The 57,671-nt window shown below is 68.7% G+C and carries 48 protein-coding genes (1 of these 48 running past the window's edge); 23 read left to right on the top strand and 25 right to left on the bottom strand.

Going from position 1 to position 57,671, the window contains the following annotated elements; genetic code table 11:
• Positions 1 to 1,268 carry the 5' end (the start) of a TonB-dependent receptor gene (locus D187_RS20620; protein WP_043430864.1) on the bottom strand. 1,921 nt of this gene lie to the left of the window's left edge, so the window shows 1,268 of its 3,189 coding nt (coding positions 1–1,268); the start codon lies at positions 1,266 to 1,268; the stop codon falls past the left edge of the window.
• A gap of 192 nt (positions 1,269 to 1,460) precedes the next feature.
• Between D187_RS20620 and D187_RS20615 the strand changes: the two genes are divergently transcribed.
• Complete coding sequence (locus D187_RS20615) at positions 1,461 to 2,537, top strand: alkene reductase (protein ID WP_002626463.1); 1,077 nt, start codon at positions 1,461 to 1,463, stop codon at positions 2,535 to 2,537.
• Between the two features lie 61 nt (positions 2,538 to 2,598).
• Here the strand turns inward: D187_RS20615 and D187_RS20610 are convergent, their stop codons facing one another.
• A complete protein-coding gene (locus tag D187_RS20610) occupies positions 2,599 to 2,961 on the bottom strand; it encodes a bleomycin resistance protein (RefSeq protein WP_002626461.1) in 363 nt (120 codons plus the stop codon).
• A gap of 686 nt (positions 2,962 to 3,647) precedes the next feature.
• On the opposite strand from D187_RS20610, the gene D187_RS55310 reads away from it, so the two are divergent.
• Both D187_RS55310 and D187_RS50140 read left to right on the top strand, forming a co-directional pair.
• Positions 3,648 to 3,824: a hypothetical protein gene (locus D187_RS55310; RefSeq protein WP_002626460.1), complete on the top strand. Its 177-nt coding sequence runs from the start codon at positions 3,648 to 3,650 to the stop codon at positions 3,822 to 3,824.
• 390 nt (positions 3,825 to 4,214) lie between these two features.
• On the top strand, positions 4,215 to 4,433 hold the full coding sequence (locus D187_RS50140; protein WP_020918158.1) for a hypothetical protein: 219 nt from the start codon (positions 4,215 to 4,217) through the stop codon (positions 4,431 to 4,433).
• Positions 4,434 to 4,643: 210 nt separating this feature from the next.
• Here the strand turns inward: D187_RS50140 and D187_RS52485 are convergent, their stop codons facing one another.
• A complete protein-coding gene (locus D187_RS52485) occupies positions 4,644 to 4,850 on the bottom strand; it encodes a Kelch repeat-containing protein (RefSeq protein ID WP_002626456.1) in 207 nt (68 codons plus the stop codon).
• Between the two features lie 121 nt (positions 4,851 to 4,971).
• On the opposite strand from D187_RS52485, the gene D187_RS20600 reads away from it, so the two are divergent.
• Complete coding sequence (locus D187_RS20600) at positions 4,972 to 7,098, top strand: fibronectin type III domain-containing protein (RefSeq protein WP_002626455.1); 2,127 nt, start codon at positions 4,972 to 4,974, stop codon at positions 7,096 to 7,098.
• 54 nt (positions 7,099 to 7,152) lie between these two features.
• Here the strand turns inward: D187_RS20600 and D187_RS20595 are convergent, their stop codons facing one another.
• The gene (locus D187_RS20595) at positions 7,153 to 7,539 is read right to left on the bottom strand and encodes a hypothetical protein (RefSeq protein WP_002626452.1); all 387 of its coding nucleotides are present in this window, start codon (positions 7,537 to 7,539) and stop codon (positions 7,153 to 7,155) included.
• 447 nt (positions 7,540 to 7,986) lie between these two features.
• Here D187_RS20595 and D187_RS20590 point away from each other — a divergent pair, with 447 nt between their 5' ends.
• Entirely contained in the window at positions 7,987 to 9,123 is a 1,137-nt protein-coding gene (locus D187_RS20590) for an NADH:flavin oxidoreductase/NADH oxidase (RefSeq protein WP_002626448.1), read from the top strand.
• 58 nt (positions 9,124 to 9,181) lie between these two features.
• Positions 9,182 to 10,387, top strand: coding sequence for an alanine racemase (gene alr, locus D187_RS20585; protein ID WP_002626446.1), 1,206 nt, complete (start codon positions 9,182 to 9,184; stop codon positions 10,385 to 10,387).
• Positions 10,388 to 10,393: 6 nt separating this feature from the next.
• Here the strand turns inward: alr and D187_RS20580 are convergent, their stop codons facing one another.
• Positions 10,394 to 11,287, bottom strand: coding sequence for a M23 family metallopeptidase (locus tag D187_RS20580; RefSeq protein WP_051256447.1), 894 nt, complete (start codon positions 11,285 to 11,287; stop codon positions 10,394 to 10,396).
• A gap of 341 nt (positions 11,288 to 11,628) precedes the next feature.
• Between D187_RS20580 and D187_RS55305 the strand changes: the two genes are divergently transcribed.
• Entirely contained in the window at positions 11,629 to 11,817 is a 189-nt protein-coding gene (locus tag D187_RS55305) for a hypothetical protein (protein ID WP_002626441.1), read from the top strand.
• A gap of 61 nt (positions 11,818 to 11,878) precedes the next feature.
• Here D187_RS55305 and D187_RS20575 read toward each other — a convergent pair whose 3' ends face one another.
• The 6 genes from D187_RS20575 to D187_RS20550 form a co-directional block, all read right to left on the bottom strand.
• The gene (locus D187_RS20575) at positions 11,879 to 12,310 is read right to left on the bottom strand and encodes a hypothetical protein (RefSeq protein ID WP_002626439.1); all 432 of its coding nucleotides are present in this window, start codon (positions 12,308 to 12,310) and stop codon (positions 11,879 to 11,881) included.
• Positions 12,311 to 12,433: 123 nt separating this feature from the next.
• The gene (locus tag D187_RS20570) at positions 12,434 to 12,754 is read right to left on the bottom strand and encodes a hypothetical protein (protein ID WP_002626437.1); all 321 of its coding nucleotides are present in this window, start codon (positions 12,752 to 12,754) and stop codon (positions 12,434 to 12,436) included.
• A gap of 227 nt (positions 12,755 to 12,981) precedes the next feature.
• Positions 12,982 to 13,413 carry a hypothetical protein gene (locus D187_RS20565; RefSeq protein WP_002626435.1) on the bottom strand — a complete coding sequence of 144 codons (432 nt, stop codon included), beginning with the start codon at positions 13,411 to 13,413 and terminating at the stop codon, positions 12,982 to 12,984.
• A gap of 76 nt (positions 13,414 to 13,489) precedes the next feature.
• A complete protein-coding gene (locus tag D187_RS20560) occupies positions 13,490 to 15,541 on the bottom strand; it encodes a hypothetical protein (RefSeq protein ID WP_002626432.1) in 2,052 nt (683 codons plus the stop codon).
• 159 nt (positions 15,542 to 15,700) lie between these two features.
• A complete protein-coding gene (locus D187_RS58785) occupies positions 15,701 to 18,850 on the bottom strand; it encodes a serine/threonine-protein kinase (protein WP_002626428.1) in 3,150 nt (1,049 codons plus the stop codon).
• A 117-nt stretch (positions 18,851 to 18,967) separates the two neighbouring features.
• Positions 18,968 to 19,705 (bottom strand): type 1 glutamine amidotransferase, encoded by a 738-nt coding sequence (locus D187_RS20550; RefSeq protein ID WP_002626426.1) that lies wholly within the window; start codon positions 19,703 to 19,705, stop codon positions 18,968 to 18,970.
• Between the two features lie 322 nt (positions 19,706 to 20,027).
• On the opposite strand from D187_RS20550, the gene D187_RS20545 reads away from it, so the two are divergent.
• Both D187_RS20545 and D187_RS20540 read left to right on the top strand, forming a co-directional pair.
• On the top strand, positions 20,028 to 21,239 hold the full coding sequence (locus D187_RS20545; protein WP_002626424.1) for a glycoside hydrolase family 19 protein: 1,212 nt from the start codon (positions 20,028 to 20,030) through the stop codon (positions 21,237 to 21,239).
• A gap of 111 nt (positions 21,240 to 21,350) precedes the next feature.
• On the top strand, positions 21,351 to 22,280 hold the full coding sequence (locus D187_RS20540) for a sterol desaturase family protein (protein WP_002626423.1): 930 nt from the start codon (positions 21,351 to 21,353) through the stop codon (positions 22,278 to 22,280).
• A 15-nt stretch (positions 22,281 to 22,295) separates the two neighbouring features.
• Here the strand turns inward: D187_RS20540 and D187_RS20535 are convergent, their stop codons facing one another.
• The 4 genes from D187_RS20535 to D187_RS20520 form a co-directional block, all read right to left on the bottom strand.
• Positions 22,296 to 26,144: a DEAD/DEAH box helicase gene (locus D187_RS20535; RefSeq protein ID WP_002626422.1), complete on the bottom strand. Its 3,849-nt coding sequence runs from the start codon at positions 26,142 to 26,144 to the stop codon at positions 22,296 to 22,298.
• 119 nt (positions 26,145 to 26,263) lie between these two features.
• Positions 26,264 to 27,739 carry a glycosyl hydrolase gene (locus D187_RS57125; RefSeq protein WP_211241553.1) on the bottom strand — a complete coding sequence of 492 codons (1,476 nt, stop codon included), beginning with the start codon at positions 27,737 to 27,739 and terminating at the stop codon, positions 26,264 to 26,266.
• 92 nt (positions 27,740 to 27,831) lie between these two features.
• Complete coding sequence (locus tag D187_RS20525; RefSeq protein WP_020918155.1) at positions 27,832 to 29,703, bottom strand: glycoside hydrolase family 30 protein; 1,872 nt, start codon at positions 29,701 to 29,703, stop codon at positions 27,832 to 27,834.
• 96 nt (positions 29,704 to 29,799) lie between these two features.
• A complete protein-coding gene (locus tag D187_RS20520; RefSeq protein ID WP_002626416.1) occupies positions 29,800 to 31,338 on the bottom strand; it encodes a glycosyl hydrolase family 18 protein in 1,539 nt (512 codons plus the stop codon).
• Positions 31,339 to 31,507: 169 nt separating this feature from the next.
• Between D187_RS20520 and D187_RS20515 the strand changes: the two genes are divergently transcribed.
• Entirely contained in the window at positions 31,508 to 33,085 is a 1,578-nt protein-coding gene (locus D187_RS20515; protein WP_002626414.1) for a S1 family peptidase, read from the top strand.
• 22 nt (positions 33,086 to 33,107) lie between these two features.
• Here D187_RS20515 and D187_RS20510 read toward each other — a convergent pair whose 3' ends face one another.
• From D187_RS20510 to D187_RS20495, 4 genes are all read right to left on the bottom strand, one after another.
• The gene (locus D187_RS20510) at positions 33,108 to 34,352 is read right to left on the bottom strand and encodes a hypothetical protein (RefSeq protein WP_002626412.1); all 1,245 of its coding nucleotides are present in this window, start codon (positions 34,350 to 34,352) and stop codon (positions 33,108 to 33,110) included.
• A gap of 131 nt (positions 34,353 to 34,483) precedes the next feature.
• Positions 34,484 to 34,855 (bottom strand): response regulator, encoded by a 372-nt coding sequence (locus D187_RS20505; RefSeq protein WP_043430977.1) that lies wholly within the window; start codon positions 34,853 to 34,855, stop codon positions 34,484 to 34,486.
• Positions 34,856 to 35,114: 259 nt separating this feature from the next.
• The gene (locus D187_RS20500; RefSeq protein ID WP_002626409.1) at positions 35,115 to 35,702 is read right to left on the bottom strand and encodes a CoA pyrophosphatase; all 588 of its coding nucleotides are present in this window, start codon (positions 35,700 to 35,702) and stop codon (positions 35,115 to 35,117) included.
• A gap of 2 nt (positions 35,703 to 35,704) precedes the next feature.
• A complete protein-coding gene (locus tag D187_RS20495; RefSeq protein ID WP_002626407.1) occupies positions 35,705 to 36,598 on the bottom strand; it encodes an undecaprenyl-diphosphate phosphatase in 894 nt (297 codons plus the stop codon).
• 80 nt (positions 36,599 to 36,678) lie between these two features.
• On the opposite strand from D187_RS20495, the gene D187_RS20490 reads away from it, so the two are divergent.
• From D187_RS20490 to D187_RS20440, 11 genes are all read left to right on the top strand, one after another.
• On the top strand, positions 36,679 to 37,170 hold the full coding sequence (locus tag D187_RS20490) for a YchJ family protein (RefSeq protein WP_002626405.1): 492 nt from the start codon (positions 36,679 to 36,681) through the stop codon (positions 37,168 to 37,170).
• A gap of 167 nt (positions 37,171 to 37,337) precedes the next feature.
• Complete coding sequence (locus tag D187_RS20485; protein WP_002626404.1) at positions 37,338 to 38,267, top strand: hypothetical protein; 930 nt, start codon at positions 37,338 to 37,340, stop codon at positions 38,265 to 38,267.
• Positions 38,267 to 38,869 (top strand): porin family protein, encoded by a 603-nt coding sequence (locus tag D187_RS20480; protein WP_002626402.1) that lies wholly within the window; start codon positions 38,267 to 38,269, stop codon positions 38,867 to 38,869. The genes D187_RS20485 and D187_RS20480 overlap by 1 nt, the downstream gene beginning before the upstream one ends.
• Before the next feature lie 2 nt (positions 38,870 to 38,871).
• Positions 38,872 to 40,569: a hypothetical protein gene (locus tag D187_RS55300; protein WP_043430862.1), complete on the top strand. Its 1,698-nt coding sequence runs from the start codon at positions 38,872 to 38,874 to the stop codon at positions 40,567 to 40,569.
• Complete coding sequence (locus tag D187_RS20470) at positions 40,559 to 41,719, top strand: hypothetical protein (RefSeq protein WP_002626398.1); 1,161 nt, start codon at positions 40,559 to 40,561, stop codon at positions 41,717 to 41,719. The genes D187_RS55300 and D187_RS20470 overlap by 11 nt, the downstream gene beginning before the upstream one ends.
• Complete coding sequence (locus D187_RS20465; protein ID WP_043430860.1) at positions 41,713 to 42,393, top strand: tetratricopeptide repeat protein; 681 nt, start codon at positions 41,713 to 41,715, stop codon at positions 42,391 to 42,393. The genes D187_RS20470 and D187_RS20465 overlap by 7 nt, the downstream gene beginning before the upstream one ends.
• A gap of 4 nt (positions 42,394 to 42,397) precedes the next feature.
• Positions 42,398 to 43,198, top strand: a complete 801-nt coding sequence (locus tag D187_RS50135) for a MotA/TolQ/ExbB proton channel family protein (RefSeq protein ID WP_002626392.1) — start codon at positions 42,398 to 42,400, stop codon at positions 43,196 to 43,198.
• A complete protein-coding gene (locus D187_RS20455; RefSeq protein ID WP_002626390.1) occupies positions 43,195 to 43,821 on the top strand; it encodes an OmpA/MotB family protein in 627 nt (208 codons plus the stop codon). Before D187_RS50135 ends, D187_RS20455 begins: the two co-directional genes overlap by 4 nt.
• Positions 43,822 to 43,824: 3 nt before the next feature.
• Entirely contained in the window at positions 43,825 to 45,537 is a 1,713-nt protein-coding gene (locus D187_RS20450) for a FliG C-terminal domain-containing protein (RefSeq protein ID WP_002626388.1), read from the top strand.
• An 11-nt stretch (positions 45,538 to 45,548) separates the two neighbouring features.
• A complete protein-coding gene (locus D187_RS57120) occupies positions 45,549 to 46,610 on the top strand; it encodes a hypothetical protein (protein WP_002626386.1) in 1,062 nt (353 codons plus the stop codon).
• 83 nt (positions 46,611 to 46,693) lie between these two features.
• A complete protein-coding gene (locus D187_RS20440; RefSeq protein WP_020918152.1) occupies positions 46,694 to 47,212 on the top strand; it encodes a hypothetical protein in 519 nt (172 codons plus the stop codon).
• Positions 47,213 to 47,303: 91 nt separating this feature from the next.
• On the opposite strand, the gene metK is transcribed toward D187_RS20440, so the two are convergent.
• Positions 47,304 to 48,503 carry a methionine adenosyltransferase gene (gene metK, locus D187_RS20435; protein ID WP_002632676.1) on the bottom strand — a complete coding sequence of 400 codons (1,200 nt, stop codon included), beginning with the start codon at positions 48,501 to 48,503 and terminating at the stop codon, positions 47,304 to 47,306.
• 231 nt (positions 48,504 to 48,734) lie between these two features.
• Between metK and D187_RS20430 the strand changes: the two genes are divergently transcribed.
• The gene (locus D187_RS20430) at positions 48,735 to 49,313 is read left to right on the top strand and encodes a Tgt2/MlaC family protein (protein ID WP_002632675.1); all 579 of its coding nucleotides are present in this window, start codon (positions 48,735 to 48,737) and stop codon (positions 49,311 to 49,313) included.
• A 143-nt stretch (positions 49,314 to 49,456) separates the two neighbouring features.
• Positions 49,457 to 52,108, top strand: a complete 2,652-nt coding sequence (locus D187_RS20425) for an efflux RND transporter permease subunit (RefSeq protein WP_002632673.1) — start codon at positions 49,457 to 49,459, stop codon at positions 52,106 to 52,108.
• A 72-nt stretch (positions 52,109 to 52,180) separates the two neighbouring features.
• Here the strand turns inward: D187_RS20425 and ureG are convergent, their stop codons facing one another.
• The 5 genes from ureG to D187_RS20400 all read right to left on the bottom strand — a co-directional run bounded on the left by ureG (position 52,181) and on the right by D187_RS20400 (position 57,026).
• A complete protein-coding gene (ureG, locus tag D187_RS20420; protein ID WP_002632672.1) occupies positions 52,181 to 52,918 on the bottom strand; it encodes an urease accessory protein UreG in 738 nt (245 codons plus the stop codon).
• 8 nt (positions 52,919 to 52,926) lie between these two features.
• Positions 52,927 to 53,589, bottom strand: coding sequence for an urease accessory protein UreF (locus D187_RS20415; protein WP_002632671.1), 663 nt, complete (start codon positions 53,587 to 53,589; stop codon positions 52,927 to 52,929).
• A gap of 10 nt (positions 53,590 to 53,599) precedes the next feature.
• Positions 53,600 to 55,321, bottom strand: coding sequence for an urease subunit alpha (gene ureC / locus D187_RS20410; RefSeq protein WP_002632670.1), 1,722 nt, complete (start codon positions 55,319 to 55,321; stop codon positions 53,600 to 53,602).
• Positions 55,318 to 56,094 (bottom strand): urease subunit gamma, encoded by a 777-nt coding sequence (gene ureA / locus D187_RS20405; RefSeq protein WP_002632669.1) that lies wholly within the window; start codon positions 56,092 to 56,094, stop codon positions 55,318 to 55,320. Before ureA ends, ureC begins: the two co-directional genes overlap by 4 nt.
• An 83-nt stretch (positions 56,095 to 56,177) precedes the next feature.
• A complete protein-coding gene (locus D187_RS20400) occupies positions 56,178 to 57,026 on the bottom strand; it encodes an urease accessory protein UreD (RefSeq protein ID WP_002632668.1) in 849 nt (282 codons plus the stop codon).
• Positions 57,027 to 57,671: the final 645 nt, after the last annotated feature.

Below are 57,671 nucleotides of genomic sequence, written 5' to 3'. Positions count from 1 at the left end.
GCCGCCTGGGTATAGAAGTTCTCGGCGTCGGGGTTGCCGGAGAGCACGGAGGGCACGAGGCCCGTCAACGGGTTGATGGCGAGGGTGTCCCGTCCCCCCGACGAGGTCGGCGTGCCCGAGACGGACAGGGAGAGGTGGTGATCCGGGTTGAACAGATACGTCAGCTTGCCGAGGTACTGCAGGCTTCGCGCCTGGGCGCCGATCCGCCGCACCGAGCCTGGAATCTCCGTGAACAGGTTGATGCCGTGGTCATCTGTCTTCACCACGACCTGGCCCGAGGCGTCGAGTTCCGTCTGGTAGGCGTTGATCGAACGCGTGTGCGTGTAGTGGCTGTAATTGGGAGACACCCCGACGAAGAACCACAGCTTGTCCTCGAGGAGGGGACCGCCGAGGGTGGCGCCCACGTCGCCCAGCACGTCCAGGGCGTTGCGGCCCGCGATCACCGAGGAGGCGCTGGCCACCTGGGTCCGGGTGGCCTCGAAGGCTCCCGGGGTGACGGTGCCAAAGACGGAGCCGTGGAACTCGTTGGAGCCGGACTTCGTCACCGCGTTGAGCACCCCGCCCGTGGAGCGGCCGTACTCCGGCATGTAGCCGCCGGTGATGATGTTGATGTCCTGCACGAACTCCACGCTCAGGGGGCTCGCGTTGACGCCGAAGGCGGGATCGTTGTTGGACAGGCCGTCCACCACGTACCCGTTCTCCGGCGAGGTGGTGCCGTTGAGGGACACGCCATACGCGTCGTTCTGGGCGCCCGGCGCCAGTTCCGCGAGGCTCTCGAAGGAGCGGGCGGCGCCCGCCTTGCCGCCCGGACGGTTCACCGCGATGCGCCGGATGAAGTCCTGGTCGACGTTGAGGCCCGTGGCCGTCGAGCCCACGTCGAGGGTCGGCGCCACGCCCTCGAGCTCGAGCGTGAGGGTCCGCGAGGCGTTCTCGGGCAGCAGCTCCACGTTGACGCGCAGGGTGCGGTCCAGCCGCAGCTGGATGTCCGGGCGGGAGTAGGGGCTGAAGGCTTCCTTGTCGAAGCGCAGGACGTACACGCCCGGCGGCAGCTGGGGAAGGCGGTACTGCCCCTGGGCGTCCGTCACCACCACCTGTTCCCCTTGGAGCCCGGGCGAGGTGGCCGTGATGACCACGTCCGCAACTGGAGTCCGGGTCTCGGCGTCGAGCACCGTCCCGAGAATCACGCTGTCCGCGCTCGCCACCGTCCCATAGGACAACCCCGCGGCCACGATCACTCCCGTGGACCGGAGACTCCGCCTTGCCTTCATGCTGGAACCCCCTCGCAACCCCAAAGGTGCGCGAAAATAGCCGAGGCGCACCCGTTGTCACGGTGGATGGCGGGCGCGATGGGCCCCGCCGCACCACCTTCTCGCTAGCATAAGACATTCGCGCGGTGAACCCCACGGCCCTGGCGACATTTCGCTGGGTCGCGCATCCTGGCTGGCCAACAAGGAGCAACCATGCCGACTCTCTTCGATCCGATCCGACTTGGCGCCATCGAGGCGCCCAACCGCATTCTGATGGCGCCCCTGACGCGGGCCCGGGGCACGCGCGAGCACGTGCCCACGCCCATCATGGCGGACTACTACGCGCAGCGCGCCAGCGCGGGGTTGATCATCTCCGAGGCCATTGGAATCTCCCAGCAGGGCCTGGGCTGGCCCTATGCCACGGGGCTGTGGTCCGCCGAGCAGGTCGCCGGCTGGCGCAAGGCCACCGACGCGGTCCACGCCGCCGGGGGCCGGATCGTGGCGCAGCTCTGGCACATGGGCCGGATCGTCCATCCGAGCTACCTCGGGGGTGCACAGCCGGTCTCGGCCTCCGCGACCACGGCGCCCGGCCGCGCGCACACCTACGAGGGCAAGCAGCCCTATGTGCAGGCGCGGCCCCTGCGCCTGGAGGAGATTCCGGGCCTGATCGAGGACTACCGGCGCGCCGCGAGCAACGCGATGAAGGCGGGCTTCGACGGGGTGCAGCTGCACGCCGCCAATGGCTACCTCATCGACCAGTTCCTGCGCGACAACTCCAACCTCCGCGACGATGCCTATGGCGGCCCCATCGAGAACCGCATCCGCCTGCTGAGCGAGGTGGCGCGGGTGCTCGTCGACACGGTGGGCGCGGACCGCACGGGCGTGCGCCTGTCTCCGAATGGTGACAGCCAGGGCGTCAACGACAGCAATCCCGAGCCCCTGTTCGTCGCCGCCGCCCAGGCGCTGTCGTCCCTGGGTGTCGCCTTCCTGGAACTGCGCGAGCCGCCGCTCGATGGCACCTTTGGCAAGGGGGAGCGGCCGCCGCTGGCGCCGGCGATCCGCCGTGGCTTCAAGGGCGTCTTGATCTTGAACTCGGATTACGACCTGACGCGGGCCCAAGGGGAACTGGACGCGGGCGTCGCCGACGCCATCACGTTTGGCCGTCCGTTCATCTCCAACCCGGACCTGCCGCAGCGTCTGGCCAAGAAGCTGCCGCTCGCCAAGGACAACATGGCGACCTGGTACTCCCAGGGGACGGAAGGCTACGTGGACTATCCCCGCGCCTCCTGACCACGGCCTCCCCACCCGCCCGAAGCTCTCGGAGTGAAACGAATGGCCCATGGGTTTTCGGCTAGTCCGCGTTCTGGATCAGCCGGACCAGCGTGCAATCCGGATCAATCAGCGCCGCCATGACGATCGGACCCATGTCCCGCGGCGGATGCAGGCGAGGCCAGCCGGTGGTCTTCTCGGGGATCTCGGCGGCCTTGCAGACGCCGTAGAAGCCGTCGAGGTCGTCCAGGCGCAGGCAGCAGCTGAACGAACTGCTGGCCGGATCCAGGTCCGGATACGGGAAGAATTCCAGCGTCAGGTCGCCGCGCTTCAGGATCATCCAGCCGGCGTCGCGCCAAGACGGCTCGAACCCCAGCGCCGCGTAGAAGCGGGCGGTCGTCTCGAAGTCGCGGGACGGCAGGTTCGGAGTGGCGTGATCGGTCATGCGTCCAACTTAATACAGCTTTCGATCTCCCTTTCCTCCCTTGATGGGGGAAGGGCGGGGATGGGGGTGACAGCGCGTCAGGACGATCCCGTCCGGCGCCGCGCCTCCGTCCGATCCACCGGGATGAACGCCAAGGCGTCCACCCCCATCCCTAGTCTGCTCTCGGAAAGGAGCCCCATGGTGCAGCCCCCTTCACTGAATCACTCGATGCCCTCGACCCCGTCCGTCTCCCGTTACCGCCGCTGGGCGGCATCCCTCGCCATTGCCTGACGACGCATGCCCCCACCACGACGCGCCACCTCGAGGTCCAGGTCACCTCGCCCCTCCGCCCCAGGGTCGAACAGCGCCTCGTCCTGGTGGCCTCGGTGAAGGAGGGCAAGAAGGTGAGGATTGGCAACGCCTCGCTATGACATCGACACGCTCCATCCCTCATGAGGATCTACCGCCTCGAGCACCCCTTGTTTCAGCAGGCCGAAGAGCGGTGCGAGGTCCCGTTCCGTATCACCCCTCGTCGCATCCGCCCTGGTGACAGCAGGCATCAAGGGTGACTCCAGTCACCAGCCACGAGCCCCACCCCTTGAGCCAAGCTCTTGATTTCATGAGAGGCGACCACTTGCCCCCCTTTGGCATGGGAGACGCCGAATGGCACATCCGAGCGCTCTACGGCGAACAGGTCTGAGGAGATCTTGGACCTCTCCGGGCTCGACCTCAACAATCCCGAGGTCATCCAGGACCTGGCCGAGACATTTGGCGTTGAAAACGTCAACCTCCAGAAGCGCTCCAATGACTCGGAGTACGACGGAGCTATCGTTGGCGTCGATAAGGCCATCAAGATGGACGACCTCCAGGGAACGAAGATCTGAGCGCCATCAAGCCGGGGGATCTCACGGCCTTCGAGCCGAAGAACTGGAGAGACAAAAAAAACGAACTCATCATCCAGGTCAATGGCATCAATACGGACCTGAGCCAGCAGAAGCAAGCCCTTCAGGCCACCGCCGATGCGACAGGCGCCAGTGTCATTGGCATCCACAACGCCACCGACGGCTTCGCCGGGGACTTGGTGCAGAGCGTGGGCGACAAGCTCAACACGGGCAAGAACCTGGCGGTGGACTCGATGAGGGATATCGTCCTCGGCGAGCTGAGGGCGGGCAAAAAGGTCCATTTGATGGCACACAGCCAGGGTGGCCTCATCACCAGCCGCGCGCTCGGCGAAGTCGCCGAGCAGCTCAAGAAGGAAAACAAGTCCGATCTACTTGTTCGGCGTGGAAGGCAGCACGAGCTTCATGAACAACCCCGGCAAGGACGTCCTCGGCCACGAGGCACGGATCATCAAATTCAAGGAGAAGAGCCTCATCGCGGCGCACAACTACAGTGATGTCTACATGCAGCATCGCCAGGACTTCAATGCTGCCTATGGCGGTGTCTCGAATCGCTTCGTCGTTCAGGACCCGAATCTCTACAAGCTCGACTGAGCGAGAGTTCTCGGCCTCGGGACAGGAGGGAACTGAAGCCACCTTCTTCGGCTCCGTCCTGTCCGCTGCCTCAGCCCGCGGCATTCCGTAAGGCCACCGTCCGACAGAAGGGCACCCGGGACACGGAAGGCCGTGCCTCGGGTGCCACTCCCCCTGGACTCAGGGGTCATCCGCCCCGCCACACCCGCTGGCGACGCGGGACCCGGTGGCTCAGGGCGTGTACAGCTCCGAGGTGCCGCTGTAGGAGCCTCCCGTGACGAGCACCCTGCCGTTGCGCAGCAGCGTCGCCGTGTGACGGTAGCGGGACGTGGCCATGGAGCCCGTCGGGCTCCAGGTACCCGTGGCCGGGTCGTACACCTCCGCCGAGGCGAGGGTGCCACTCCAACCGGAGCCTCCCGTGACGACTCCGCGCTTCACCGCCGTCTACGACCGGCACGTCCTCGCGGAGACGAATTCCACGGAGTGAAACGAATGGCCCAGGGGTTTCGGGTAGCGTGTTCCGGCGGTCCTGCTCGAACAACCTGAGGGAGTTCATCCAATGAAACGAAGTCTGGGTCTCCTGCTGTCCCTCGCCCTGGCGGGTGCGCCCGCGGCGGTTTCCGCCGCGAGCCGCGTGCCGGGCATCACGTCCTCGAGCCGGTTCCTGGTCTACTACGGCCAGGACTACGGCCCGACGGTCCTCGCGACCCTGAAGCAGGCGAACCTCGTCGTCCTGCATCCCACCAACTCGGCGCAGCTCACGCCCCGCGTCGTGGCCGAGTTGCAGGGCGCGGGCGTGAAGGTCATCGCCTACATCAGCGTGGGCGAGGACCCGGCGCCGCACGATGCCGCGGGCAACCCCATTCCCATCGTGGGCAACGGACAGGGGCCGGTCCGCTACATCGGGGGGAGCACGGGGTACGACGCGAGCAAGATCGTGCCGGCCAATGGCGGCGTCGCGTCCTTCTACGTGGACCAGCTCTGGAGCTCCAGCCAGGGCCAGTACGTCTCGGATGGGCTGCCGGACGTGAACACGAACTTCGGGGGGTTCTTCATCTGGCCCAATGATGACTGGCGCTGGGTGCTCAACGAGCAGCGCATTGGAGGCGTTCCCGCCACGTCCCTGGCCAATCGCAGTGTGGCGGGCCTCAAGCAGCTGGCGGGTGCCCGGACGAGCGCGACGGACATCGATCGCACCCACGACTTCGGCTTCGATGGGTTCTTCCTGGACACCCTCGACACGGCCGGACCGTATGTGAATGCCTGGGGGTATTACGCCTGGGTCGCTCCGGAAATGCAGAAGACGGTGAAGTTCATCCACGACAGCTACCCGGGGAAGATCGTCTTCGCCAACCGGGGGACGTTCTTCTTCAATCCGCTCATCGCCAACCCGACCCATGGCATCCGGCCGTACCAATACTCCCTGCGGCCCTACATCCATGCCGCCCTGTTCGAGAGCTACGCCCTCGACAGTGATGCCTCCCACACCGGCCTGAGTCCCTACCTGCCCGTCAACCGGGACAACTACGCGCAGAAGCTCATGGCCGAGGCCAACCGTCCCGATGGCTTCACCGTCTTCAGCCTCGACTACGACATGGGCCGTGGCGCGGCCCTGTCCGCGCAGGCGCTCCAGGAGACCGCCATCAAGAACGGCTGGGTGGAGTACATCGCGCCCACCGGGCAGTTGGACACCCTGGGCACCTATGTCTCCACCCATCCGCCCGCGGCCGATACCGCCGCGCCCGTCTGGGACAGCACCGCCGCCTATGCCGAGGTCATCAATCCCGCCTTCCCGGACGTGCCGGACCGCGTGGGCGTCCAGCGCCTGTCCCTCACGTCACGGCCCGGAGAGGTCGTCGTCCACTGGGACGTGGCGCGAGATCAAAGCCTCCCGGTCCGCTACAACCTCTACCGTTCCACCTCGTCCACCTTCGGCAATCCGGTCAAGTATGCCCAGGTGAACTTCGAGGTCGGGGAGGGCTGGTCCACGGATCCGACGACGAAGTTCGCCAACCAGTACACCGTCACCGGCCTGACGCCCGGGACGCATTACTTCCGGGTGCGCGCGGAGGACAGCGCCTCCGTGCCGCACGAGGACACCAACACGGTGACCCTGTCCATCACGGTGCCCACCTACGTGTCCAACCCCAATGCCAGCATCAACGTGAATGGAGACCTCTCCGACTGGGCCGCGTTGACGTCGTTCCCGGTGGACCCCCAGGACGCCACGGCGTCCGGTGATGTGGCGGACTGGGCCCGGGCCTGGCTCGCCCACGACGCCAACAACCTCTACCTCGCCCTGCAGAACCACGTCTCCATCACCCAGCTCAACGCCGCCTTCTCGGTGTACCTGGACACCGACAACACCCGCTCCACGGGCTTCCGGGGCGGCGGGGACCAGTTCCCCGTGGGCGCCGAGTTCGTCCTCCTGGGCACGAGCCTCTACCGCTACACGGGCACGGGTCTGGATTGGCAGTGGACCTCGGTGGGAACGGCGGGCTTCAGCTGGGGTGGCCTGAACGCCGAGCTCTTCGTCCCGCGGGCCTGGGTGAACAATCCCTCCCTCATCAACCTGTTCTTCCAGGGAGACAATCCCTCGCTGGGTGGAACCACCGTGGATTCCTACCCGGACGCGGCCTTGCAACCCCAGGGCGCGGTGCGCTCGTTCCTCTACCAGTTGCAGTAGGCCGCCCTTGAAAGACGGGTCTCCGCCATCGGGGACCCGTCTTGGCGCTGGAGCTCAGGTGCACGTCTCCTGAAAGGGCTCGGCGACGACCTGATACTCGTCCTCATGGACGATGTACCCGGGTCGCCGCTCCTCGATGACGTCCACCTGGAGCCCATGCGCCTCCAGGACCCTGGCCAGCACATGCATGCGCGCGATGTGCTCTCTCGCCGTCGACTTGAACCAGCTCAGCGCGACCTTCGCGGCATGACTCTTCCGCGAACGGGAGAACGTGTCGGGTCTGTCAAGATTGTCGAAAAGCCAGGTGAATACTTCATCGCACACCTCCTGTTCCTCGGGCAGCAGGAGGCCATCGTCCCTGAGTTCCCTCGAGGCTTGCAGTATTCCCTGACGTCGGCCTGAATCCGGATCGAGTCTGTTGATGACGAAGCGAATGAACATCCCAGGCTCCAGGAGTATCGAGGGGTGCTACTTCACGGAGTCCTCGAGGAGATAGCCGAAGCCCGCGTCGCGCAGGCGGAGAATCAGCTCCGCCCGGGTCGTCTTCAGGGCGTCCGCGGCGCGGTCCAGGTTCCAGCGAAGGCCCATCAAACGCGGTGTTCCTCCCGCCGCGCACGCAGTTGGACGAGAAGTTCCCGTGCCCTGTCCCGCGTGGAGCAGTGGGCGCGGGCAGGCGCGGCCCTCGGCTCCTCCGCCATCGTCCTCGCCTTCAACAGGCTTGCATCCTTCTTCTGCCTCGGGAAAAACCGAGGTGACCGCTCCCCCGAGGGATGCCGTCGGTCACACCCGCTCGTCTGTCCTCTCGCCTGTCACGGCGTCCTTGGTTAAAACCCCGCCCCTGGCAAGCGCGACAGTCGCGCGGCAGTGCTCACGATTGGGGGAGGTCCTATGTCATCGCTGAAGCTCTTCGAACCCATCACCTTGCGCGGCGTGCGTGCGCGCAATCGCCTCGTCGTCTCACCCATGTGCCAGTACTCTGCGGTCGACGGTATCGCGACCGACTACCATCTCGCGCACCTGGGACGGTTCGCGCTCGGAGGCTTTGGCATCGTGTTCGTGGAGGCCACCGGCGTCTCGCCCGAGGGTCGCATCACGCACGGAGACATGGGGTTGTGGAACGATGCGCAGATCGCGCCACTCGCCCGCATCTCCACCTTCCTGCGCGCCCACGGAGCGGTGCCGGCCATCCAGCTCGGACACGCGGGGCGCAAGGGCTCGCGGCAGCGGCCCTGGGAGGGAGACGTCTCGCTGACCCAGGCGGACGCGGACGCGCGAGGGGAAGGCCCCTGGCCCACGGTGGCGCCGAGCGCCCTGCCCCACGCCGAGGGCTGGCAGGTTCCCGGCGCCCTGACGGACGAGGGCCTCGAGCGTCTGCGCCAGGCCTGGCGTTCCGCCGCCCAGCGGGCACTCCAGGCGGGCTTCGACATCGTCGAGGTGCACTGCGCGCATGGCTACCTGCTCAATGAATTCCTCTCGCCCGTGGCCAACCGGCGCACGGATCGCTACGGCGGCACGCGGGACAACCGGATGCGCTTTCCGCTCGAGGTCATCGAGGGCGTCCGCGCGATCTGGCCCCAGGACAAGCCCGTGTTCGTCCGGGTCTCCTCCATCGACGGCGTCGAGGGGGGCTGGACCCTGGAGGACACCGTGGCCTTCGCCCGGGAGTTGGAGAAACGAGGCGTCGACGTGCTCGACTGCTCCTCGGGAGGCGTGGCCAAGGAGTTCAAGGGCCCCTCCGGCCCTGGCTATCAGGTGGGTTTCGCCCAGCGCGTGCGCGAGGAGACGGGCCTGCGCACCATCGCGGTGGGTCTCATCACCGAGGCCGCGCAGGCGGAAGCCATCGTGGCGGAGGGCCGGGCGGACTTGGTGGCCCTGGCGCGCGAGGCCCTCGCCGCGCCCCAATGGCCCCTGAACGCGCGGCGCGCGCTGGAGGCCAATCCGCTCGACTTCCAGGATTGGCCCATCCAGTCGGGCCACTGGCTCGCCAACCGGGAGAAGACACGGCGGATGCTCAAGAGCACCTGACGGACGGCACTGGCCATCGCTTGAAAAGGTTCACACCATGCCCACAAGAGACTCTTCGATGTCTCATGCTCGAATGCTGCTCGTGCTCGTCGCCCCGCTGTTCCTCCTGAACTGTCGGGCGCATCCGGGGACCTCCGTCCCCCGCGCCCACGTCTCCAATGCCTGGGTGGAGATCAACACGAAGGCCTTCGAGCACAACCTCCGCACCGTGAAGGCCCGGCTGTCGGACAAGACCCAACTCTGCGCGGTCATGAAGGCCGACGCCTACGGACACGGAATCGACCTCCTCATTCCATCGATCGTGTCCTTGAGTGTCCCGTGCGTCGCCATCGCCAGCAATGAGGACGCCCAGCGCGTACGGGACGGAGGATTCGGCGGAAGGCTGGTCCGGATCCGGACCGCGACGCCCCAGGAAGTCGAGGACGCATTGCCCTATGCGCTCGAGGAACTGGTCGGAAACCTCGCGCATGCGAAGCACATCTCGGACATTGGCCAGCGGCATGCCCGGACCATCCCCATCCACCTCGATCTCAACGCGCGGGGCGTGGGTCGCAATGGCCTCGAATTGAGCACGGCGCGAGGCAAGAGCGACGCGCTCGAACTCCTGAAACTCCCCCACCTCCAGCTCACCGGAATCATGACCCAGTTGCCGGTGGAGGACCGGGAGGATGTCCTGCGCGGACTCGCCCTCTTCAAGGAGGAAGCGGCGTGGATTATCGAACAGGGGCACCTGGACCGCGGCAAGCTCCTCCTCCATTGCGCCAACTCCTTCGCGACCCTGGACGTCCCGGAGAGTCATCTCGACATGGTCCGTCCCGGAGGCGCCATCTATGGGGAGACCATGGACGCGCATCCGGAGTTCAAACAGGTGATGGAGGTGAAGACCCGCGTGGCTTCCGTCAATGCCTATCCGGCTGGGAGCACGATTGGCTATGACCGCACGGCCACCTTGCAGCGAGACTCCCTGCTCGCGAACATCCCCATGGGTTACGCCGACGGCTACCGGCGCGACTTCTCGAACCAGGGGCATGTCCTCATCCGGGGACGTCGCCATCCCGTCGTCGGGAGGATTTCCATGAACACGTTCATGGTCGATGTCACGGAAGCTCCGGACGTCCAACCCGGTGACGAGGTCGTGCTGTTCGGCCATCAGGGCGTCAACGCCATCACCCAGGCGGAACTGCAGCAGGGGGCGGGCACGCTCATCGACGAGCTCCGCATGGGCTGGGGCAGGGCCAACCCCCGGGTGGCGAAGTCCGAGTAGCCGGGGCTACGGGGGAGCGAAGAAGTCCAGCTTGAGCAGCGTCTCGGAATCCACCCAGACGCCATCGATCTTCACGCCCCAGTGCAGATGCGGGCCGGTGACACGGCCCGTCCTCCCCACGACGCCCAGCTTCTGCCCCTGCTTCACCTTCGCCCCTTCCTTCACGGAGAAGCCCGAGAGGTGGAAGTAGGTCGTGTACAGGCCCCCGCCGTGGTAGACGAGCACGGAGTTGCCCTCGCTGTAGTTGTCGCGCGTCATCACCACCACGCCATCGTTGGCCGCGCGGATCGGAGCGCCCATGGCGCCCGCGATGTCCGTGCCGAAGTGCTGCCTCTGTAGCTTGCCATTGAAGGAGCGGCGGTCTCCGAAGTGCGCGGTGATTCGCTTGCGCCGCGGCCAGGCGAAGTTGCGCTGGAACAACAGGGGGGACAATTCCTGGGAAAAAGCGGCGGTGAGCGCGGCCTGATCCTCCGCCAGCCGGGCCTTCACGGACTCTGGAGGCTCGATGTACTTGCTCGCCACTTGAAGCCGCCGCTCCGGATAGCCCGGCGTCACCACCTGCAGGCGCTCGACGAGCTCCACCGGCTCACCCCCTGCCGACTCGGGGCCGACGACCTTCACGTCCACCGTGCCCACGGGCTGCTCCACCGAGAGCCCGACGAGCGCCTGGAAGGTGTCTCGCGCCTTGAAGAACCGCAAGGCACGTCCATCGAGCGTGCCCGTGGGGGGCGTCTCGAAGCCCCGGAGGGTGATGAGCACGGGATCACCAGGCTTCGCCGTCCGCGGTTGCACGGAAAGACTCGGACGAGCCTCGGCCCCCAGAGCCACGAGGCCCAGGGCGAGGGGAAGCAAGCGCCGCGCGAAGCGCAGCCAGAGGCAGACGATCACGGGAGACGACATGCCCCCCGTTATAAGACGGAAATCCGGGGACTCCCAACAAACCATTTCCAGGGGCGGAGGCGCCCTCCTCTTCGTCCTCGGCGTGGCGGAGGACTTCGCGTTCATCTACCGCGCAACCAGACCCGAGAACACCGGATCCTCGGACCGAGCAGGAACGAGAGACAGTCATATGCAAATCGCAAGACATGACTATCTTCAATTACCCAATCATGCTCTGGAGCCCTCCCACCCGGAAAGACTTGCATGAAATCAACCTGCTTGACATATGAGCTGTCAGGCGTGAATCTGTGACTCGCGTCGGGTCGCCGCCTTCGGGTCCCACGCAGACAGGGGAATCCACCATGAAATTGTCTTGGAGCGTGAAGCACGTGGACAACATGCAGGGGAAGTCTGCGTCCGAGTCTCTTCCCATGGGAGTGGAGCCGCGGGTCCTGGAGGATCGCGAACTGGACGCCGTCGTGGGCGGCCAGAGCAGCTCCGCATCACTGGCGAATGGGACCACCAATGGCGGCGTCACGCACACTGATTAGCGGTCCCTCCGCCCCCGTCTCGTGATGGCGTTCGTGGAAGTGTAGCCATCACGGCCAACCTTCAGACGCGGTGTTCCTCCTGCCGCGCTCGCAGTTGGACGAGGAGTTCCCGTGCCCTGTCCCGCGTGGAGACGAAGTAGATCTTCGTGCTCGGGGGATCACCCTCGGACCGGGTCATCTCCGCGGCGAGGAGCAGGCCCTTGGCGATGGCTCGGTGCAGCAGTCGCGTCTTGAAATAGATGATGCCCAGCATCCACTCCTGCCGGACGTGCTCGTTGATATAGCGCCGGGCCTCCGCCTCGATCCCTCCGGCCTCCTCCATGTCTCCCAGGATGAAGAAGGGGCGGACCGTGCCCAGCTCCCGGTAGAGTTTCACCAGGAGTCTGGCTTCATCCAGGGAGCACTCCCCCTTCCACTTCGCCCAGAGCAGATCGGGAGCCTCGAAGTGGAAGGTGTTCCTCCCTATCGTCCACTTTCGTTGGATGGGCGCCATATGTCTTCCATATGACACAAGGTCTTCCTATCGCCAACGGGGGGGAGGTCCTACCCCTCGGGTCGTGGCACCCGGAAACACGGAGGGAGAAGCCAGGAGCCCACCGGCGGGAGGCGCGCTCCCTCACGGGACATAAGCGCGGCCGGTCCGAGCGTCGTACGTGCAGCCCATGCGCACGTAGCCACCATATGTCCGGGCGCGCAGCTCGACCCGGGCCGTCTCGGGCCCCGTCACGTCCACGGCCCCCACGCGAACCCCCCGGTAGCCCCTGAAGTCACGCGCCACGCGGAAGCATTCCCGCTGGGCCTCGCGTGGGTCCACGTCGGTGGAATAGCCGCTCCCTCCATAGCCATAGGCCGAACGGCTCCGGGGCCGCGACTCCACGGGCACGACGATGCACGCCTGCATCACCAGACTGAGCAGGATGATGAGCAGCACCATCATTACCAAACGCCCTCGGGATGCCATGAAACACCTCCGCGCATGATGGCCCCTCATGACGGTGGGAACGGAGCCACGAGGAGGGAACCGACGCTCGGGCCGGCGCAACCCCGCTCACACGTCCACCCAGGAGGAGTTCCCGAGGAAGGTGACGAGCGCTCGCCTCCCTGGCGTGACACGAACCAGCCCACCGACGAGGTCCCGGATCGCGGCGCCTCGAGGACGCCTGCTCAGACGCGGTGTTCCTCCCGCCGCGCGCGCAACTGGTCGCTGAGCGCTCGTGCGCTGTCCCGGGTGGAGACGAAGTGAACCTCCGTCCGCGGAGGATCATCCTCCGACCGGCTCAGCTGCGCGGCGAGGAGCAGGCCCCTGGCGAGGGCTTTGTGCAGCAACCGTGCGTTGAAATAGATGACGCCCAGGAGCCACTCGGGCCGGAGGTTCTCGCTGACATAGCGCTTGGCCTCCGACTCCATTCCCTCGGCCTGCTCCATGTCCGACAGGAGGAAGAAGGGACGAATCCCGCCCAGCTCCCGGTAGAGGCTCACCATCCGCATGGCCTCATCCAGGGTGCAGTACCCCTGGTGCTTCGACCAGAGGAGATCGGGGGCCTCGAAGTGGAAGGTGTGTTGGCCTATCGTCCACTGTCGCTCGAGGGGCTCCATGCGCCCGTCCTATGACACAAGGCGCTCGCGCCGCAACGGGAACTCCCATCGCGCCCGAGCGCCTCGCTCGGGTGGCTCAGGCGGCGGCCCGCTCGGCTTCGCGCAGGAGCGCCCGGGCCTTCGGGAACGAGCGCTCGACGAGCGCGCGCATCTCCGCGTCCTTCTCCTTCAGCGCCGCGCCCTCCTGGGAGAGCTTCTGGAGGTAGTTGGCGGAGTCCTGCGCGAGGGCATCGAAGAACTTGCGCACGTTGTCCCCCCGCATGCCGCACGCCTGGGCGAACTCGACGGCATGCTGGGCGGCCCGGGCCGACGCGAACACCTCGGGGTGAGAGACGGCGAGCGACGCGATCTGCGCGGGCGTCAGGCCCACCTTCTTGCTCAGCGCCTTGGGCAGCTCCACTCCCTTGGCGAGCGTCTTCGCCAGGTTGCGCTCCACGCCCACCTTCTCGAGCAGCTCCCGGGTCTCCTCCTCGCGGGCCTCCTTCTGGCGGACCTCGTCGTCGCGGCTCTTCTCCTCGCGCTCCGTCCGCTTCTCCTCCTCGGCCGACTGACTGCTCTTGAGCTCGGTGAGCTCCTCGCCCAGGTCGGTGATGAGGTCGGTGATGCTCTCGGTGAGCGTCTCCGGCTGCGGTGCCGCGGCCGGCGCGCCGCTGTCGGCCAGGGCGCTCAAGTCCGTCAACGCCTGCTGCGCGCCATCGTCGAAGGAGGACGCGCTGAAGAGATCCAGGGTCTGCGTGCCGCTGTCGAGCGCGGTGGTCAACGCGCTCAGGGTCGGCGCGATCTGCGCGGGCACGGCCGAGCCCTCCGCCGCGGCGAGGCTCGCCCCGGCCAGGGAGTGGAGCGCATCGCCCAGCACCTTCGCTCCGGCCGGAGTGGCGGCCAGGTCCTTGAGGAACTTCCCATACGCGGCCTGCTGGGTGGCGTTGCGGGCGTTGAGTCCGGCGAACACCGCCGCGGCCGTGCCCAGACCCTGGGTGAACGGATCCGCCGAGTTGAGCAGCTGCGAGAGGCCCGAGTAGTCGCCCGCCGAGGCCTTGTTGAGCGCGGAGAGCAGCTCGTTGGTCTTCGCGGGATCTCCGCCCACGGCCGACGCGAGCGCCGAGAAGTTCGCCAGGGCCGCCTGGGGATCGCCGTTGGCCTGGGCCAGCAGCTCCCCGGCCGCACCGCCCAGCGCCAGGCGCTGGAGTTCCGCGAAGTCGACCGGCGCGTGCAGCTCGCTCGTCCCCTTCCAGCCGGGAATGGACACCCCCGTCTGGGTCTGCTCGAACATGTCCTGGGCGACGTTGGCCTCGTTCAGCACACGCGCCGCCCACTGGAGCACGTCCACCGAGTGCGCGCCGCCGGCCAGGGCCTGGGCCGCCTCCGCCGACGCATAGGCGAGGTGGAGATCCCGGCCGAGCATCTTGTCCAGCTCGGGATTGAGCAGCGAGGCGGCGAGCGTGGCCTCCGTCTGGAGCGCGCGGTCGTAGTCCGCCTGGTGCGCGGCGCGGAAGGCCTCGATGTAGGCCTGCTTCTGCGCGCCCGTGAGCGCGGGGCCGAGCGCATCCAGGCCGGCGGCCAGCTGTTGATCCAACACGGACACCACGTCGCGCGCGTGTGTGTAGGCATTGCGTGCCGTGGTGAGGGCGTTGGCGGCCTGCGTCGCCGCGACGTCCGGGGTGGAGACCACCGGCAGCGGGGCGCTGGAGCCGAGCTGCTGCGCGAGGGTGACGAGCTGGGTGAAGAGCTCCGGCTGGGTCTGCTGCAGCTTCTCGAGGGCGGCCTGCTTGTCCGGCCACAGCGAGAACTTGCCGCTCGTCAGCAGGCTGCCCAGGGCGGCCAGGGCCGCGCCGTCCCGGACCCGCAGGGCGTTGAGCGCCCGCGCCGTCACCGCGTCCTCCATGAGCCGGGTGTAGGTCGAGCTCACCGCGAGCTGGCGCTGCACGCTGTCCTGGGTCCACGCGCTCGAGGTCCCCTGGAGATTCACGGCCTCGGTCTTCGTCTGGAAGCCCGAGCTCCGCACCCCGTTGGCTGGAACGGAGGCCGACGGTCCTTGCACCCCGGCGGGAGGCGTGGAGACGCCCGAGGGCTTCTGCTCCAAGAGCGTTCGAGGGGTAGAGACGGTGTTCGGGTTGATCCGAATGGACATGGGGCAGCTCCTCCGTCGTCCATGATACGGCGCGATCGTCTGGATTTCAGCAGGAGTCTGTCTTTTCCTGCTCCTAAGAAATCAGAGGGAATGAAGCGCTCTTTTTCTCATCCGTGGAGAGAAGGGCGGTGTCTGGTTTGAGCGCCATCCATGCCCGGCTCAGCGCTCGGCGTGTGCGTTCAGCCAGGCCGTCACCTGGGAGGCCTCGGAGTCCTTGTGCTCCTGGAGGAGCGCCTTCTGGGCTTGCAGGGCCCATTGGCGGGCCTGGGCCGCGTCACCGCCCTCCCAGAGGGCCCGGGCCAGCAGGAAACGGGCATGGGCCAGGGAGCTGGCGGAGACGCGGGAGAGCGGCTCGAGCGTCAGGGCCCGCTCCAGCGCGGCGCGGGCCGCGGCGGGCGCGTGGAGCGCGAGCTGACACTCCGCCACGCCCATCAGCGGTCCGAAGAGTGCTGGGTGGCGCGCGGACAGCCGCTTCTCATCCAGGGCCAGCGCCCGCTGGTAGTACTGCAACGCCTGGCGGTGCTGGCCCCCCTTCAGGTACCAGTCGCCCAGATCCTCCACCACGGTGGAGAGCGCCCAGATCTCATCGGCCTCGTTCTTCTCCGCCAGCGCCAGCGCCCGCTGGAGGTAGGACAGCGACTCCGCGCGCTTGCCCTGCGTGAGCAACACCTCGCCGATGCCGCTCAGGGGATTGATGAGCTGGTAGGGCACCGGCTCCTCGGCCGCCTCCGCGATCCGCAGTGCCCGCTGGTAGTACTCCAATGCCTCGTCCAGGCGGCCCAGGGCATGGAGGGCTCCCGCGACATCCACCAGGCTGGTGGCCACATCCGTGTGCTCGGGACCGAGGATCTTGCGGCGGATGTCCAGGGCGCGCTCGTTGGCGGACAGGCACCGCGCGTGGTCGCGCAGGTGGCAGTAGCTCGCGCCCAGGGTGGCATGGGTCATGGCCACGTCGAGCGTCTCGCGCTGAGAGCCCACCTCGCGTGCCTCCAGGGCTCCTTGGAAATAGCCCACGGCCGCCTCTTCATCGGCGGTCTTCTGCGCGAGGATGCCCAGGTTGTGCAACGCATTGCCCGTCTCCAGGTGATGCGGCCCCAGCGTCTTCGAGTAGAGCTGCTGCGCGTGCGACAGCGCCTCGCGCGCCTCGGGAAACCGTCCGGCCTTGGTGAACGCCGCCCCGAGGTTGTTGTAGGCCGCCGCCACCTCCGGATGCTCGGTGGAGTAGACCTTCTGGCGCAGCGCCACCACCTGGCGGAAGTTCTCCAGCGCGTCGGCCGTCTTGTCCTCGCGCATGAGGATGGCGCCCAGCGCGTTGGTGACGAAGGCCTCGATGCGCGCGTCCCCGCCCATGCGCTCCAGCACGGCGCGAGAGTGCTCGGCCCACTCGCGGCCCTGATCGAAGTGCGCCTGGAGCATCGCCGAGCGCACCAACCGGGCCGAAGCCGAGGCGATCACCTCATCGTGGCGGCCCGCCTCCGCGGCCCACACCGCCTGCCGGAGCGAGGACTCCGAGGCCACCACGTCCCCGGCCTTCTCCTCCAGGGCGCCGCGCAGCTCGAGCACCTCGGCCTGCAGGGGGCGGTAGCGCAGGGCCAGGGCGTCATCGGCGAGCGTCCGGGTGCGCTCCAGGGCCGGCTTGAACTGGCCACTGTCGAAGAGGGCCCGGGCCTCGGCCAGACGCACCTCGAGCCGCTCGACCGTCTGGCGTGTGGCCGCGTCCTCCGGCGGGAGCACGGGCGCCTGGAGCGCCTCCACGTTCGCGCACCCCGCGATGAGGGGCAGGGCGCTGGCCGCCTTGGCCGCCTGGTCCACCAGCGCGGCGTCCGGATGGGCATAGACGTCGGTGAGGGCGCGCAGCGACTGCAACCGCCGCTCCAGACAGGCCATGCGCAGCGAGAGCACCGCGTCGGACTGCGCCCCCCGCACGCGCGTGGCCTCGCACGCCTCGACATGCATGGCCGCCCAATCGCCCGCGTAGGTGTCCAACACCTGCGCGGTGCGGGTCCAGGACTCCTCCGCGTTGGGTTTGCCGGTCGCCTGGAAGGCCTGGCCGAGCGCCGCCTTGCGCGCCCCGTCCCACAACCCCTCCAGGCGCCGGGCACCGCCCTGGCACGGCGGCTCGGCCGTGCTCCGCAATTGCAGCGGCAGCCCGACGCCGAGCGAGAGCGCCAGCAGTCCTCCCACCGCGAGCCACTGGCGCTGTCTGCGCGGCAGGGTGTCGCCGAGCGCCCCGAGCAGAGCGTCCATGGACGGCCAGCGCTGCTCGGGCTCGAGCGCGAGCCCCCGCAGGACGATGCGCCGCACGTTGGCGGGGACCCGCGCGTCGCGGGGAGGCTCCGGCGTGCGCCAGGTCGAGGGAGGGCCCGGCGACTTGCCCTGGGGCCGCTCGCCATAGAGCAACTCGTAGAGCGTCACGCAGTAGCTGAACTGGTCCGCGCGCGCGTCGAAGATGCCCTCGTACGACTCCGGCGCCATGTAGGCCAGGGTGCCGATGACGAGCCCCGCGCGCGTCAGGGGCGTGTTCAAGGGCGACTGGCCGAGCTCGGACCAGGGGACGTCCACGGGCGGCGGCGAGACTGCCTCCGCCGGAGTGGAGGCGGAGACCTGCCGGGCCAGCCCGAAGTCCAGCACGCGCACCCGCCCCTCCTTGCCCAGCAGCACGTTGTCTGGCTTGAAGTCGCGGTGCACGAGGCCCGCGGCGTGCGCGGCCGCCAGTCCCCGGCCCGCGGCGATGAAGACCTCCACCACCTCGCGCCAGGGCCTCGGCCCCTGCTTGAGCCAGTCGCGCAGCGACGGCCCCTCCACCAGCTCCATGGCGATGAAGACGCGCTCCTCCCACGTCCCCACGTCATAGATGGAGGTGACGTTGGGATGGGACAGCCGCGCCAGGGCCTGCGCCTCGCGCAGCAGCCGGGCCTGTCCGCCGCTGCGCTCCACCTGATCCGACCCGGCATGCAGCAGCTTGAGGGCCAGCCGGCGGTTGAGCTCCGGGTCATACGCCGCGTACACCACGCCCATGCCGCCAGCGCCCAGCTTCTCCAACACCATGTAACGGCCCACCGTCGCGCCGCGCGGGAGCACCTCCTCGGGCGCGGGGATCGACGGGGTCGCGGGAGGCGGCACCACGTGCGTGGGCACCTCCCCCGTCGCCTCGAAACCGCCGGAGCGCATCAGCAGCCGGCCACAGGCGGGACAGTTCTCCGCGTGCGCGAACAACCGCGCGACCTCCGCCTCCGGGAAACGTCCCGAGGCGACTTCTCGCACGAGGGGCTCCTCGGGGCAGATGCTGTCGATGACGCCGTGAGCCATTCCGCCTCCTCCGTGCACCCCCCATCATCCCCTGACCTCCGGAGTCTTGGCTACCCAGTAACCCCCGGAAGACGGGCGTCTCTCGCGGAGGTTCCCACTCCACCCGCACGGTGGGTGCTAGCGCGTCCGGATGCTCACCTCGTGCGCGAGGAAGCGGGCCGTGCGCTCCAGGAGCCCGTCGATCTCGGTGCGTGCCGCCTCGAGCCGGGGGAGGTCCTCCGTGAGCACGTCCTCGAGCCGCCGGCCCGAGCGCGAGAGGGATTCGGGCAAGGCGCGCACCCAGGACTCCAGCATGGGAGGCACGACCTCCGGGTGGAACAGGAAGCCCACCGAGTTGGACAGGAGGAAGGCTTCCTGGGGCTGGCGCTCCGAGGCGGCGAGAGCCTCCGCGCCGCGCACGGTGTCGAACGTATCGCCGTGCCACTGGACGACGGGAAAGGACGCCGGAGCCCCGGAGAAGACGGGGTGCGCGTGGCCCGCGGGCGTGACGTGGATGGGCTCCACGCCCAGGACCATGCCCTTGGGGTCCGGGTAGACGCGAGCGCCGGAGACGGCCGCGAGCATCTGGGCCCCCAGGCAGATGCCCAGACAGGGACGGCGCCGCGCCAGTCGCCCCTCCATCAGGGCGAGCTCCTCGTGAAGGTACGGGTGTTGGTCGGCCTCGTAGACGCCCATGTAGCCGCCCAGGACGACCACGAGGTCCGCGTCGGCGTCTCCCGGCCGGACCTCGCGAAAGCGCGTCTCGAGGGTGAAACCGGCCCGCACGAGCGCCCCCTCGAGCGCCCCCGCGCTCACCGGGAGGTCGTGCTGGAAGAGGATCGCGCGGGGCCTGGGAGTGGAGAGGGAATCGGACATGAGAGGAAGGATAACCGCTCTGGGCGGCCGCGAGGCGGGGCACGACACCCAGCAACATGACGAGCAGTGAGAGCAGGCAGCGCATGGGCCGGCACGAGATGCCCGTCGGCCAGGACGCACACGGGCCCAAATCCAACAGAGAGCGTGGGCGTGGATTTCGGGTCAATCCACTACTTCCCACGGATTTTCAACGTTTTCAGCTCAGCGCTAATCTGGCGGGTTATTCCATCTCATGCTTTAGTTTGTCATCACGACGCAGGCACGCGGATCCAGACACGTCGGGTGTCCGCGAGGTGCGTCCCGCCCAGACAAGGAGCAGGAAATGGATCGGAAGCTCACGTATCGCGGCATGGCGCTGTTGGGAGTTCTCGGTGGATTGAGCGGCTGCACGGCGGACGAGGTCGCGCCCGCCGAAAACCTCTCACAACTCGAGAGCGCCGCCATCGTCTCCAACATCACCGAGGGGGATTACTTCATCCGGTCCGCCATGACCAACAAGTGCATCGACGTGGCGGATGCCAGCACCGCGGATGGCGCCGCGGTGCAACAGTATGACTGCAATTTCACAAACGCGCAGAAGTTCCACATCTCCCCGACGTCGGATGGCTATTTCAAGATCATCAACGTCAACAGCAACAAGGGGCTCGACATCAAGGAGGTGAGCTACGCGCAGAACGCCCCGATCCACCAGTGGAGCTACGTGGGCGGCGGCAACCAGCAGTTCAAGTTCGTGGGCCGGGGCAACAACCAGTTCAGCATCCACGTGCGTCACACGGACATGGCGCTCGATCTGTATTGGGGCTCGGCGAACAACGGCACGCAGTACGTCCAGTACCCGTACACCGGCGCCGCCAACCAGCTCTACACCTTCGACAAGGTCGACGGGGGCACCAACCCGCCTCCCACGGGCACGGGCATCGCCGCCATCCTGAGCGAGGCCACGTTCAACTCGATGTTCCCCGGCCGCGGCCCCTTCTACACCTACTCGGCCCTGGTGGCCGCGGCGAACACCTTCCCCGGCTTCGCCACCACGGGTGACACCACCGCACGCAAGCGCGAGGTGGCCGCCTTCCTCGCCAACGTCGCCCACGAGACCGGTGGCCTCGTGTACGTCGAGGAGATCAACAAGAGCGTCATGTGCGACACCAGCTGGGGCCCGCCGGGCTGCGGCTGCGCCCCGGGCAAGTGGTACTACGGCCGTGGCCCCATCCAGTTGTCGTGGAACGGCAACTACTGCGCCGCGGGCAACGCGCTCGGCGTGGACCTCATGAACGACCCCGACCGGGTCGCGCGCGATGCCACCATCGCCTGGCGCACCGGCTTCTGGTTCTGGATGACCCAGGCGGGCGCGGGCTCCAGGCCGGCGCATGACTCCATCGTCAACGGCTACGGCTTCGGCCAGACCATCATGAGCATCAACGGCTCCGTCGAGTGCTACGGCCGCAACCCCGGCCAGGTGCAGAGCCGCGTGAACAACTACCTGAACTTCGCGAGCAAGCTCGGCGTGGACCCCGGCGGCAACACCGGCTGCTGAGCCCCCTCGCCTCGCCAGGACACTTCCTGACGAGGTGCGTCAAGGGCCCTGGAGACGACTGGGGGGCGGTGCTATGAAACACCCGCTGTCCGCCCCCCTCCCAGGCATCCCATGAACAACCTCGCTTCTGTGTCCCGCGTCCTCGCCGTCCTGAGCCTGGGCGCCACCTTGTTGGAAGTGCTGGCCTACAAGTTTGTCTTCAAACGTGATTATGGCTGGCGCTCCGCCCTGGCGACGCTCGCGGTCATCGTGGGGCGGAGCTTCACCCGGCTCATTCCCATCGCCATCACCCTGCCCGGTGCGACCTGGCTCTACGAGCACCGGATCTTCAACGCCTCGGAGCATGGCGTGGCGTCCTGGGTGGCCCTCTTCTTCGGCATCGAGTTCCTCTACTACTGGTACCACCGGCTGGGGCATCGCGTGCGGTGGTTCTGGCTGTCGCACGCGGTGCACCACTCGACCAACGAGATCAACCTCGTGGCCGCGGGCCGGCTCGCGTGGACGTCGCAGATCACCGGCGCCTACGCCATCTTCTCGCCGCTGGCCCTCCTCGGCTTCACCCCCGAGACCATCCTCGCCGGCTACGCGCTGAACCTGAGCTACCAGTTCTGGATCCACGCGGACTGGGCGCCCAAGCTGGGCTTCCTCGAGGGCATCTTCAACACCCCGTCGGCTCATCGCGTCCACCACGCGGCCAACCTCGACTACCTGGATGCCAACTACGGGGGCGTGCTCATGCTCTTCGATCGCCTCTTCGGCACGTACATCCCCGAGCGCGACGACCTGCCCTGCCGCTACGGCCTGGTGCACCCGCTGACGACGAACAACCCCTTGAAGATCGTCTTCCACCAGTTCGGCCCGTTCTTCCGCGATGTGATGAGCGCCCGGAGCCCGCGTGAGGTGTGGGGCTACATCATCTCTCCGCCGGGCTGGCGGCCGGATGGCAACAGCGAGACCACCGAGGACATGCGCCGCAAGGCCGCGGGCGAGAAGCCGGCCGAAGCAGCACCGGCTCCGGTCTACGAAGCCGCCCTGCCCTGAACCCCGGCGGGGGCGTCAGTGCATCGTCCGGGCGGGCGGCTCTTCCTCGTCGTCGTCCCGGTCACGAGGAGCGTCGCTCCCCTCCAGCAGCGCGAGGAGATCCTTCGTGGTCAACCGGGCCGCGACGTTCGTGCCCTCGAGCACCCCCGCCACGAGCGCCCGCTTGTCCGAGTGGAGCGAGAGGATCTGCTCCTCGATGGTGCCGCGGGCGACCAGCCGGTACACCGTCACCGGCCGCGTCTGCCCGATGCGGTGGGCGCGATCCGTCGCCTGATCCTCGACCGCCGGGTTCCACCAGGGCTCCAGGTGGATGACGTAGTCGGCGGCGGTGAGGTTGATGCCCGTGCCGCCCGCCTTGAGGGAGATCAGGAACAGCTCGCCCTCCCCGTCCTGGAACGCCTGGATCCGCTTCGCCCGCGCCGCCGCGGGGGTCGACCCATCCAGGTACTGGTAGGTGAACCCCGCGCGCTCCAATTCCTCGCGGACGAGCTCCAGGTGCGAGGTGAACTGGCTGAACACCAGCGCCCGGTGGCCCTCGCTGCGCAGCTCCTCCAGCAGCTCGAGCAGCCGCCGCATCTTGGAGGAGGAGACACTCGACTGCCCGTCGTAGAGCCGCGGATGCGAGGCGAGCAGCCGCAGCCGCGTGAGCGCCGCGAGCACCTGGAAGCGCTGCTGCTCGTCGCGAATGCCCTTGCCCTGCGTGCTCACCTCCGCCACCGCCGCGAGCCGGGCGTCCTCGTACAGCGTCCATTCCTCCTCGGAGAGCGCCACGGGCAGCTGGATCTCCGTGCGCGACGGCAGCTCCCGCGCCACCTCGCTCTTGGTGCGCCGCAGCAGGAAGGGACGGATCACCCGCGAGAGGGCCGCGTTCGCCTCGGGATCCTTGCCCCGCTCGATGGGCCCGGCGAAGCGCTCGCGGAACTGCTCCCAACTGCCGAGCAGGCCCGGGAAGACGATGGCGAAGAGGCTCCACAGCTCACCCAGGTGGTTCTCCAGGGGCGTGCCCGACAAGGCAATGCGGAAGCCCGCGTTCAACTGCCGCGCGGCGCGGGCCCGCCGGGTGCTCGGGTTCTTCAACGCCTGCGCCTCGTCGACCACGAGCGTGGCGAACTGCACCGCGCCGAGACTCGCCGCGTCGCGCACCAGCAGGCCATAGCTCACGATGAGCACGTCGTTCTTCTTGAGCTTCGCCAGGCACTTCACGCGATCCGCCTGCTCGGCGTAGAGCACGGGGCGCAGACCCGGCGCGAAGCGCTGGAGCTCCTGCACCCAGTTGAAGGCCACCGAGGTGGGCGCGAGGACGAGGGCGGGACCGAGCCGCGAGCGATCCAACAGCATCGCGAGCGCCTGCACCGTCTTGCCCAGGCCCATGTCATCCGCGAGGCACGCGCCCGCGCCCCAGGCCGCCACCCGGCTGAGCCACGCATGCCCCTCCACCTGGTAGTCGCGCAGCGTGGTTCCCAGCGAGGCGGGAGGCTTCGGCTTGAGCGACAGCGACGCGGCGAGGCGCTCCGTCAACAGCCGCCACGCGGGCGCGGCCTCGACCTCGGCGCCCGCGTCGAACAGCGCGCTGATGGCGGGAACCGCACCGGGAGACAACTCCACCCGGTTCTTCCCGAGGAAGGCGTGATCCGCCACCGCCTGCAATCGGTGCCGCAGGGTGTCGCTGAGTTCCACCCACCGGTTGGCATCCACCCGCACGAAGCGCTTCTGCCGCCGGGCCGCGTCCAGGAGCACCGCGAGTTCGATCCTCCCCGCCTCCACCTTCAGGTTGCCCGAGAGCCCAAACCAATCCTTCTTGCGCTCGACCTGCACCTTCAGGGCTTCCGGGCCCGTGGAGGAGGTGATGACGGGCCGCTCGTCGAGCCACTCGACCTCGAGCCCCTCCGGGGGCCGCTGCAACGCGGCGACGAGCCGCAACGCCGACTCCGTGTCCCCGAGCCGGAAGCGGAACGGCGGCCCCTCCTCCGCGTCCTCGAGGGGAAGGGAGACGAGCGCCGCGCGGGCACGCTCCTCCTCGGACATCAGGTGGCGGCGCACATAGCCGCGCTCCCCATGACGCGAGAGCAGCACATCGCGCGGGCCCACGCCGGGAGGGTACAGCGGCGCGCCCGGACCGGGCCGCACGAGCAGCTCCATCTCGAGGGACACGTCGGGCAGCAGGCGCAGGCGGACGACGGGGACCATGTCCGTCGGGTACTCGCGCCCCTTGAGCGAGGGCGGGACGACGAGGGGGAGCCGTGTCTCCAGACGAGACAGCCGCTCGAGCAGTTGCTCATGGCTCTCGGGGGGAAACTGGTCCCCGTGCTTCTCGAGCACGTTCCAGAGCTGCCGCGCCTCCTCGTTCACGTCGATGAGCAGGAACCGGCCCCGCTCCGCCTCGGCGAGGAACAGCGGCTCGCCCGGAGTGAACGCACGCAGGAGCGTCCCCAGCATCTTGGGGTTGAGACGCTCGCCTTCGAGGGAGGGCTCCAGGCGGATGTGGTCCGCGGCGGAGAGCGCGGTGAAGCCGAGCCGCACCCGCTTCAGCTCGAGCGGCTCGTCGGGACGAAGCTCGAGCGCGACCCGCGGATGACCGACGAGCGCGAGGAAGGCCCGCGAGGGGTAGGTCCCAGCCGCGCGCGACGCCGGAGCCCAGGAGGCCAGGTGCTCGGCGACCCGGAGATCCACCTCGGAGAGCAGCTCGCGATGCTCCTCGATCAGCCGGGCCGCGGTCATCCGCGCGCCGGTGCTCCAGGTGCCCTTGCGCGTCTGCTTCTTCACCAGGGGCGACACCGTCAGCGCGCCCAGCTCATGCTCGATGCACCACCACACCTCGACTCCCGCGCGGGGCCTGGCCGCCTCCGTCTCGAGCAGCTCGAGGTCCTTCAACGCGCGGGCCCAGCCCGGCCGGAGGAGCTCCTCGGCGATCCTCCGCGCCTCGGGGGCGCGGGCGGGCTCGGCCAGGACGTCGAGCACGGTATCGACGAGCGCGAGCGCGTGGGCACAGCCCCGTTGCCGGGCCGCGCAGGTGCACTCCACGCGGCCCTCGCCGCCTCCGGGAAACGACAACCGGGTGGAGACGCCGATGGTGCCGTAATCCGGCCCGGAGCGGACGACGCGGTCCCGCTCCTTCCAGGTGAGCGCGCACGTCGCCGCGTCGAAGCCCCAGGTCGCCGAGGCCCGGCGCTCGCGGGAGCGGGGAAAGGCCAGGGCCCGAAGCGAGCGGCGCACCTCGAGCAGGCGCGTCCACAACGGCGCGAGCACGGCATCCGCGTGCGAGCCGCCCCGGGCCGACTCCTCGGAGAGCGCCTGCCGCACCGAGTCCGCTTCCTGGCGCAGGTAGGCCCACGCCGCCTCGGTGATGGCCGTCTCCAGGCCAGCGCCGCGCGCGCCCACGTAGCGCTGGGCCCCTTCGCGCGAGCCCACGTCGCGCAGGGCGAGCCCATTGAGAGCGTGCTGGAGTCCATTGCGCCGCGCCTCGTTGAGGGGCAGCTCCGCCACGAGCACGGACACGGAGACCGCGAGCGCGTGCCGGACGTGGTGTGCGTCCGCCCAGCGCTCCAGGTCCGCGCGCGTCGCGAAGGGCCCCTCGGGCGGCTCGGCCGGGACAGGGCCCTGGGAGAGAAAGGACAGCCCGAGGGCGATGGCATGTTCGCAGACCGCGTCACGTACCGGGCACGCGCAGCGGGACACGAGCGCGCCCCCCGAGGCCGTGAGCCGGACGCGGTACGTCTCCCGTCCCCGGACGAGCCCCTCGAGGGCATCGTTCTCGAGGGCACAGGAGAGGACCCGCCCCTCGCGCCAGGACGCCTCACCGGAGAGGAAGGCACTTCCCGAGGCCGCGCGGAGGGAGTCGGCGGTCAGCAACGTGGACAACGACATGGGCGGCGGACTCTAACCGCGTGGCCGGAGCCCGGCTGCCCATTCCGACAGGAGGGGCCGCGCCCCGGCCACCCCGGCGAGCGGGCGAGACCCCTCCTCTTACACCCGGGAGCGCTTGACTACCGCCAGGCCGGGAGTTCCTCGCGCGTCAGGACGTTGCCCGCCCAGTAGACGTTCTGGATCGCCGTGGTCGAGTTCTTCTCATAGACGAGCTCCGACCAGCCCATGAAGAAGACCCAGCGCGGCTGGCTGCTCAGCTCGGCCGAGGTCGGCAGGCGGTCGCACTCGCCAATGGCGATGGGCTTGTTGCCCGCCACGGCCAGCATGGCGTCGTACTTGGCCTTCGTGAAGCCGTCGCCGTTGTAGAAGTCGAGGGCCGCGATGTCCCAGTAGGCGTCACCCGGGTTGTAGTCGTTGAAGTTCCAGCTCAGGTCCTGCACGTCCCAGACCCAGATGAGGTTGTCGATGCCCTTCGTCTTGGTCAGGTAGTCGTGCAGCATCTGGTACAGGCGGCGCGTGCCCTGCGGACCCGTGCGGCCTCCCCACCAGAACACGCCCTGGTTCATCTCGTGATACGGGCGGAAGAGCACGGGCACGCCATTGTTCTTCAGGTCCTGCAGGAAGGGCACGAGCCTGTCCACCCGCGTCTTCCAGATCTTGTTGAGGTTGGAGCCGTCGGTGAGGAGCTCGTTCCACTGGCTGTCGCTCAGCCTGCTCTTGACGCCACCATCCCAGCCGCAGGCCTCGCCCTGCGTCGGCGGGCAGGAGTGCCACATGAGCTGCACGATCGCGCCCGCGTTGAACTGGTTCTTCGCCTCGTTGATCATCGTCCAGCGCGAGTCGATGTTCTCCTGCTGGTAGAGGAAGTCCCCGCTCCACAGACCCGGCCAGCGGCCCGTGGTGCCGTGGATGGTGTTGGTCCACTTCGCCGGATCCCAGTTCGGCTCGCGGTTGTGCTGGCCGGCGATCGTCTTCGAGCCGGAGATGCTCTGGATGTAGTTGAGCACCCGCTGCTTGGGAGTGGTGGGCGTGCCCGTCCCGGCGATGAAGAACGTCAGGGTCTCCCATTCCTTGGCCGCGGGGGCGTTGGCGAGCACATCACCCCCTCCGGCATTGATGGCGGAGACGTACTGGCCGCCGATGCTCGTCTGGAGGGCGATCTTGTCTCCCGAGGCGACGGTGCCCGTCCCGTTGAGCTTGACGACGCGGAACTGCTCCCAGCCCAGCTCATGCGGGGCATTGACGTAGACGGCGCCGCCACCGCCCTTGTCCGCCGAGACCCACTGTCCATTCACCCCCCGGAGGGTCACCAGGTCCCCGCTCTGGAGCGTGCCCCCATTGAGGTCCGAGAGCGTGAAGGTCTCCCATTCCTTCGCCCAGGTGCTGTAGGCCTGGAGCGCCGCGCCTCCCCCCTTGTCGGCGACGAGGTAGTGGCCCGACCACGTCTGGAGGTTCACCGTGAGCAGCGACGCGGCGAGCGCCGTCTCCTCGTGACCCACCTGGGGGGCTCCCGAGGAAGGCTCTTCAGCACCACAGCCCGCGAGGAACGAGACAAGCAGCGTGGCCAGTACAGGCCGGTTGCGACGAAAAGTCATATCGAATCCCATGTTCACTGGATCAAACCCTTGAAATGCACGAGGCCCCCGGGTGGCGGAAGGACGCACCGCCACCGGGGGCCTCTCGTGGCCTACTGCTTGACGAGCTCGAACTGGTCGAAGGCCGCCCAGTTCTGCGCGTTGGCGTCGCTGTAGACGCCCACCTCGATGTTGCCGTTGGTGACCGGGATGCCGTTGATGATGTACTGCGTATAGCCCGCGACGGCGCCGGAGCCGATCTCCGCCGTCAGCTCGGCCCCACCGTAGCCCTTGGCGTACAGGCGCAGCGCGCGCTGGCCGCCGCTGGAGCGGGCCCACACGCTGGCCCGGTAGGTGCCGTTGGCCACGGCCTTCGTCTGGCCGGAGATCTGCTGGTAGGCGGCCGCCGAGTAGTGCGTGAGCTTGTAGTTGCCCGTGTACGGGTAGTCCGTGTCCACCTTGTGCGCCAGCTCGGCGCTGTGCCACTCGGAGTTCCAGCTCGACAGGGTGCCATCCGCCTCGAAGCCGGGGTTGGCGAGCAGGTTCGTCGCCGTGGGGGCGTTCTCACGCGCCCACACGTAGGTGCCCACGGTCTTCGCCGGCAACGTGGCGAGCAGCTCCCAGCCCTCGGACGCGAGCTTGAAGCGCTGGCTGGAGGCCGTCTGGTTGATGACCACGGAGACGATGGTGTTGTCCGGGTTGAGGAAGGACACGTTCGTCACCGTGCTGGCCGAGCCGTAGCTGCTGGAGATGCGTTTGGCGCCCGCCTTCACGTACTTGGAGTACTGGCCGATCAGGTAGACCTCGGGAAGGGCCCAGTAGTTGTCGTAGGAGGACGCGCTCTGGATGAGCATGGTGGGGCCGGGCGTCCCGGTCCACTTCTCCGGCTGGATGTTGCTGTCCAGCATCGTCACCCAGCCGTTGTAGCCCGCGGCCCAGTTGCGGAAGTACTGCGCCATCCGGTCCGCGCCGCTCGTGCCCCAGACCGAGCGCTCGGTCATCATGATGTTCTTGTTGGGCCAGGCGTTGCGCACCTGGGTCATGCTGCTCGGGTCGCCCGCGTAGTCGTGGAACGCCACGCCGTCCGTCGCCGCGTTGCCGGCGGCATCGTTCAGGGTGGGCGTCACATAGGCCAGCGCCGAATCGAAGTTGTGGTCGAACGCCCAGATGCGGGTGCTCAAGCCGTTCGCGTTCAGCTCGTTCTTCAGGGCGACGATGAGCTGGCGCGCCTGGGTCGAATCCACCGAGGCGCTGGGATAGTCCGGCGCCTGGTACAGGGGCTCGTTCTGCACGGTCAGCGCGTAGATGGGGATGCCCTGCGCCTGGTAGGCCTGGATGGCCCTGCGGTAGTACGTCGCCAGGGTCGGGATGTACTGGGACAGCAGCTTGCCGCCGATGAGGCTGCCGTTGTCCTTCATCCAGGCGGGCGGGCTCCACGGGCTCGCGAAGATCTTCAGGTTCGGGTTGACCGCCAGCGCCTGCTTGATGGTGGAGACGATGTTGTAGTCGATGTCCTTCTGGATGGAGAAGTACGTCAGGCTCGGGTCGGTCTGCCCGGCGGGCCGGTCGTCGTAGGTGTAGAACTGGCGGCCGGTGAAGTCAGACGTGCCGAAGGTGATGCGCAGCAGGTTCATGCCCGCGCCGGTGGCCGGATCGAGCAGCTTCTTCAGGACCTCCGTGCGCTTCGCCAGCGACATGCGCGAGAGGTTGAAGACCGTCGACTCCTCCAGCGACGTGCCGATGCCCAGCATCGTCTGGTACTGCACCGAGGGATCCACCGCCAGCGTGGTGGCCGAGGTGGTGGTCGGGCTCGTCAGGGCGATGTTCGCCTGCGGGCTCAGCGCGTAGGGAATGGACAGGGGACCGTTGAACCAGGCGCCATCGCCCGGGTTCTTCTCCGAACTCCAGATGACCTGCGCGGAGGGCGCGGCCGAGGCGGCCGTTCCCATCGCGAGCGCCCCGAAGGCCAGGGCGGACGTCGTCAAGCACTTCCATGAGGTGAGCAATGCCATGTCTTGGTTCTTTCTCGAGCGACGGGACGGCACCCGGTGCCTCGGCGAGGCACCGGGAACCGCGGAGGCTCACTGCTTGACGAGCTCGAACTGGTCGAAGGCCGACCAGTTCCCCGCATTCGCGTCGCTGTAGACACCCACCTCGATGCTGCCGTTGGTGACGGGAATGTTGCTGATGGTGTACTGCGTATAGCCCGAGACGGCGCCGGAGCCGATCTCCGCCGTCAGCTCGGCCCCGCCGTAGTTCTTCGCATACAGGCGCAGCGCCTTCTGGCCACCGCTGGAGCGGGCCCACACGCTGGCGCGGTAGGTGCCATTGGCCACGGCCTTCGACTGGCCCGACACCTGCTGATAGGCCGTCGACGCGTAGTGCGTGAGCTTGGAGGCGCCCGCGTAGGGGAAGTCGGTGTCCACCTTGTGCGCCAGCGCCGAGCTGTGCCACTCGGAGTTCCAGCCCGTCAGGCCCGACTCGAAGCTGGGGTTGTCCAGCAGGTTGCCCGTGGTCGGCGGGGGCGTGGTGCCCCCCACCGCCTGGGCAATGGCGGTCAGCAGCGAGGCGCTGCCCTTGGCGTCATCGGAGATGTCCCAGATCATCACGCCGCCGCCCCGCTGGAGCGCCAGCTTGGACTTCGACTGGATGGTGGCGATGCCGTTGTAATAGACGGCGCCCACGTTGTCCTTGTAGGGCGCCTGGGAGTCCTGGGCCACCAGCGCGGCATAGCCCACGTACGCGGTCTGCGAGCGGCCGTAGAACGGCACGCCGAGCACCGCCTTGTCCTTGGGCAGGCCGCGGTTGAGCCAGTAATCCAGGGACTGGACGGCATAGTTATACGTGGAGTGCGGGTAGCCGCCGTCGTAGGCCATGATGTTGAGGAAGTCCACGTCGGCGAAGGTCGCCGTGGGGATGCCCCCACCCGTGTACCCGTTGGCCACGACCGCCGCGGTGAGCAGCTTGCCGCGGCTGTGCATCGCGCTGGACAACTCCCGCATCAGCAGGCCGTAGTTCGTGGCCGAGTTGCCCGGATCCGGGTACTCCCAATCGATATCAACGCCATCCAGCCCGGCCTGGTTCACGAAGTTGACCAGGTTGTTGACGAAGGCCGTCCGGGTCGAGGCATTGGCGGCCAGCTGCTCGAAGCCAGAATCGTTTCCGTCATTCCAGCCGCCCACCGCGATGAGCACCTTGACGCCCCGCGAGTGCGCCGTCTGGACCAGGGACTTGAGCCGGGTGTCCCCGCTGCTCAACCCCGTGAGCCCGCCCTGCGCGGTGGGAAGCAGGAAGGAGTAGTTGATGTGCGTGAGATTGCCGTACTGGATGTCATTGACGTTGCCATTCCAGGTGGGGAAGTAGCCGACGACCCGGGTGGTGAGCGCGGCCTGCTCCTGGGTGTCCAGGGGCTGCTCGGAGAGTGCGTCCGGCGCCCCGGAGCACGCAACCACGGTGGAGAGGACGGCACCCACGGTCAATCTACGCAAGGGGTAAGGGATGTAGGACAAGGAGGACTCCTCTGCTTTCTTCGGGATTTCCTGCCTCCCTGTTTTCGGGGGAATGGAGAGAAAGTTGCTTTTTTTCGGGTCAATCAATCGAAACGTTTCGACTGACGGCATCCGGCAAGCACCTCTCGAAATCTGGGTATTAGGAACTTTTCCGTCCTGGTTAGTTTTCCTTGCTAACCCCGAGACTCTTGTTCCATAGTCAATCGCAGTCCCTGCCCCTCGCCCTTCGCCGCTGAAACCACGCGGCCGGAGGCGTCTTCACCTGTAAAGAAAGACAGACATGAAGAATACGAAGCTCAATGCGCTCTCCACCGCGACGGCGTTGTTCGCCACCATCGCCACCGTGAATGCCTTGCCAGCGACTGCCGAGGCCGCGTCCCCCGGCAAGAGCGTGACCTCGCCGGAGGTGTCGCAGGACATGCTCAACGCGATGCGCCGGGACCTGCCGGGCACCGAGGAGCAGTTGCTGCGCCGGCTGGACTTCGAGGCGAAGGCCCCCTCCCTGGAGCGGGGCCTGCGCGAGCAGCTCGGAGAGCGCTTCGGCGGCGCCTGGTTGAACGAGGAGGGCACCGGGCTCATCGTCGGCGTCACCGATGAGGCCAGCGCCGCGCGCGTTCGCCGCGCCGGAGCCGAGCCCCGGCTCGTCAAGCACAGCAAGGCGCGGCTGGACGAGATCATGGAGGAGCTGAACCGCAACGCCCACAACGCGCCCGACTCCGTCTACTCCTGGTACGTGGACGTCGCCACCAACAGCGTCGTCGTGCAGGCGGAGAACGCCACGAGCCTGATGGCGTCGCGCGCCCAGTCGTTCGTCTCCCTGAGCAGCGGCGCGAAGGACGGGGCGATCCGCGTGGAGCACTCCGCCCAGGCCCCGCGCCCGGCGTACGACGTGCGCGGCGGCGAGGTCTACTTCTTCGGCACCGGGGCCGGTGGCTCCTACGGCGCCTGCTCGGTGGGCTTCTCCGTGGTGGGCGGCTTCGTCACCGCGGGACACTGCGGCGGGGCGGGCACCCCCGCGCTCGGCTTCAACTGGCAGTCCATGGGCAGCGTCCGGGGCTCCGTCTGGCCCGGCAGTGACATGGGGTGGGTGGGCACCAACGGATCGTGGACGCCGCAGCCCTGGGTGTACAACCACAACAACGGCAACGTCCTGGTCCAGGGCTCCAACCAGGCCGGCATCGGCGCGTCCATCTGTCGCTCCGGCAACACCACGGGCTGGCGGTGTGGAACGCTCCAGGCCACGAACATCACCGTCAACTACTCCGATGGCCCCGTCTATGGCCTGTCCAAGACCAGTGCATGCGCCAATCCCGGTGACTCGGGTGGCTCGGTGCTCTCCGGCAACCAGGCGCAGGGCGTGACCTCGGGCATCGCGGGCGGCTGCGACAGCAGCGCTCCCCAGACGTTCTTCCAGCCCATCAACCCCATCCTCAGCAAGTTCGGCCTCACGCTCCTCACGAGCGGCGGCGGCACCGGCGGCGCCAAGTCGTTCGTCTCGCGGATGAACGGCAAGTGCATCGACGTGCCCAACAGCAACTTCTCCGACGGCGTCCAGCTGCAGATGTGGACCTGCAATGGCACCAACGCCCAGAAGTTCACCTGGGACGGCGCCCGGCTGACGATTGGTGGCAAGTGCATGGACGTGGCCGGGGCCTCCACGGCCGACGGCACCCGCATCCAGCTGGCCAACTGCAACGGCAACCGCGCCCAGGACTTCACGCTGAGCCCCGCGGGTGACCTGGTCAGCTACCTCGCCAACAAGTGCGTGGACATCGAGGGCTTCAACGCCAACGACGGCGCCAAGCTGAGCATCTACAACTGCACCGGCACGTCGAACCAGAAGTGGGACTTCCGCTAGTCCCGGTCGTCCCGGTCCGAGGTCACGCCGCCCACTGACGCACGATGCGGTGCGTGGCCTCGGCCTGGACGGAGTCCGGCCGCAACTGCATCCCCACGCCGCGGGCGCCCACCAGACACACGTGGCCGGCGCTCGCGGCCTCTCCGGGCCGCACCTCGTCGGCGAACCACAGCTCGCCGCCCTGGGCGAACACCGCCTGGCGCAGGTACGCGTCGAAGTCCGCCTCGGGCAACAGCCGCAACTGCTCCACCAGCAGCTCCACCGTGACGTCCACCTCGGCGGCGTCCGCCTCCGGCTTCGCGCCGAGCGGAGCCGTCAGGCCCCGGAACATGTCGGCGGCGCGGTGCGCCGGGAGGAACGCGGCATAACCGGGCCGCAGCACCGCCACGCCCGGCTCCGTGCGCGAGCCCGGCGCGGCGCCCTCGGGCACACGCCAGGCGGGCACCACGGACACGTCCCGCACCCGCGGCGTGCCGTCCACCCGCCCGAGGAAGGGCGCGCGGCGGTGCAGCTCGAGCAGCGCGGCCAGGCGTCCCGCGGCCCCCGCGTGGCGCACGGTGACCCGGCGCTCGCCCTCGACGCGCACCTCGCCCCAGGCCGCCAGGGCGGTGATGCCCTCCGGGGCGATGGACGCGAGCGACACCTGCACCGGCTCGCCCAGGCGCGGCTGCCACACGAGCCGCTTCGCGGTGAGCCAGAAGCGCCCCGTGTAGCGCAGGAAGTAGACGGCCAGGAGCGCCCCGCCCAGGACGAGCACCGGCACCACGCTGGCCCGCCGCCCGAGGAGATGCTGGTGGGTGAGCACGAGCAGCGCGAACCCCCACGCGCCCGGCCACGCGAGGAAGTGCCGCAACCCCTGCGCGCCCTCGAACAACACCGGCTCGTCGTCCCCCGGAGGCCGGGGCAGCGGCTCGGACATCAGCCGCTCCAGGTGCCCCCACACCTCGGCGAGCGACGCGCCCTCCTGGTGCGAGAGGCGGGCGAGCCGCGCACGGGCCACGCGCTCCAGCCGCTCGCGCCGCGCGAGCAGGCGCCGGTGGGCCCCCGGAGCGCCCCGGGCGAGCCACTCGCTCACGGCGGGCTCCAGCGCCAGTGCCCCGCGCAGCAGGTCCACCCGCACGCGCAGCCGCCACTTCCAGCGCGGAGAACGCAACACCCGCAGCAGCTCTCCGTAGCAGGCCAGGGCCTGGGGACCGAGCACCTCGTCCGCGACGTCCAGGGCACCGCTCTCGCGGGCAGTCACATCGCGGGGAAAGGCCAGATGCATGCCGGAAATCCTCTCGACAATTCCCCGTCCCAACAGTCCGGGTCCGCCAGTTCCATCCACCCGCGTCCGCCCGGCACCGCCCCGTGGCGACGCCTGGAGGGCAACCAGGAGGGCATGCGCCCTCCCATCCGTCAGGAGGCCGGGCTCTGCGCGCCCAGCAGGGCCCGGACATCGGCGATGAGGCGGTCATCATCCCACGGCTTGCTGATGAAGTGGGAGATGACCCCGGCCTCGGGTCCACCGGAAGACAGGTCCGCGTGGCCGGAGATGAGCACCCGCACGGTCGAGGGCGCCATGCGCAACACCTGACCGAGCAGCTCCAGGCCGTTCATCCCCCGCATGCGGAAGTCGGAGATGACGACGTCCGCGGGAAACGTGGCCAGCTTCTCGATGGCCTCCTCGCCCCCGAGCGCGACCTCGATGGAGAAGCCCTCGCGCCGCAGCAGTCTGCGGAGGGCGCCCACCACATGAACTTCGTCATCGACGATGAGAATCCTGGCCATACGGGCTCCGAACCACACCGGCGCGCTCCCCTCCGCCCCACCCCCATGCGGGTTCCTCGTTCCGGGGCACACCGTGCCACGGATGAACGAGCGCTCGGGAGACAAGTCGGAGACGACGCGCGGCGAGCCCGAACCATCCACGAAGAAGCCGGGTGCGAGCAATAGCGACAACGGACGTGCGACCTGGAACGTCTCGGGCCATGCACCCGCACCGGCGCATGCGGTGCCGGCCTGTAATTTCTAAAGCCCTGGAAGCACCTCACGGCGGGGACAACGCACGGGTGAGGCTCAGCAGGTGACGCAGGATGCGGCCGGTGGCGCCCCAGATGACGTGGCTCTCGTAGGTGTAGAAATCCACCTCGTACGCCACGCCCCGGGAGAAGTGGGGCTCGGTGCGGTGGGTGGTGGGCTCCATCAGGTGCGCCAGGGGCACCTCGACGATGAACTCCACTTCCGCGGGGTTGGGCTTGTACTCCAGGCCCTGGGGAAGCACGCCCACGAAGGGCTGGATGCGAAAGCCCGAGCCGCCCAGGGTGGGCACTTCGTCCAGGGCGCCGAGCACGCGCACCCCCGTCACGTCGATGCCGAGCTCCTCGCGCGTCTCGCGCAGCGCCGTCTGCAGGGGCGTGGGGTCCACGGCGTCGCGCGAGCCACCGGGAAAGGAGTACTGGCCGGCGTGGTGGCGCAGCGTGGTGGGACGCTTGGTGAAAAGCACCTGGGGCACCCCGTCGCGCAGCAGCAGGGGCACCAGCACCGCCGCCTCGCGCAGCACGAGCCCCGGCACGCGCAACGCCTGGGGCGGCCGGGTGGAGAGCTGGTTCTCGAGCGCGTCGAAGAGAGGGTGCACGACTACTCCGTCAGTTGTTTCTCCACGGGGACCTTGAGGGGCCTGGAGGGGGTGTCCGTGTTCTCCAACCCGGACTGGGGGTGCAGCACGCCCCGCTGCAACAGCACGAGCAGCAGGCAGCCGAGCGCCACGCGGTAGACGATGAAGACGAGCGTGGAGCGCCGACGCAGGTAGCTCAACAGCCACGCGATGGCGGCCCATCCCGAGCCGAAGGCCACCAGCGTGCCCACCACCAGCGCCAGCGTCGAGGGACGTTCGGTGGCCTCCAGGAGGTGCTTGAGCTCGAAGAGGCCCGCGAGCGAGGTGGCGGGAATGGACAGGAGGAAGGAGTAGCGCGCCGCGTCCTCGCGTCGCAGCCCCAGGGACAGGGCTCCGGTGATGGTGGTGCCCGAGCGCGAGGAGCCCGGAATGAGGGCGAGCGCCTGCCACAGCCCCACGATGATGCCGTCGCGCCAGGTCATCTGCTCCAAGGTGCGCTGGTGCGAGGCCAGGCGCTCCACGATGAAGAGGATGAGGGCGAGCAGGATGAGGCTCGCGGAGATGATGTAGAGCGAGCGCAGCGATGTCTCGATGCTCTTCTTGAAGAGCAGGCCGCACACGCCGATGGGCAGCGTGCCCACGAGCACGAACCAGGCGAGGCGCGAGTTGGCGGTGGCCATGGGCTGGCGCCGCACGAGCCCCTGGAAGAAGGCCTGGGTGAGCGTGACCAGGTCCCGGCGGAAGTAGATGAGCACGGCCGCCACGGTGCCCAGTTGGATGACGGCCGAGTACGCCGCGCCCGGATCCGGCCAGCCGAACAGCTCCGGGACGATGCGCAGGTGCGCGGTGGAGCTGATGGGCAGGAACTCGGTCAACCCCTGGACCAGTCCGAGAACGATGGCTTGGAAGAGACTCATAGAGGAGGGAAGTGCATGTATGCGCTAGCCTCCAGGGCAGCAAGGTCCTTCACGTCGGACCTGTCTTCCGGAAACACCCCATGCCCCCCACTCCTCCCTGCCCCTGCACCTCGGGCCTGCGCTACACCGCGTGCTGCGCCCGCTACCACCGTGGCGCCGCGGAAGCCCCCGACGCCGAGGCCCTCATGCGCTCGCGCTACAGCGCCTTCGCCCTGCGCGAGCTGGACTACCTCTGGCGGACCCTGCACCCCGACCACCCGGACCGCTCCCGGCCCCGGGAAGACTTCGTGCGCGAGCTGCGCGCCCAGGCCAGCACCCTCAAGTACCCTCGGCTGCACGTGTTGGATCGCCAGCTCACCGACCCGTCCGGCACGTCGGTGGTGCTCTTCTACGCGCGCGTCTTCGAGAGCGGCAAGGATCGCTCCTTCGTGGAGCGCTCGGAGTTCCGCCACGATGGCACCGGCTGGCGCTACCGGAGCGGAGAGGCCCGCGCCCCCCAGTCCCTGCCCACGCCCCCCGAGTCCCTCACCCTGGCCACCTTCGCCGCGTCCACGGGTCCGGCCGGGGAGTAGGGAGCCGCCCGGTGGACGGAGACCACCCCCCCTTTCAGACCCGAGCCCCCTTCGGGTAAAAGGGTACCCACCACGCGCATGCGGGCCGAAGCGGGGGACGGGTCGTTCACGTGAATCGGACGCGGTCGAGGTCATCACGCACTCAGGGCAGAGGCAGTCTCGGCGGGTTGGCGCTGCTGGGCGCCCTGCTGGCCGGCTGTGAGACGTACTTCGTGGACCCCTACCCGCCCGAGATCAGCACCCTGAGCCGTGAACGGGTGGTGAAGGCGCAAGATACCCCCGTGGTCTACGGCCTCGTCTTCGACCTCCACATTCCCAATGCCGCCGAGTGCACCCGCGTCAAGGAGCAGCTGAGGGCGGCCCTGCGGGCCGCGCTGCTGCCCACGGGCCGGGAGGGGATGGAGTTCTCCCCCCGGGATCTCTCTCCGGGGTGTGTTCAGCCCAACTCGCGGTCGTACCCCTATTGGGAATACGCGGCTCAGGTCAGACAGGCGGAGGAGCTCTTCGGCCGGGGGCGGGTCAAGCCGGTGTTGCTCTACTTCAACAACGTGGAGCTGCCGCTCCCGTCGTCCCTGAGGGAAGACTTCATCAATTTGCAGAACGGGGGCGGCAACGCCCCTCAGCTCTGGGCCCTGACGACCCAGGAGGTCCTGAGCAACACCCGGTTCGCCCAGAGCGCGCCCTGGACCTACAGCTCGGATCCCCGCCTGACGGCGAGACTCGCGGAGCTGGCCCGGGCGCAGTTGCCCTTCATCCAGCTCGAGCAGCCTTCCGCGGAGGGCTTTGCCCTCTTCACCCCGCAGGAACTCTCCTGGGTGCGCGAATTCAAGGGGTGCACCCGCCCGAGCGGCCTGGACGGGGCGAACTTCGTCTACGGACCCCAGAGCATCCCGGTGAACGCGGCCCAGCCGCCCCGCTTCCGGGTGACCGTCCCCCAGCAGGAGCCGGTCCCTCGCAACCAGAGGCTCGAACCGGTGACCGTCCGCTTCACGCTCGAGGTGTGCCGCGAGCACTGCGAGCGCTTCTTCTCCACTCCCGAGGGCGAACTCCTGGCCTGGAACGCCACGCCCCGCTGTTTCCTGACGGGCCCTCGCTGATGCTCTCCGGACTCCTCCTCGCCCTGCTCGCCGCGGACCCCGCCTCGCCCATTCCCGGCGCCGAGGGCACGCCCGTGCGCGTCGAGCGGCGGCTGCTGCTCAAGCAGGACCACGTGTTCGCCACCGGAGGTGTGGGCTACCTGGCGCGCGGCGACTACTACAACAACCCGGGCCTGCTGCTGTCCGGGAGCTGGTACCCGATGGAGACGGGCGGCGTGGAACTCAAGCTCGCCCTGTTCCTCTCCTCGCTCAGCGCCGCGGGCTCCGAGATCTTCGATCGCACCGGCCTAGTCCCCGACGCCCAGCGCCCCGTCGCGCTGCTCGCGGCCGGCTGGCGGCAGGCGCTCGGCTACGGCAAGGTGCTCGTCGGCACCGGGACGCTGCTGCACTTCGACGTGCAGGCCGCCGGCCACCTGGGCTTCACCTTCACCGATCGCGGGGTGAGCCCCTCGCCAATGGTTGGCCCCGGCCTGCTCGTGCGCGTGAGTCCGCGCATCCACGCCCAGCTCGATGTGCCCCTGGTGGTGACCTTCGAGCAGCGCCAGCGGGGACTGGTGTCGCTCGGGGTACTGCCCACGCTGACGTTCGGGGTGGTGCTGTGAGGGTGCCACTGCTCGCGGTGGCGCTCACCGCGCACCCCTACGCCGAGCCCTTCTGGGCCCGCGACCTGACCGCGCTGGTGGAGCGGCTGGCCGAGCCCCCCGTGGACCCGGCCGATGCCGAGCGGCAGCGGCTCTTCGGCGACGTGGTGCGCTTCCTCAACTGCGAGCCCCTCGCGCCCCTGCGGCCCGAGGACAGCCCGCTGGCCCCTCGCGCCCTGTTGCGCCTGGAGGTGGCCCGCCGGGGCCGGCTCGGCGCGTCCGCCGCCGCCTCCGCCACGTTGTGGCGCGACGTGCTCACCCCCGACTTCTTCCGGCGCTCCGCGCTGCTCCCCAAGGATCAGGCGCTGCGCTGGCCCATCGAAGAGGAGAACTGGCCCTCCGAGACGCTCGAGCTGCGGCTGCGGCCCTCGTCCTGTGCACAGCCCGTCCCCGCCACGGATGAGCTGCCCCTGCTCACCTCCGAGCTGGAGCGGGAGGTGGACAAGGCCCTGGGCGCGGAGGTGGCGCACCGGCTGCTCTATCACCGCGCGTCCCGGCTGCTCACGCTCGGGCGGGCCGACGAGGCGCGGGAGGTGGCGCGCCGGTTGAGCCCCTCCGCGATGGGCACCGCGCCGCGGCCCCTGGGCCAACTGCTGCGGCTCGGCCTCGGAATCGATCCCCCCGAGGGCTACCTGGCCCTCGTGGACGAGCCCGTGCTCGCCCCGTCGCGGCTGCCCATCGTCGCGCAGGCCGCGGCGCACCTGTCCACCCAGGCCCGCTGGCGGGAAGTGCTCGCGCTCACCGAGCCCTACGCCCCAGGGCCCGAGGCCCGGGCCTCGCTCTCCGAGTCGCCCCAGCGCTGGGATGTCTTCTACCGGCGGGCACTGGCGTACCAGGCGCTCGGAGAACGCGAGCCGCTCGCGCGCATGTGGCCCTCCGTCTTCCCCGCCCTCGCCAGCGCCCAGGAGCCCCGGGTGGAGGCGCTTCGGGGCATCGCCCTCGTCGAACTGGCGCGCGGCACGCTGGACGCCCAGGCCCTGACGCTGCTGCGCGACCTGGGTCCCAGCTCGGCCTTCCCCCAGCGGCTGGCCACCCTGGGGGGCCTCGCGCTGGACCGGGGCAACGTGCGGCTGGCGCTCGACGCCTCCGAGCGGCTGCTGCTCGAGAAGAGCGCCCTCTTCCGGGCCCGGGGGCACACGCTGCGCGCCGAGGTGGCGCTCGCCTCGGGTGACGCGGCGGGGCTCACCCGCGCCGTCGAGCGGCTGCTCTTGCTGCGCCGTCAGGAGCACGTGCCCGCGAAGGACCTGGAGGAGCTGGACCGCGTCGTGCTCGCGCTCGCGCAGGCGTTGGTGACGGCGAGCGCGGACCTGACGGAGGCGCGGTGGCGCCCGCTGCTCGCCACCCACCTGGACGGGATGCGCCAGGCCGTGCACTCGCGCCACGAGAAGACCTTTCCCGCGCTCCTCGCGGCACTCGAGGATCGGGGCCCCCAGGCGGCGGCGAAGGGCAAGCGCCTGGAGGCCTTCGTCGCGGTGGGCCAGGTGGCGGTGGGCGCGCCTCCGGGACTCGAGCCTCCCCCGCCCCTCTCCGTGAGCTGGCCGGAGCCCTGGTCCCTGCTCGCCCTTCCCCTTCCCGAGGGCTCCTGGCGCGACTGGTTCCCGCGCGAGCCCCCTTCCCCCGTCTCCGCCCCCGCGAAGACCGAGGTTCCGCATGCGCCGTGAAGCCATCGTCCTCCTCACCGGGTTCCTGTGGGCGCTCGGCGCGGGGGCCCAGACGCCCACAGAGGCGCCACCGACGTCACCCCCCGACAACGAGATGTCCGGCGAAGCCAGCATCTACGCCCGGCCGCGGACGCCCCCGCGGCTGGAGGCGCGCGAGGGACGGCTCGTGCGGCCGGGCGAGCGCGTGGACGCCAACGACGTGCTGGATGAGATTGTCGACGAGTTCGCCGCGGACGTGGCGCGCCTGGGCGCCAACCGCATCTCCCCCATCCTCCTGGAGCGGGTGCGCGTCTCGGAGAACATGAACCCCGAGTTCGCGAGCGTCTTCGAGGCGCGGCTCATCGCCGCCATCTACCGCGCGGCGAACGTGCGGGTGGTGCGCTGCTACGAGTGCTACGCCACGCACGCCGAGGTGGAGAATGGCACGTGGGTGGTGCGCCGGGGCCTGTCGCGCCGCGAGGACCTCCAGCAGGTGATGAAGAAGTACAACGCCCAGGTGGTGCTCAACGCGAGCCTCACCCTGTACACCGCGCCCAACTCCTTCGCGTTCGACGTGGAGATGGTGCGCGGCGAGGACGCCTCCGTCTTCTTCGCCGAGGGCTACCGGGTGCACCCGCACACGGCGCTGCTCTACCGCTCCGCGGACAAGGTGCAGCACCGGGAGGCGCGGCTCAAGGACCTGGAGGACCGCATCAACGCGAAGCCGCGCTTCAACCACTCGGTGCACCTGGGCGCCATCATCATTCCCACCCAGGGCCATGAGGACGGAGCCATCTGGGCGCCCTTCACCGCCTACCGGTTCACCGAGGCCTTCGGCGAGGAGCGCACCTGGCGCGCGGGCGGGACGGTGGCGGCCATCATCAACCCTACGCGCATTGGCGGAGCGCTGCTGGAGGCCACGCTGCTCTCGCGCATCAACCGGGAGAACGTCTACAGCATCAACTGCTTCGCGGGCGGCTCGGCGGGCTTCTTCCTCACGGGGGCGACGGGCAACTCGCCCATGTTCAACGCCCAGGCGGAGTGCGTGCTGGCGCACCGCATCACCCTGCAGGCGAGCCTCGGGTTCCTGGTGCCCTTCGAGAGCAGCGAGGACAGTACGTACATCGTGGGCGGGCTGACCCCACAGGTAGGGATGGGTTTCACATGGTGAGGTCCAGGTTCTGGGGATGGGTGCTCGTGGCGGTGCTGCCCGCGTGCACGACTACGCCGACAACCAAGGTGCTGGTGGTGCCGGATGAGATGCGGCGCTCGGCGGCCCCGAGCCGGCGGCCAGGAGCCGACAGGGACAAGGGCCCGCCCCTCCCGCCGCCGCAGAAGTACATCCTTCGCATGGCCGAGAACGGCCGCGTGTGGGAGATGGAATTGCCCGAGGGCTCGGGCGGCTACGAGGTGCGCCTGCCGCTCGCCGGCGGCGGCCCCGTGGAGATGCTCACCTCCGCGGACGAGGAGATGCTCGCCGAGTCCGTGCTGAGCCTGAAGCAGGACAAGGCGGCCTCCGCGCCCAAGGGCGAGCCGAAGTCGGCGGGCAACACGCCGGTGGTGGACGCGAACCGGGCGGCGCGCACGCGCAGCTACCTCGGGGGCGTGGCGCGGGTGAAGGAGATGTACGCCTCGCGCAAATACGAACTGGCCCTCATCGAGCTCGTGGCGCTGGAGAAGGAGTACCCCCAGGACGCGCGGCTGCTGGCCATGAAGGGCTCGCTCTACGTCAAGCTGAACCAGCCCAAGCTGGCCCGGCAGGCGTGGGAGAAGGCCCTGTCCATCAATCCGGACGACGCGGGCGTGGCCGAGGCCCTGCGCGCCACCACCTCGGGAGAGGAATAGGACCATGCACTTCATCATCGGAATGCTGGGGCTCGGCCTGACCCTGGCCTACACCCTGACCCAGGGCCACGCGAGCGGCTTCGGGGGCATCATCCACGTGCCCTCGCTCGTGTTGCTGGGGTTCGCGCCGCTGTGCATGACGGTGGCCTCGTACAAGTTCAGCGAGCTCGGGGGCGCGGCGCGGGCGGTGGGGCGCGCGCTGCGCTTCTCCGCGTCGCGCTCGCGCGCCCAGCTCTATGAGGCCCTCACCCAGTTCGCCGCCGAGGTGCGCCAGCGCCGTCCGGCCCGTGCGCTGGAGATCGCCAGCCAGGCGCAACACGACGTGCTGCGGCAGCTCGGGCCCCTGGTCATCCGCCAGTACTCCGCCGCGGACATCGAGAGCACCGCCAGCACGTCGCTCTTCTGCATGGTGAGCGGCATGAAGCGCGCCGAGGACGTCCTGGGCACGCTGTCGCGCGTGGCGCCGGCCACGGGCCTCGTGGGCACGGTGCTCGGGCTCATCTCGCTGCTCAAGGACTTGTCGCGCTTCGAGCAGCTCGGCCCCTCCATGGCGCTCGCGCTCCTGTGCACCCTGTACGGGCTGCTGCTCGCCAACGCCGTGTACCAGCCGCTCGCGCGCATCATCCACTCGCACATGACGGTGGCGGTGGAGGAGGCACGGCTCATCACCCGCGCGCTCGTGCTCATCCGCGAGGACAAGCCGCTCGCGGACGTGCGCAAGCTCTTCGAGCTGTCCGGCACCTCGCCCCATGGCGCGGGCGCTCCGGCCGCCGAGATCGCCACCGGAACGGCGGGTGAGCCGTGAAGGAGGATCCGGAGCTGCAAGCGCTGCTGCACGGAAGCCAGGACGACGAGTTGTGGCTCATCAGCTACGCGGACCTGCTGACGCTGCTCATCGGCTTCTTCGTGCTGCTGCTCGCCGTGTCGCCGCCGAAGATGGCGCAGTTCGAGCGCATGGCGGCCTCGCTCTCGGGCGAGGCGACCCCCCTGGAGGAGCTCAAGGACAAGGTGGACACCTTCATCACCGAGGAGGGGTTGCAGCAGAAGGTGCTCACCCGCCAGGAGGCGGACGGGCTGGCCATCGAGTTCAAGGACGCGCTCCTGTTCGACTCGGGCTCTGCGGACATCCGCGCCGAGGGCAGCGCGGCGATCGCCTCGGTCGCCCGGATGCTGCAGACGCTGCCCTCCCGCGGGCTCGTCATCGAGGGGTACACCGATGACGTGCCCATCCGCACCGCCCGCTTCGCCTCCAACTGGGAGCTGTCCTCGCAGCGCGCCATCAACGTGCGCACTGCCCTCGAGCAGAGCGGTGTGGGCCGTGAGCGGATGTCGGTGCGGGGCTTCGCCGATACCCGCCGCGTCGACGTCCCGGGCTCGCCCGAGGAACAACGCGCCGCCAACCGCCGGGTCGTCATCCGGGTGGAATAGCCAATGACTCGCCTGTCACGACACCTTCTGACGCTGCTCGCCGTCCTGGCCTGGACGGGCATCGCCCCGGCCGCGCCCTCCACGCCCCAGGCCCGCTTGCGCGCGGAGTCCGAGGAGCGGGCGCGCGCGGAGATCACCGATTTGTTGCGCACCCTCTGCCCCGAGCAATGCGTGCTCGTGTCGGTGGAGGCCCGCGTCGAGGAGGAGTCCGTGGGCGGCGCGGCTCCGGGCTTCGAGAGCCTGTCGACGAGCACGAACCTGCCCACCCTGCGCTCGGTGAGCGCGCGCGTGCTGACGGACAGCCAGCTCCCGGGCACCTTCCGCACCCGGCTCAAGGACCTGGTGGCCCAGCGGCTCAAGGCGGTGAGCGCCCAGCCCACGGTCGAGATGGAGTCCGTGGCCTTCCCGCCGCGCAACGCCCCCCACCTGGAGGCGCCCCCGCGCGAGGCCAAGCCGCCCCCGCCCTCGGCCACGCCCCCCCCCACGCCCGACAGCGAGCCGGAGCCCAAGCCGGAGGTGCCCCTGAGCCAGCGCGCCGAGGAGCGGCTGCTGGAGGCGGCCCCCCTCCTCGCGGTAGCGGCGCTGCTCGCGCTGACGGTGCTGGTGCTGGGCGTGCTGCTCGTGGTGGCCACCCGCCGCGCGTCACCGCCCCCAGGCCTGGAGTATGGGCCGGAGCTGCCCCTGCCTCCCCTCGAGCCCGCGCCCGCGGCGCCTCCCGCCCCCACCGAGTACCCGTCCAACCGGGCCGGGCGCCTGGAGCGGACGCTGCGCGAGGAGCGCTCGGTGCGCAACGCCGTGGTGCGCGAGGCGCTCGCGCGGGGCGAGTTGCGGCAGGTGGCGCTGTGGACCCGGGAGATGGGGGAGTTCCTCCTGGAGGACCTGAGAGGAGACCCCGCCCTGTCCGCGTCGCTGGTGGGGCTCGCCGCCGAGCTGGGACGCGTGCCCTCCGGGGACGAGGGAGCGCGAGCCTCCGCGCTGTACGACCTGGAGGGGCGAACCATCGCCTCGCGGCTGACCCAGGCGGACGGCTCGGTGGAGCTGGCCTTCGCCTTCCTGGAGGGGGTGCGGCCCGAGCGCTTCGCCAGCGCGTGCCTGGGCCTGGCGCCGGGAGCCCGGGAGGTGGCGCTGCGCTTCGCGCCCTCCGCGCTGCGCTCGGCGGCCCTGCAGTCCCTCAACTCCGCCCAGCGACGGGAGCTCGCGCTGGGCCTCGCCCGCCAGCCCGAGCTGAGCACGCGCTACGCCCTGGCGGTGGCGGACGAGCTGCGCGCCCAGCTCGCCGAGAGCACGGGAGGCCTCGCCCAGCTCGAGCGCGTCCTGGGCGAGGTGCTCGACACGCTGTCCATGGCCGACCAGGACCGGCTCGTCGAGCGGCTGCGGCAGGAGGGCTCGGAGAAGCTGGCCTCGTCCCTGGTCACCGAGTCCACCCTGGTGAACGCACCGGTGGAGGTGCTCGGCGCGGCCCTGCTGCGCCTGCCCGCCGCCCAGGTCGTCACCTACCTGAGTGGGGCCGAGGGGTCGTTGCGTGAACAACTGCTGAATGCCTGCCCCGCCTCGCTCCAGCGCGAATTGCGCGAGGAGCTGGGAATGCGTGGCACGGGACGTCCGGAGGAGTTCACTGGTGCCAGAAGAGAGCTGCTTGCCTGCGTGAAGGATGAGATGGTTCGCAGGGGATTGAGTACATCGCAGAATGGTGCGCGCGCCGGGCGCGCCAATTGAGGGGGTAGTTCATGCGCGCGTTGGGGCTGATTCTTGTCGCCACCCTGGGCAGCGGCTGCATCATCGAGCCGCCGGATCTGATCCGCTTGGACGGAGGGGATGAGTGGCCCGATGGGGGCAAACATCCGACCTCGGACGGTGGCATCGGCATCGACTGGGACGGCGGCCTTGGTGGGGGTGGAGGAGGCGGGGGAGGAGGAGGTGGCGGCTGGGACGGAGGAGCCTGGGACGCGGGCTCCGGGCCACGGGCAACCTTCCCGGGCAGCGGCACGAACGGAGACCGTGGGACGGGCGTGCTGTGGCTGGTGCGCATCGACCGGAGCACGGCGAATCTGGCCGCCTCGTATGGCTCGCTCATCGAGACGATGACCCGGCAGCTCATCTCCCAGGGCTTCGACATCCGGAGGACGGCCGTGGGCTCGCTCTACGAGCCGAGGCTGTTGTCGGGCAACGAGAGCGCGACCCCGTCCGCCGCGAGCGTGCAGTCCCTGCTGGAGAACGCGGCCACCTACAGCACCACGACGCCCACCGGCTGCAGCAGCCAGCACCTGCTGTCGCTCACGGTCCGGCTCAGCGAGGCCACGGTGCAATCATCTGGCGACCGTCCCTTCGCGGACCCGCTCGGCGCCCTGCTCGTGGTGATGATCGACCATGGGAGCCATCCGCAAGACTACGGCCCCGGTTGTGACCCGGCCGACAAGACCCCGGCGGAGCGGTTCGGCGTCGAGCACATGCCCTGGCTCAACATTGGCAGTCCCACGGCCTCCGCCTGGCGCATCCCCCGCTCCCAGACGCGCTTCCTCTTCGTCTCCACGTCGGAGAACGAGAGCTACGCGCAGTTGCGTGAGCGCTGCGCGAGCATGAGCACCTTCCCCCGGACCGCGCTCGATGCCATCAGCCCCTCGGAGCACCCCTTCTACGAGCCCTTCAGCACCGGGTTGAATGGCTTCCAGCCCGGACTGGGGACGCGGATCGACCTGTGCCAGGCCGTGGCGCAAGACTGGACGGGCTTCTCGCGCGGCTTCGCGAGGAACTGGGCCCAACTGCTGAGCCTGCCCGCCGACCAGAGATGAGAGCACGGGGCGCACCGCGAAGGGCCGGGCCGGTGGCGGGGGGAGTCCGCACCGCCTGGCGTCCGCGTGGAGCGCCCCGAGCGGTGGCCGCACGTGGGACCAGGAGGCGCCCGCCCGCCGCGCCCCGGCCCGCGCGGCGCTGGCGGTGGGGCCTCGCGGCGCTGCTCCTGCTGTTCATGCTCTTCTGGCTGTGGCCCTCCACTCCCGAGCCCGTGCCCCCACCGGTGGCCGTGCCCGAGGCGCCGCCGCCGCCCCCCGTCGTCACGAAGCCGGTGGTGAAGAAGAAGCCGGTGCCCAAGCCCGCCCCTCCGCCCCCCGCGGCGCCCATGTCCTCGCAGCGGGCCCTGTTGCGCCGCGCCATGGAGGCGCGAGCCCCGGATCTGCGCGCCTGCCCCCTGCCCCCCGGAGCGCCCACGACGCTGGGAGCGAGGATCCGCGTGGCGCGCGGGGGAGCCACGAAGTCGGTCGCCTTCGCGTCCGGACAGCGCCTGCCCCGGGAGCTGGCCGAGTGCCTTCGCCAGCGACTGCTCCAGTGGGAGTTCTCGGACGTGGGGCTGGGCTCGGACGTGGAGATCTTCGTCGACTTCGCGCTCGGCGGGTGACGGCCCGTCCCCACGATGACCAATGAAAAACGCGCGTGGACCCAGGGGGCCCACGCGCGTTCATGCTCCGGATGCGCTCAGGCGCGCGACGTCAGACGGCCGCCTTGAGGCGGGTGCTCGCGGCCACCGGCGCCGGCGCCGAGACGCCCACGAAATCGCGCAGGGCGTCCTTCTTGTCGATGCGCTCCCAGGTGAACTCCTTCTCCGCGCGGCCGAAGTGACCGTACGCGGCGGTCTTCTGGTAGATGGGGCGCAGCAGATCCAGGTGCTCGGTGATCTCACGCGGCTTGAGGCCGAACGTCTGCTTGATGGCGGCGACGATCTTCTCCTCGGGCACGGTGGACGTGCCGAAGGTCTCCACCAGCACGCTCACGGGGTCGGCCACGCCGATGGCGTAGGAGACCTGCACCTCGCAGCGGCGCGCGAGGCCCGCGGCCACCACGTTCTTGGCGATGTAGCGGCCCATGTACGCGGCCGAGCGGTCCACCTTGGACGGATCCTTGCCCGAGAAGGCGCCACCACCGTGACGGCCCATGCCGCCGTAGGTGTCCACGATGATCTTCCGGCCCGTCACGCCCGAGTCGCCCATGGGGCCGCCGATGACGAAGCGCCCGGTGGGGTTGATGTAGATCTTCGTCTTGGCGTCGATGAGCTTCTTGGGCAGGGCCTTGGCGATGACGTCCTCGCGGATGGCCTCGTGGATCTTCTTGTTGGAGATGTCATCCGAGTGCTGCGTGGACACCACCACCGCGTCGATGCGGACGGGACGGCCACCGCGGTACTCGACGGTGACCTGGCTCTTGCCGTCCGGACGCAGCCAGTCGTGCGTCTTGCGGCGCACGTCCGCCAGGCGCTTGGTGAGCGCGTGGGCGTAGTGGATGGGGGCCGGCATGAACTCCGGCGTCTCGTCACAGGCGAAGCCGAACATCATGCCCTGGTCGCCCGCGCCCTGCTCCTTCTTGTTGTCCACGCCGCGCGCGATGTCCTGGCTCTGGCCCTCGATGGCCACCATGACGCCGCAGGTGTTGCCGTCATAGCCCATGGAGCTGTCCGTGTAACCGATGCGGCAGATGGTGCTGCGCACGATCTTCGGGATGTCGACGTAACAGTTGGTGGTCACCTCACCAGCGACGATGGCCAGACCCGTCTTCACCAGGGTCTCCACGGCCACGCGGCCCTGGGGATCCTTGGAGAGGATGGCGTCCAACACCCCGTCGGAGATCTGATCGGCGATCTTGTCCGGGTGCCCTTCGGTGACGGATTCGGAGGTGAACAGGTAGTCAGTCGGCATGAGTTCTTCTTGGGGGTTGACGGGCAGGCGAATCGTGAAAGTGGGTCACAGTAGACTTGGGGATTCAGGAGAGTCAAACCCGGAACCACTCCTGGAAAATTCGTCCACCGCTGCCACCAGCCAGGCGGGCCCCCGGCTGTGTCCACCGGAGGAAAGCCCTCTGAATTTCACCCCCGGCCTTCCGTTCCTCTCTGGGCTAGTAGAGACCGCTCCTCAACCGGAAGGAACCTCATGAACACTCGACTTCGCTCCCTGACCCTCCTGGCCTCTCTCCTGCTCTGCATGCCCGCGCTCGCCGCGGCGCCCAACGAGGCCGTGGCCAAGCCCGTGAAGACGGTCGTCCAGTCCGTGCGCCTGAGCAAGGACGACCTGGCGCTCAAGCAGTTGGCCGACGAGGAGATGGGCCGCTTCCTGCTTGGCGAGGACTGGGCCAAGGGCACCGACACCCAGCGCAAGGAGTTCACCAAGCTCTTCCACAGCCTCTTCGCCAAGATCGCCTTCCCCAAGGTGCGTGAGAACTTCAAGAACCTGCAGTCCATCACCTACGACGCGCCCACGGTGGAGGGGGACAAGGGCAACGTGAGCTCGCTCGTCATCATCAACCACCCGATGAAGAAGCAGGAGATGAAGCTGAAGTACGCGGTGGTGAAGGACGCGAACGCCTGGAAGGTGCTCGACGTGTTCGTGCTCGGCGACTCCATGCTCACCGGCATCCGCGATGACCAGGTGCGCCCCATCTTCCAGCAGGGCGGGTGGGACCACCTGCTCGACATGATGCGCAAGAAGGAGGCGGAACTGTCCAAGAAGTAGCACTCAGCCACGAGGCCCGGAGTTTATTCCCACTCCGGGTCCTCGCCCTGGCCCCAGGGCACCCCGGAGAGCGACGGGACGGGCGACGAAGGCCCTCGCCGCGCTTCTGGTGGGGGCGGTTCTCCGATAGGGTCCGCGGCCGCATGAGTGACTCGATCCACAAGCCGCCGCGCCTCGCCCTCGCCTATGCCAGTTTGCTGGTCCGCAGGCCCGGGCTCGTCCTCCTGGTCATCCTGGCGTTGTTCGCCGTGTGCCTGTGGGGGACCACGAAGCTGACCATCAACTCCAACCAGCTCGACCTCATCGACCAGGACCTGCCCGAGGTCAAGGAGGTCAAGCGCATCATCGACATGATCGGTGGCAGCGGCCACCTGATGCTCGCGCTGCGCGGAGACGACGAGGCCACGCTCAAGAAGGTCGCGGACAACCTCGGCGCCCAGTTGCTGGCGGACAAGCAGAACGTGCGCTCCGTCACCTGGAAGCTGCCCGTCGAGTTCATCCAGCAGAACATGGCCCTGTTCATCAAGACGGAGGACCTGGTCGAGGGCAAGCGCCGCATCATGGCCTTCCTCAAGGATCAGCTCCGCCGCGCCAACCCCTTCTTCATCGAGATCCAGAAGACCGAGCCGGTGAAGCTCGAGATGACGGACCTGGTGAACAAGTATGGCAGCGTCGGCAAGAAGAGCATCCGGGATGACTACAACATCTCGAACGACAAGAAGATGATCATGATGCTCATCAAGCCGATGTGGGACTCCAACGAGCTGGGCAAGTCCCGGGCGTACATCGAGGAGCTGCGCCAGAAGCTCGCGGCCTACTCGACCCAGCCCGGCTCCGATGGGGTGAAGCTCGTGGAGGACTACGAGCTGATGGGCAACAAGCAGACGGTGGCCTATGGCTTCACGGGCTCCTACAAGACGGCGGTGGACGATTCCTACGCCATCGAGGAGTCGCTCCAGCCGGTGACGCTGGTCGCGTTCGCGGCCATCTTCATCATCACCATCCTCGCCTTCCGCAAGCTGGTGCCCACCATCATCGTGGCGAGCGGCACGGTGGTCGGCACCATCATCACCATGGGCTTCACCTACGTGACCGTGGGCGAGCTGAACATGATCACCAGCATCCTCGGTGGCTTGCTCATGGGCTTCGGCATCGACTACGGCATCCACTTCATCTTCCGCACCCGGCTGGAGCTGGGCCAGGGCAAGCGGTACGACCAGGCCATCCGCGACGCGGTGGTGAACGCGGGCCGGCCCGCCCTGGTGGCCGCGGTGGTGACGTCCGGCTCGTTCTTCGTACTCGTGGTCAGCGAGTTCCGCGGCTTCAGCCAGTTCGGCTTCCTGGCCGGCTTCGGCACCTTCATCATCGGCGTGCTGCTCTTCGCGTGGAGCCCCGCGCTGCTGTCCATCGCGGGCCGCATCAACCCCGAGCTGCCGCGCAAGCTCATCGGCGAGATGAAGCCCCCGGCGCTCAACAGCAAGACGGGCAAGGAGCTGCGCGTGCCCAGGCCGGGGCTCGTGCTCGGCATCAGCACCGTCGTCGTGCTCGCCCTGTGCGCCTGCGCCATCAACTGGACGAGCGAGGAGATCCCCCTGGACCGCCCCACCACCCTGTGGGAGCGCATCAAGGGGGGCGTGCGCTTCAACTACAACAGCCGAGCGCTCATCCCCGAGGGCCAGCCGTCCGTGCGGCTGCAGGATGAAATCACCAAGCGCTTCAACATCTCCGCGGACCCCATCGCCGTCTATTCCAAGACGCTGGAGGAGGCGAAGGCCATCTACGAGGAGCTCACCCAGCACCCGGACAAGTACAACACCGTGGATCAGGTGGTGAGCATCTACACCTTCGTTCCGCCGCCCGAGACGGCGGCCGCCAACGCGAAGATCCTCCAGGAGTGGAAGGAGGAGCTCAAGGACATCGACGTGAACGCGCTGCCGCCCGAGACCCAGGACAAGGCGGCGCTGTTCATGAAGATGCTCGAGGCCCGGCCCTTCGACGTGCACGGCGTGCCGGCCAACTACCGCGAGCAGTTCGTCCACCTGCCGGAGACGAAGCCGGAGAACCACGGCTACCTCACGTTCATCTACCCGGCCGTGGACCTGTGGGACGGCAAGAAGATGCTCGACTTCGCCGACCAGACGAGCTCCATCCCCACGCCCGAAATCAAGGACGCGTCGGGCAAGGTGATCGCCCCGGCGCAGATCCACCGGGCCGCGGGCGCGGCGCCGCTGTTCGCGCGGCTGGCGCGCATCGTGCTCGCCGACGGCAAGCTGGCGGTGTTCCTGGTGACGTTGTGGATTCTGTTCATGCACTTCCTGGACTTCCGCAGCGTGTCGCTGGCGCTCGCCTCGGTCATCCCGCTCACGGTGGGCCTGGCGATGATGCTCGGCATCATGTCGCTGGCGGACATCCACCTGAACTTCATGAACATCATCATCCTGCCCATCCTCCTGGGCTTCGGGGTGAGCCACGGCCTGTACCTGTTGCACCGCTTCCTCGAGGGCACCTCTCCCATGGTGGCGCTGCGCAGCGTGGGCGCCGCGGTGGCCTCGTCCACGCTGACGACGGCCGCGGGCTTCGCCGCCCTGCTCGTCGCCAGCCACAACGGCCTGAAGTCCATGGGGCTCGTGGCGTGCATCGGCCTGCTCACCACGCTCATCGTGTCCTTCACGGTGCTCGCCGCGGTGATGCAGGTGATGTGGGATCGCCGCGCGAGGCAGCGGGCCGCGAGTGCCTCGGACTCCTCCAGCGCTCCGTCCACCGGCAAGTCGGACACGCCGGAGCACGCCGCCTGAGAAGCCTGAAGGTGAGCAGCTGAAGGTGGAGCCGGAAGCACCTGTCCGGCTCCACCCGTTCCGCCCCGGGGCTCAGCTCCGGGGCGCCGGCCCGGTGGCCTTGCGCCACGCGCCGATGATGTGATCGATGACCGACTGGAGCCCCACCCCCTTGGTCACCTGGGTGAAGACGAAGGGCCCGTCGCCGCGCATCTTCCGGGCATCTCGCTCCATGACGGCCAGGTCCGCGCCCACGTGCGGCGCGAGGTCCGTCTTGTTGATGATGAGCAGATCCGACTGGGTGATGCCCGGCCCGCCCTTGCGCGGCACCTTGTCCCCGCCCGCCACGTCGATGACGTAGAGGGTGTAGTCGGCCAGCTCGCGGCTGTACTGCGCCGCCAGGTTGTCGCCGCCGCTCTCCACGATGAGCAGCTCCGGCTTGAGCTGCTCCATCAGCTCCTCCAGGGCGAGCAGGTTGTGGCTGATGTCCTCGCGGATGGCCGCGTGGGGGCAGCCGCCCGTCTCCACCGCCTTGATGCGCTCGGGCGACAGGGCCTGGTTGCGCACGAGGAACTCGGCATCCTCCTTGGTGAAGATGTCGTTGGTCACCACGCCCAGGCGGTAGTTGTCGCGCAGCGCCCGGCACAGGGCCAGCACCAGCGCCGTCTTGCCGCTGCCCACCGGCCCGCCAATGCCGATGGTGAAGGAGCGCTCGGAGAAGTCGGCGCGGTGGGGCTTGTCGCGCTCGTGGAAGTGCCCGGGATGGTCCCACTCCTCGTGCGTGTGGTCAGCGTCGTCCTGGCCGTGGCCACGGTGTTCGTCGTCGTGCATGGTTCACCTCAAGAGAGAAAGAGCCGCGAGTACAACCGGTCATGCGTGGAGCCGAGCAGATCCACCAACGGTGACGTCTGGGCGAGCGCCTCCAGGCCCAGCCCGCCACAGGTGGCGAGCACCTCGTCGAGCAGCGGGGTGAGCTGGTGCTGGAGCTGGTGGGACTCGTGCGTGCCGACGATTCCCATGCGCACCGCCGCCGACAGCGCGCCGCGCAGCGACAGGGACAAGAGGAGCTGCTGGACCTCGAGCAGTTCCACCTCCAGCACGCGCAGCACCGCGCCGAAGAGGGGCGCGTGGTGGAAGCGCACCCCGGCCTCGCGCGCGGCGTGGCGCAGGGGGCCCACCTGCTCGGGGAAGATGCGCGCGCAGGTGTCCAGGAAGGCCCGGCCCTGGGTGCGGCTCGCGCGGTTGGCCACGTGGTTGGTGAGGAACGCCTCCACCCGCGCGTCCACTCCCGCCACCAGGGAGGGCTCACGCCAGGCGGCACCCAGCGCGGGCAGGGCGCCGTGCCCCACCTGCCAGAGCAGCTCCCGCGCGAAGCGCTCCAGCCCCTCGCGGCCGCGCACCTCGCCGTGCTGCACCGCCGCCTCCAATCCCCCCGAGTGCGCGAAGCCCCCGGTGGGAAAGCCCGAGTCCGCCAGCTGCAACACCCTCCAGGAAGAGCCCATGGCGCGCCTCTCAGAACAGCGAGTAGAGCTGTCCCAGGGGAAGCCACGCGGCGGGCTCGCACAGGAGCGGCTGCTTGTTGATGTACACCCAGAACTTATCCGCGGCCACGGCGAGGTCGGGCGGCAGGAAGTCGTTGAGCTTCATGTCCTTCTTGCCGATTCCCCGGCACTGGCGCACCGCGGACAGTTGCTTGGTCAGTCCCAACCCCCGGACCAACCCCTCGTCCAGGGAGCGCGCCGACACGAAGGCGATGCTCGTGGCCCCCAGGGCCCGTCCCCGCGCGCCGAACATGGGCCGCATGTAGTTGGGCTGAGGCGTGGGGATGGCCGCGCCCGGATCTCCCATCTGCGACCAGGCGACGAGCCCTCCCTTGAGCACCAGCTCCGGGCGGATCCCGAAGAAGGCGGGCTTCCACAGCACCAGGTCCGCCAGCTTTCCCGGCTCCACCGAGCCCACCTCATGGGACATGCCGTGAGCGATGGCGGGGTTGATGGTGTACTTGGCCACGTAGCGGCGGATGCGGAAGTTGTCGTTGTCGCCCTGCTCCTCGGGCAGGCGGCCCCGCTGCTCGCGCATCTTGTGGGCCGTCTGCCACGTGCGGCTGATGACCTCGCCCACCCGGCCCATCGCCTGGCTGTCCGAGGAGATCATGCTGATGGCGCCCATGTCGTTGAGGATGTCCTCCGCGGCGATCGTCCCCTCGCGGATACGGCTGTTGGCGAACGCCATGTCCTCCTTGATTTCCTTCTTCAGGTGGTGACACACCATGAGCATGTCCAGGTGCTCATCCAGCGTGTTCACCGTGTACGGACGCGTGGGGTTGGTCGAGCTGGGCAGGACATTGGGGTAGCCGCACACCCGGATGATGTCGGGCGCATGCCCGCCGCCCGCGCCTTCCGAGTGGTAGGTGTGGATCGTGCGGCCCTTGAAGGCGGCCAGGGAGTCCTCCACCGAGCCGGACTCGTTCAACGTGTCCGTGTGGATGGTGACCTGCACGTCCTCCTGCTCGGCCACCGACAAGCACGTGTCGATGGCGGCCGGAGAAGAACCCCAGTCCTCGTGCAGCTTCAGCCCCACGGCGCCCGCGGCAATCTGCTCCCACAGGCCCTCGGGACTGGACGTGTTGCCCTTGCCGGTGATGCCGATGTTGAGCGGCAGCGTGTCCGTGGCCTCCAACATCCGCAGGATGTTCCACATCCCGGGCGTGCAGGTGGTGGCCTTGCTGCCCGTGGCGGGCCCCGTTCCTCCACCCACCCAGGTGGTGACGCCGCTGGCGAGCGCTTCATCCGCCTGCTGCGGGCAGATGAAGTGGATGTGCGTGTCGATGCCGCCCGCCGTGACGATGTGCCCCTCGCCGGCGATGACCTCGGTGGTCACGCCCACCACCATACCCGGGGTCACCCCAGCCATCACGTCCGGGTTGCCCGCCTTGCCAATGCCGCGGATGCGTCCCGCCTTGATGCCGATGTCCGCCTTGTAGATGCCCTTCCAGTCGATGATGAGGGCATTGGTGATGACGCAGTCCAGCGCCTCGGCGTTGCTCGCGCCCACCTGCTGCCCCATGCCCTCGCGCAGCACCTTGCCGCCGCCGAACACACACTCGTCTCCGTAGACGGTGTGGTCGTGCTCCACCTGCGCCAGCAACCCCGTGTTCGCCAACCGGACCTTGTCACCCGTGGTGGGACCGTACAGGGCGGCATAATCGGCGCGACTGATCTTCTTCGTGCTCATGTCTCCTCCTGGTCCTTGTGACCGAAGTTCCGCGCGAGCACCTGCTCCATGGCCCGCTCCGCGTTCTGCGCGGACAGGGGACCGGAGGCCAGTGCATTGCCACCTCGAATCACCTGCGCTCCGGCGATCTTCACCAACTGTACCGTCTCGACCTCATCCCTCTCGAAGCGCACCGCCGTGCCCGCCGCGATGTTCAACCGCCGGCCGTATGCCTTTCGTCGATCGAAGACGAGCTCCCGGTTCGTCTCGATGAAGTGGAAGTGGCTGCCCACCTGGATGGGACGATCACCCGTATTGGTGATCTCCAGTTCGATGACGTCGCGGCCCTCGTTGAGCACCAGCTCACCGGGTTGCACGATCACCTCGCCCGGCGTCTCCATCACCGTGCTCAGCGCATCAGGGAAGAGCGAGAGCGGTGGCACGGGAAGGAAGCTGCCGTGGAGTGCCAGCTCGAGGTCGCCGTGATGCTTCGCGATGGGTTGCGACACCGTCACCAGCTTGCAACCATCCGGGAAGGTGCCTTCCACCTGCACGTCCGCGATCATCTCCGGCACGCCGGCCATCACTTGCGCGCGGCCCAGCAGGTTCCTTCCCAGGTCCATCAGCTCTTCCACGCTGTGCTTGCCGTCGCGGATGAACTCCAGGAGCTGGGTGGAGATGAGTGCCACCGCTTCGGGGTAGTTGAGCCGTAAGCCCCGAGCCAGACGCTTCTGGGCCAGGAAGCCCGCTCCATGCAACAGCAGCTTGTCGATGTCACGCGGTGACAGGTGCATGTGTCTCCTTCTGCGATGCTTCGTGGGCACGGGCCCATCCGACGAATCAGACTTCTACCATGACACACCGCGTGAGTGGCCCATCATCCGTGATGGGCCCAGGGGTTGTCTCCCAGCATGGAGGGAAGGAAGGACAACCAGTCCTGGGCTGTGTGCTGCAAGAGCTCGGGAGAGACGGCGGCGGCCCGGAGCACCAACCCATCGGGACTGATCGGACTGGCGGAGCAGATGAGCCCGGCGCGCGGGGTGATGGGCAGCGCCCCCAGTCCGCTGGCGAGCGACTCGCGGGCGGACGCACACGCGGGGCCCACCAGCAGCACGGTCCCGATCGCATCGAAACGGCCGAGCCGTTCGGAGATCGCTCCCTGGGCGGGATCGAGCAGCCAACACTCGTCGAACAACGCGCGCCCTTCCCGGTGGACGCGCAGCGCGGAGGAGAAGCGCGAGAAGGTCCAACGCTCGCCGTTGGCCTTGCGCCCGGTGGTGACGAGTTCCATCAGGACGAGCGAGGCCCCTGGGGCGAGCTGGATGTCCAGCCGCTGCTCGTACCGGGCGCCCGTGTAACACGTCGTGGGGTCCGGCACCCAGACAAGGAGCGCCCCCTCGCCCACCTTGGCGACGACCTCACTCCTGCAACCATGCGGCGAGCGGTAGACACGGGTGTGGCCCCGGCTCGACAGGAGCGCGGAGGCCCCCTCGGCCACGTCCAGTTCCAAGGAGAGGCGGTCCCCATCCACCAGCCCATCCCCCAGCAGGCTGGTGTAGACCCAGGCGGCATGGCCATGGTTGCGCGGCGTCAACAAGCGGACCGGGCTTTTCGCCCGAGCACGGCTCACGATGGTGCGCTTGCCCACCCGCTCGAAAGCGAGCCATGCTTGGCTCGCCCGTCCGGGCTGGACCGCCACATCGGGAGGGGACTGCTCGCTCGACATCTGAGAGGCACACATGAGGGAGACTTACCCGAAAATCCCTGGCGCGAGCCATGCGTGCCTGCTCGGTTGATTCAGATCTTCAAACTCGCGGGTGTCAAACTCGCGGGTGTCAAAGCACTCGTTCCGGCACCTCGCGCCCTGTCGGGTAGACCGGGGCAGTTGCCCACCCCGGCCCCCCACAGATCCGGACGTGCAGAATTCCCGCATCCGGCTCCTCGGCTCATGGTTTCGCTGCGAGTCGGTGACACCCCTTCTCGCACCCTGCGCTGGATGAGCTGCTCGCCAGCGTCGCTATCCGTTGGAGTTTCGTTGAGACGGTTGTAGGGCTCGGTGTCCCCGCCATCTTTCCCTCCCTCGGTTCCATGTTCCGGTGCCCCCTTCCCTCCACAGGGTCCGCCCGGGTGCGTTCCCCTGCTTCAGCGGTACTACGAGGCACTCCGACTTCCTGACGACCTTCACGCCCGGCTTCGTTTCCTTCGCCAGCGCGCTACCACCGCCACCCGTCCTTCGCTCCCGCGGGAGTCGGGCGCCCATCTCCCTCGGGCCTGGGCTTTCTTCCGGTTGCCCTCCGGCCACTTCGACGTGGAGTCGTCAGCACCTCCCAGGTTCCTGGAGGACCCTCTTGTCTGCGTGCCCCGCTCTCAG

Source organism: Cystobacter fuscus DSM 2262, assembly GCF_000335475.2.
Classification (GTDB): Bacteria; Myxococcota; Myxococcia; order Myxococcales; family Myxococcaceae; genus Cystobacter; species Cystobacter fuscus.
The sequence above is the reverse complement of the archived record's forward strand: the minus strand, read 5'-3'. Positions and strand labels throughout refer to the sequence as shown.

Bases quoted from the DNA above. Each gene is read 5' to 3' on its own strand.
- D187_RS20615 (WP_002626463.1), top strand. From the start codon at position 1,461: ATGCCGACTCTCTTCGATCCGATCCGACTTGGCGCCATCGAGGCGCCC.
- D187_RS20610 (WP_002626461.1), bottom strand. From the start codon at position 2,961: ATGACCGATCACGCCACTCCGAACCTGCCGTCCCGCGACTTCGAGACG.
- D187_RS20600 (WP_002626455.1), top strand. From the start codon at position 4,972: ATGAAACGAAGTCTGGGTCTCCTGCTGTCCCTCGCCCTGGCGGGTGCG.
- D187_RS20595 (WP_002626452.1), bottom strand. From the start codon at position 7,539: ATGTTCATTCGCTTCGTCATCAACAGACTCGATCCGGATTCAGGCCGA.
- D187_RS20590 (WP_002626448.1), top strand. From the start codon at position 7,987: ATGTCATCGCTGAAGCTCTTCGAACCCATCACCTTGCGCGGCGTGCGT.
- alr (WP_002626446.1), top strand. From the start codon at position 9,182: ATGTCTCATGCTCGAATGCTGCTCGTGCTCGTCGCCCCGCTGTTCCTC.
- D187_RS20580 (WP_051256447.1), bottom strand. From the start codon at position 11,287: ATGTCGTCTCCCGTGATCGTCTGCCTCTGGCTGCGCTTCGCGCGGCGC.
- D187_RS55305 (WP_002626441.1), top strand. From the start codon at position 11,629: ATGAAATTGTCTTGGAGCGTGAAGCACGTGGACAACATGCAGGGGAAG.
- D187_RS20575 (WP_002626439.1), bottom strand. From the start codon at position 12,310: ATGGCGCCCATCCAACGAAAGTGGACGATAGGGAGGAACACCTTCCAC.
- D187_RS20570 (WP_002626437.1), bottom strand. From the start codon at position 12,754: ATGATGGTGCTGCTCATCATCCTGCTCAGTCTGGTGATGCAGGCGTGC.
- D187_RS20565 (WP_002626435.1), bottom strand. From the start codon at position 13,413: ATGGAGCCCCTCGAGCGACAGTGGACGATAGGCCAACACACCTTCCAC.
- D187_RS20560 (WP_002626432.1), bottom strand. From the start codon at position 15,541: ATGTCCATTCGGATCAACCCGAACACCGTCTCTACCCCTCGAACGCTC.
- D187_RS58785 (WP_002626428.1), bottom strand. From the start codon at position 18,850: ATGGCTCACGGCGTCATCGACAGCATCTGCCCCGAGGAGCCCCTCGTG.
- D187_RS20550 (WP_002626426.1), bottom strand. From the start codon at position 19,705: ATGTCCGATTCCCTCTCCACTCCCAGGCCCCGCGCGATCCTCTTCCAG.
- D187_RS20545 (WP_002626424.1), top strand. From the start codon at position 20,028: ATGGATCGGAAGCTCACGTATCGCGGCATGGCGCTGTTGGGAGTTCTC.
- D187_RS20540 (WP_002626423.1), top strand. From the start codon at position 21,351: ATGAACAACCTCGCTTCTGTGTCCCGCGTCCTCGCCGTCCTGAGCCTG.
- D187_RS20535 (WP_002626422.1), bottom strand. From the start codon at position 26,144: ATGTCGTTGTCCACGTTGCTGACCGCCGACTCCCTCCGCGCGGCCTCG.
- D187_RS57125 (WP_211241553.1), bottom strand. From the start codon at position 27,739: ATGACTTTTCGTCGCAACCGGCCTGTACTGGCCACGCTGCTTGTCTCG.
- D187_RS20520 (WP_002626416.1), bottom strand. From the start codon at position 31,338: ATGCCGTCAGTCGAAACGTTTCGATTGATTGACCCGAAAAAAAGCAAC.
- D187_RS20515 (WP_002626414.1), top strand. From the start codon at position 31,508: ATGAAGAATACGAAGCTCAATGCGCTCTCCACCGCGACGGCGTTGTTC.
- D187_RS20510 (WP_002626412.1), bottom strand. From the start codon at position 34,352: ATGCATCTGGCCTTTCCCCGCGATGTGACTGCCCGCGAGAGCGGTGCC.
- D187_RS20505 (WP_043430977.1), bottom strand. From the start codon at position 34,855: ATGGCCAGGATTCTCATCGTCGATGACGAAGTTCATGTGGTGGGCGCC.
- D187_RS20495 (WP_002626407.1), bottom strand. From the start codon at position 36,598: ATGAGTCTCTTCCAAGCCATCGTTCTCGGACTGGTCCAGGGGTTGACC.
- D187_RS20490 (WP_002626405.1), top strand. From the start codon at position 36,679: ATGCCCCCCACTCCTCCCTGCCCCTGCACCTCGGGCCTGCGCTACACC.
- D187_RS20480 (WP_002626402.1), top strand. From the start codon at position 38,267: ATGCTCTCCGGACTCCTCCTCGCCCTGCTCGCCGCGGACCCCGCCTCG.
- D187_RS20470 (WP_002626398.1), top strand. From the start codon at position 40,559: ATGCGCCGTGAAGCCATCGTCCTCCTCACCGGGTTCCTGTGGGCGCTC.
- D187_RS20465 (WP_043430860.1), top strand. From the start codon at position 41,713: ATGGTGAGGTCCAGGTTCTGGGGATGGGTGCTCGTGGCGGTGCTGCCC.
- D187_RS50135 (WP_002626392.1), top strand. From the start codon at position 42,398: ATGCACTTCATCATCGGAATGCTGGGGCTCGGCCTGACCCTGGCCTAC.
- D187_RS20450 (WP_002626388.1), top strand. From the start codon at position 43,825: ATGACTCGCCTGTCACGACACCTTCTGACGCTGCTCGCCGTCCTGGCC.
- D187_RS57120 (WP_002626386.1), top strand. From the start codon at position 45,549: ATGCGCGCGTTGGGGCTGATTCTTGTCGCCACCCTGGGCAGCGGCTGC.
- metK (WP_002632676.1), bottom strand. From the start codon at position 48,503: ATGCCGACTGACTACCTGTTCACCTCCGAATCCGTCACCGAAGGGCAC.
- D187_RS20430 (WP_002632675.1), top strand. From the start codon at position 48,735: ATGAACACTCGACTTCGCTCCCTGACCCTCCTGGCCTCTCTCCTGCTC.
- D187_RS20425 (WP_002632673.1), top strand. From the start codon at position 49,457: ATGAGTGACTCGATCCACAAGCCGCCGCGCCTCGCCCTCGCCTATGCC.
- ureG (WP_002632672.1), bottom strand. From the start codon at position 52,918: ATGCACGACGACGAACACCGTGGCCACGGCCAGGACGACGCTGACCAC.
- D187_RS20415 (WP_002632671.1), bottom strand. From the start codon at position 53,589: ATGGGCTCTTCCTGGAGGGTGTTGCAGCTGGCGGACTCGGGCTTTCCC.
- ureC (WP_002632670.1), bottom strand. From the start codon at position 55,321: ATGAGCACGAAGAAGATCAGTCGCGCCGATTATGCCGCCCTGTACGGT.
- ureA (WP_002632669.1), bottom strand. From the start codon at position 56,094: ATGCACCTGTCACCGCGTGACATCGACAAGCTGCTGTTGCATGGAGCG.
- D187_RS20400 (WP_002632668.1), bottom strand. From the start codon at position 57,026: ATGTCGAGCGAGCAGTCCCCTCCCGATGTGGCGGTCCAGCCCGGACGG.